The following is a 57,671-nucleotide window of genomic DNA, read 5'->3' as shown; positions in this document are numbered from 1 at the left end:
CTGAATTCCAAAGCACCGACGCAGTACTGGCAGGCTGGCGTCAGGGGCGGTTATGAAAGCGCAGGCAGCAAAGGTGTTTTTGCCGGGCTGCTATCCGGCCCGATCATCAAGGATGAGCTGGCTTTTCGCCTCACGACAGACGGCGTGCGCGGCGACAGCTACATCCGCTATCCGGGAAGCGGTTGGCCGTTCAATCCGCATGAAGTGAGCCAGACCTCGATACGCGGCAAGCTGCTCTGGACACCGAAGATCCTGCCTGCTCTCAAGGTCACGCTCATGGGCTGGCACCGCGAACAGCACGGCGAATATCTCTACACCGCTACGGGACCCGACCTGTTTCGCTATCGCTTCGATAATGCGGATATGAACACGCGCATCTCGGATTCGAGCATCGATCAGGCAAGCCTGCGCGCCAGTTACCGGATCTCTCCTTCCCTGACCAATGAACTGACCTATGGCCATGTCTGGTATGACGCGCTGTTCCATCAGGGTAACGCTATCGGCAGCGCCAACAGCCTTGGCCATCTGGCCTTGCGCGAGCAGAACAATACGGTCGAGGACAGGCTCGTTCTTGCCCCGGCGCAGAGTCGTTTCAATGGTGTCGCCGGGTTCTATTATTTCAACCGCGACCAGAATATCCGATCGGATATGGGCGTGAATGGCCCTGACGCCGAACGCACCTATGCAGGCTATGTCGACGGCACACTTCATCTTGTCGGCGGGCTGAGCCTGATTGCGGGCGCGCGCGTCGAACGAGAAGAACAGGCACGCAATGTTGCCCTCTCATGGGGCAAGGTCGCGCTCAATGCCGGCACGACCATGTTCCTGCCAAAAGGTGGGTTGAGCTACAGCTTCACCCCGGTAACGAGCGCAAGTTTTACCGTACGACGCGGCTATAACCCGGGCGGCGGGGCCATCGACTGGGATAACGGCACCTATTATCAGTACGGGAAGGAAACGGTGACGACCTATGAGCTTGGCGGCCATACCGAACTGCTGGACCGCAAGCTGAGCCTGAACACCAATCTGTTTTACAATGACTATCACGATTATCAGGATCTGCTGAACTATACCTTCGTCAATATCCCGCATGGGCGCAGTCTGGGCCTCGAGCTCGAGGCGATTTACCATGCCACGAAAACCCTCGAGTTTTTCGGCGGACTTGGCCTTCTGGACACCAAGATTCTTGATGCCCCTGCAGCCTATCGTTCAGTCGAAGGTAAGAAATTCAGCAATGCCCCCTCGGCAACACTCAATATCGGTGTCGAAAAAAGCTTCAGAAATGGCCTGTTCATGGGGGCGAATTTCAACCGCGTCGGCAGCTATACCTCGCAGGTGGAAAGCGGCACGGGGCTGGTAGCGGGAGACTACAATGTGCTCAATGCCCATATAGGCTATCGCACACGCCATTATACGATACGGTTCTACAGCAAGAACCTGACCAACGAGAACATCCTGTTCAGTGGCCGCACCAACTGGGCTGGCCTTCAGGCCCAGATCGGCCAGCCGCGCGCCTTCGGCTTTACAATCGACGGACGGCTCTGACCCGTCGCTGACACCGCTCGCCCTGATCCTGCCCGCCCTGGCATGACAGGGCGGGGTTGGTCATGACTCGGCCAGTGCGCCACTCAACCCGGTATGGCGATTGCTTCTTGCGCGATTGCGCAGGGCTTTTTCGAGATGCACCAGATGGTCCTGCGTGATGCGTATGGCCTCTTCCCTATCCCCGCGCTCCATGGCCGAAATCAACTCGCCATGATCGTTGCAGGAATGCTGGGCGTCTTCTTCGGATTGATACAGGGCAGAAATCAGCACGGTGCGCGCCGTCAGATTTTCCAGAATATCGGCCAGAACCGAATTCCCCAGCACATTGGCCATATGCACATGAAAATGGCCGAGCAGATAGGAGCGCCTCGCCAGATCCTGTCCGGCAATAGCCCCTTGCTGGGCCTCGTGATGCGCCCGCAACCGCGCTATGGCTTCTGGCGAGACGAGGGCGTGATCCATGATCAGCCCTGTCTCGACCGCACGTCTGGCCTCGATGATTTCACGCGCCTCAGCCACGGTCGGCTCGATGACGAACCAGCCGCGACGCGGTGAGACATCGACCAGCCCTCGGCTACTGAGGCGTATCATCGCCTCGCGCACCAGCGTGCGCGACACCCCGAAGATCTCGCCGACCTCTTTCTCGCCAAAGCGCTCGCCTGGGGCGATTCGGCCTGAAAGCACGGCGTGAATGATACGCTCCTCGATCACGAGGCCGCTGGCACGTTCCGGGTCGAGTTTCTGATGCTGCATGAGTGTTTTATGCGCTGGGGAAAGACCCAAGGCAAGCGGGTTACATCGTATCGGACCAGCAACAGTCAGACGCAGTTTTCACAAATTTTTCATTTCGTTGTGGAACTGTTCCAGTTTGTATTCTAGTTAGTATACAAGTCTTGCCCATACGGGAAATACCGATGTCGGAGCCGCCCATGTCCCCCATGAAGAGCCATCGCCCCTCGCGCATGATGTCCTGTCGGACAATTCTGCTCGTTTCCACCATTGTGGCGTCGCCGTTTCTTCTGGCTGGTGTTACGGCACAGGCCGCCCCTGCATCCACGCACACAAAGACCGCGACACATGGCAAGGCCCGCTCTCATGCGCCGCTCAATGGCGGCAGCGAAACGGTTCAGGTTGCCGCCCGTCGCGGCGTAACCAGCGCCGGCCAGCACAACGCCCATTCCGAAACCATCCTGTCGCGTCAGGAGTTGCAGAATCGCAACGTTCGGCAGTTGACCGATATCGTGCGCGTCGCCCCCAACCTGACCATTCAGCCGAGCTTTGGCAGCGCCGCTCTCAATTTTGCCCTGCGCGGCGTCGGGCTGATGGATTTTACCCAGAACAACACACCGTCGGTCATGCCTTATGTCGATGGTGTCGCCTATCCGGTCAGCATCATGACCACCGGCATGCTGTTCGATATGGATGATATCTCGGTCGCTCCCGGTGCCTCGGGCTTTACCCATGGTCAGTCAACCACGGGCGGCGAGATCAATTTTCACACGGGCGATCCGACACAGACATTCCACGCAGGCCTGACCGAGGATATCGCGAGCTACGGCCGCAATCGTGTCGAAGGTTTCGTCTCCGGCCCACTCTCACGCAGCGTCTCCTATCGTATTGCAGGGCAATCGCTCACGGGAGGCGGTTTCCAGCATAACGGCCAGGGCGTCGGTTATGGCAACAGCAATATCGGCGCATTGCGTGGCAAGCTGCGCTGGCAGATCGACGAGACCTCACGCCTTGATATTGGCGGCCACTGGACGACCGACCAGTCTGAATCGTCATCAGGGCATAATCTCTACAATGCCTATGGCGTGCCGGTCACGAACGACATCTATCAGACCGCCTGGGGCCTGGACCCGCGCTTTGCCAAAATTATCGGCATCAATGCCAATAACCCGAAGCCGCGTGAGGACAATCTCTTCTGGGGCGCGAATATCCGCTATACTAAAGACTTCAGCTGGGCGCGTCTGTGGACGCAAAGCGCCTATGAAATGGTCGATGAACACGAACTGACCAACCAGACCAACTCGGTTCTGTCTTACGGCAACATGTTCCGCAATAACCAGACCAATGTGTTCTCTCAGGAGATCAAGCTGGAATCACGCGACCCGAAGGCGCGCTTCCACTGGGAAACGGGGATGTATTACAGCCGCGCCCGCATGGCCCAGAGCTTCTGGTATGACAGCTCCGACCGGCCCGGCACCACGCCGCTGAACGAAACCTCGTATCGTCAGAACCAGCAGAATTTCAACCAGTATGTGCAGCTCAGCTACCGCATCCTGCCCAAGCTCACGCTGATCGGGGCCATCAATCACGAATCAGACGATCGACAGATGCTCAACCTGACGAGCACCAACGTTAATCTCAACACGGGCCTCGCCACAGCACAGACCAATTTCGGCAGCGCCGGTGCCCTGACCAACCAGTTTGGCGGGCGTGTTGGCCTGCAATATCAGGTAACCCCCAATATCATGGGCTATGCCATCTTCTCGAAAGGCTTCAAGCCCGGCGGTTTCTCAGCCAATATCACGCAAAACGCCAACCAGCTTCGCCCCTTCAAGCCTGAATCCGTGCTGACCTATGAGGGTGGTTTCAAGTCGATGCTGTTCGACCGTCGCCTGCGCTTCAACGCGGCCGGTTTCTATTATGACTATCGCGACCAGCAGCTTCTGGGCAGCATTCTGGTGCCCCCCTATGGCGTGCTCGGTGGCTATGTAAACGCCCCTCGCTCCTATATCTACGGCGCTGAATTCGACATTGAGGCGCATCCGTTTCATGGCCTGACGCTCACGCAGAATTTCGGCTACCAGAACGGTGTCTACACCCAGTTCCAGAGCCTGAACCGCAGCGCCACGACCGCCCAATTTGCCTCCACGGGTGTCTGGTCGCCCGTTTATACGAATTACAACGGCTATAATATGGGGCTGGCCAATCTCACCCTGTCCGGGGCCGCGGTCTATACCTGGCCCATGTTCCGCGATTATCGCATGACCTTCGATGTCGACTATAATTATCGCGGTGCCCAGACACAGCCCCAGCATATTGGCGATGGCGGCATCTATCGCGCCCCTGCCTATTTCCTGGTCAACTCCTTCCTGACCTTCGCCGCACCCAAGCAACACTGGTCGCTGACCGTCTATGGCCAGAACCTTGCCGACCGCCGCTACTGGCTGTCCGGCGGGACACAGGCCACCTTCTACGGCGTCATTCCCGGCCTGCCCCGTTTTGTTGGCGCAAAAATCAACGTAACCTATTGATCGCACGACACGACCGCCCTTATGGCGGGGTCTGATCCGGCCCCGCCTTTCTGACTGGAGAGCCGATTTGAGCGCCCATGACCTGAAGAAATCCGCCCGCTATCGCCCCGGCATTTTCATTCAGGTCATCATCGCCACCATAGGCGGGATTCTGATCGGGCTTTTTGCCCCTCATCTTGCCCATCAATGCCGCTGGCTGACCGATCTTTTTCTTCGCCTCATCCTCATGATCGTGGGGCCGCTTCTGTTCTGCATTGTCGTGAGCGGCATTACCGGCGCAGGGTCGCTCGGTGCGGTGGGCAAGCTGGGTAGCCGGGCCCTGATCTATTTCGAGGCCATGACCACGCTGGTTCTGCTGCTCTCGGTCGGGGCCGCGCTGCTGCTCCATCCAGGACGCGGCATGAGCTATACGCCCAGCCCCGAAGATGCGCGGGCGGTGGCGAGTTATGCCGCCAATGCGCATGCCCTGCATGGCCAGGGTGTCACGGGCTTCATTCTCAACCTTATTCCCCGTTCGCCTGTCGCCGCCTTTGCCGAAGGCAATATTCTCCAGATCCTGTTCTTTGCCGTTCTTCTGGGCTGCTGCCTGTCGCGACTGGGCGAGGCTGGCGCGCCTATCACGAAGCTGATCGAAAGTTTTTCCTCCCTGTTCTCGCGCATGATGCGCGTCATCATCGCCACGGCCCCGCTTGGCGTTTTCGGAGCGGTCTCGACCACGGTGGCGGAATACGGGCTGGATGCCATCGACCATTTGGCCCTGTTCGTCATTCTCTATTTCGGCGCCATCGCTGTTTTCATCATCGTGATTCTTGGCGGGCTGCTTCAGCTTAGCGGCGTCAACCCGCTGCGCTTTGCGCGCTATTTTCGAGAAGAGATCCTGATCGTCACGGCCACGACCAGTTCCGACTCCGTCCTGCCAAGCATCATGACCAAACTCGAGGCGATGGGCATTTCGCGTCAGGTCGTGGGACTGGTCGTGCCTGCGGGCTATTCGCTCAACCTCGATGCGCTCTCGATCTATCTCGGATTTGCCGTCGTCTTTCTTGCTGAAGTAACGCACACGCCACTCACCCTCACACAGATCCTCTCGATGCTGGCCACGGCGCTCATCACTTCGAAAGGGGCGCATGGCGTGCCGGGCATTGCCATCGTCGTACTGGCCGCCACCATGGCCGCTGCTCCCTCCATTCCGCTTTCAAGCCTTGTTCTTTTGATTGCCGTCGACTGGTTCAGCGGTATTGCACGCGCCGTCGGCAATCTGGCGGGGAATTGCGTTGCGCCTGTTGTTCTTGCAGCATGGCAGGGCGCACTCGACCGCGAACGGGCACGGAAGATGCTCGGCTCTCAATAACCGCTGAAAACGGATTTTCCATGAACGACGCTATACGCTATCCGGCCGCTCTGCTTGCCGAAGCCTGCCAGTCCAGGCTCGTTGCCGCAGATGCCTTGCCTGAAGACGCCGCCGAAACCGTGCGGGCCCTGATGCATGCGTCATGCCTCGGGACAGACAGCCACGGCGTGAGGCTGATCGGCTATTATGTCGACATGCTCAACAATGGCGGTGTGAACAAGCGCCCGCTGCGCCGCTTCGAACAGACAGCCCCGGCGACTGGGCGACTCGATGCCGATTATGGCCTTGCCCATGCCTCTTCCTATCGTGCCATGAACGAGGCCGTCGCTCTGGCCCGCCATGCCGGAATCGGTGCCGTGACCGTGCATCATTCCACCCATTACGGCGCAGGGGGCGCCTATGCGCTGGCAGCTGCCGAACAGGGTTTCGTCTCGCTCGTGCTCAGCAATTCAGACCCCGCCGTGTCTCTGGCAGGGGGGCGTGCGCCCTTTCATGGTACCAACCCCATTGCCATGGGCGCACCGGTGCGCAACCGCCAGCCATGGCTGCTCGACATGGCCACGTCATCCATCCCCTTCAACCGCGTAAAGCTGTATCGCAGCCTTGGCCTGCCCCTTCCGCCGGAAGTGGCTCTGAACGAGGAAGGCCACCCGACACTCGACGCCATGCAGGCACGGTTTCTGCAACCGCTTGGCGGCATGGCCTATGGCCATAAAGGGGCAGCGCTTGCGGGTATGGTGACGATTCTTTCTGCCATTCTGGCCGGAGCTGACCCTGACCCCGTCATGATCTCGACTGCCGAGGCGCAAAAAGGCCTGAAGCCACAAAATGTCGGTCACATCATGGTGGCCTTCGACCCGGCCCGCTTCATCGGCCAGGAGGCTTTTGAAGCGGAAATGGAGCGCTATCTCGATGTGCTTCGCAATTCTCCCCCGGCTGAAGCCGATGTGCCTGTCTGTGCACCCGGTGACAAGGAGTGGGAAGAAGCGAGCAGACGCGCGGAACTCGGTATTCCTGTCGATCCGGACACGGCGCAGTTTCTCGGCCTCTAGCCGCACCGCAACCGGCTCGCCCCCTGGCGAGCCGGACAAGGGGCAGAAAGCCATCTGCCTGACTGTGTCCGAAACGGACCTTCAAAGGACCGTAACTTCAGCACCGCCGGCCCAAAAAAGACCCGGATAGAGTTAATTCCTGTGATTCTAAACCACGCAATATTATTTTTTCTGTAAAAACGTTAATTGCTTAATTCGTTTGTATTATCTGTTTGCATAATCCTTTTTCCTTCGCACAATCTCCCGAATATAAATAATCAAAAAGAGAGAACCGGACGATGGCCCAAAAAGGTGTAATCCAGACCGACGATACCATCACCGTCACTGACGCTTACGATACTGTCTATGTGCAGGCGAGCTTTCTGCAGGCAGGTGGCACGCTCAATGTTGAAAATGCTTCTCACGTCCTGATCATCAACGATCTCGGGGCAAGCCCGGCCTATCTCACAGCTGGCCAGATCAACATTCAGGGCAATGCCTATGTCGAAAGCCAGGTCATCATGGCCAGCAACAGCGTCTCGGTGAATTTCTCGGGTGATTACAGCATTCTCCAATATGCGGCGGGTCAGTTCACCTCTGGCCTGACTGCTTACCCGACTGTTTCAGGCTTCAATGAGACATCGAAAATCATGATGTCGGATTTTCCGACTGGCACCTATCGCATCGGGCTTACCGGCGCGTCGGGCGGTAGCGCGGCAACCCGGCTGGAGTTCTATTCAAATGTCTCCCCCGGCGCATCCCTTTCGATTCCTTTTGGCACAACGATCACCTCCAATTATGCTACCGCCCCTCATGGGGAACCAAACGGCACGGCCTCTTTTGCGGTGACACAGTGCTTTCTGGCGGGCAGTCTGATCGAGACGGTTCTGGGCAGCGTCGCTGTCGAAGATCTGCGTATCGGTAGCCAGGTGCGCGTGTTCGGCGATCAGCAGGACACGTCTCGCATGGTGATCTGGACCGGCCGCAGAACCATTCTCTCTGCCGAAGAGGGCTATCCGGTACGGATCAAAAAAGACGCCTTTGCGCCGAATGAACCATCTGCCGATCTTCTGATCACGGGTGAGCATTGCCTGTGCATCGACAACGCCTTCGTGCCTGTACGCATGCTGGTGAACGGACAGTCGATTGTGCTCGATACACAGACACCGTCCTATGAGGTGTTTCATATCGAACTCGCCCGACATTCCATCATTAGGGCCAACAACCTTCTCTGCGAAAGCTATCTGGATACGGGCACTAAAGAGAATTTCACGAGCATTTCCGGATCAGACACCCTCGTGACCCTGCATATTCCGCAGGAGAAAACCTGGGGCAATGACAGCGCCCTCCCCCTGCGCACAGAGAGAGCGTTCGTTGAACCGGTTTATCGTGGTCTCTGCGACCGCGCGCAGGCTCTTGGTATAGCCGCCGAAATGCCTGTTGTCGCAGCGACAGGAGAAGCCGATATCCATCTGGTCACCGACAAGGGCGAAAAAATCTTCTCGGACCGGATCAGCGACACGCATCACATCTTCATTCTGCCGCCCGAAATATCCTTCGTCGATCTCGTCACGCGCACCGGCAAGCCTTCGGAAATGATCGGTCCGTTTGTCGATGATCGCCGCGCACTGGGCGTTCTGGTCGGCAAAGTGACGCATTTCTGCGCTACGGAAACCCACCAGTTGCGGGCGCATCTGACACAGGAGATGGCTTCTGGCTGGCATACGATTGAAAATGACCTGACACGCTGGACGGCCGGATCAGCCCGGATCGCGCTCGACGACGCCGATACCTCGGACAGCTCGACGCTCAGCATCGAGATCGTATCGACCAGTCTTTACCCGGCTGAATCGGACATGACTGCAGCAGACTGCCGCGCAGCAGCCTGACCTGTGCGCCCTGCCGGTAATGTTACCGGCAGGGCAAGCCTGCCCGCGGCTCAGAACCGCAATCCGGTCGGACAATGCTGCGAAAAAGAGGAAATGACCTCCGCTCGCAGCATCTATCAACGCAAACCGGCCTGACGCCGCTATTTCACGCCCGGAAGGGCACAGCGCAATACTCCGCCTTCAGGCCGAAGCGCGCTTTCCAGACCAATAATCGACACCGGTGCAGGACCCGATCTGAAAACAGGGGCTGTCATTCCCCGTGCCCCCCTGCTCATGCGCTTTTTGCCAAGGTTTACCCGCCTCCTGTAAAGCAGGGGCAGCAATCATGGCATCTCTATCGTATCGCATCGTCATAGTAACGCCTCCCGGATCTGATGAGAGAAATTCTCCTATCACCGAGAGGATACCGTCATTATTTGTATATGAGATATTTTTATACAGCATATTCAATTTATAAATTGTTCTATCCCAAAAAATATATTGAACTTGATCAAATTCCATATCCGACAACCTAGTTACATAATGTTTCTTTTTTGTTTGTTGATCAAAGCACTTGCATATGATCGGATATTACGAAATCGTATCGTGTTGATAGCGTCCTGAAAGTCGAAGAAATGCCAAGAAAGCGGACCGTTTCCAGAAAAACCCTCGCCTTTGCACTCGTTTCATCAACCGCCCTGTTTCAGGGGTTCGGACTTCCGGCTTTCGGCGCAGACACGATTTCAACCTCCACAAAATCGCATAAACACCGCAATCATGCCGTAGCACCCGGTGCCGCACAAAAGCCGACGGCAGCGCAAGCAGCCCCTGCCACCTCGCTCCGGAAAAAGAAGGCGGCGCTGGCTGCAGCCGATGGTGGAAACGAAGCCATCATCGTGACCGGCACGCGCTCGTCCAACCGACGCGTTCGGGACAGCTCGTCTCCCATCACGCTTTACACACAGGCCCAGATGGAGCGCACGGGCGAGCTCAACCTCGCCAGTGTTCTGTCACGTCTCGATCCGTCCATCAGCATCTCTGCACTGGGCAATGATACGGCGGCCCTGACCTCATCCGTTCGTATGCGCGGACTATCGGCCAATGAGGTTCTGGTGCTGGTTGACGGCAAGCGACGCAATATCACCGGCAACATGGCGGGTGGGACTACACCGGTCGATCTCAACATGATCCCGGCAGGGGCCATCGACCATATGGAAGTGCTGCGCGATGGCGCCGCTGCCATGTATGGGTCTGATGCCATCGCCGGTGTGGTGAACATCATCACCAAGAAAAGCGATCACGGCATCCATACCTATGCCCAGACAGGCGCCAACGCCTATAATGGCGACGGGTGGCAATATCTGATTGGCGCCGATGGCGGCCATAAATGGGGTCAGGACGGCTTCGTTCATATTTCGGGCCAGATTTACCACACCGATCATTTCGTGGCCGATAACAAGAGCACGCGTGATCATCGCTGGACTGCCAGTTCGACCTGGCCTGCCAATTCAAACAAGATCGAAAGTACGCCCGAAGAAACGCGTGAGAACCTCTCGATCGAATGGGGCAAGGATATTGTCGAGGGCCTGCGCACCTACGGGCTGGTCACCTATGCCCATCGTCACGCCGAAGCCTATGAGAATTATCGCCTCCCCGGGGCCTCGGCGCCGACCACGATCTATCCCTATGGTTTCTCACCACTGGAAACGATCGACGAAAACAACTTCCAGGCCAATCTTGGCCTGAAAGGCGATGATCTTTTCGGCTTCAGCTGGGATCTGAGCACGCTTTACGGGCAGGATGACGACGATATCGGCGTCAAGAACACCTATAATTCCAGCTATGCCAATGTGTATGGCTATTCCCCGACGACCACGCGCGCGGCGACCTACAGCATGGCCCAGTGGACGAGCAATTTCGACATGCGCCGCAATTTCAATGTCGGTATGGCCACCCCCATGACGTTTGCGATGGGCGCCGAACATCGTCTGGAAATGTACCATGTGGGCGCAGGCAATGACGCCTCCTATCTCTATGGCGGCACATCCGGCTATGCAGGCATCTCACCCGTCAGCGCGGGCGAATGGCAGCGTAATGTCTGGGCAGGTTATCTCGATGGCGATTTCCACCCGCTGAAGCACTGGGATCTCGATTTTGCAGGTCGCTTCGAACACTATACCGATGCCGGCAACACCGAGACCGGCAAAATCACCACGCGCTATGATTTCACACGTCGCATCGCCATCCGCGGCACGATCAGCACCGGTTTCCGTGCGCCGACACTGGCCGAGGAGCATTACAGCTCGCTCAGCGTTTCTCCGACAGGCGCTTCCGGCCTGCTCGGAGCCAACAGCACTGCGGCGCGCTCCATCGGGGCCTCATCACTCAAGCCCGAGCGGTCAACCAGTGCTGAAGGCGGCATCGTGCTGGAGCCGATCGACCGGTTCCACATCTCTGCCGATGTCTATCAGATCAACATCCGTGACCGTATCCTGGCCGCCTCAAGCATCGCAGGCACATCGGCTCTCGAAGCCATTCAGGCGGCCGGTGTCGATATCGCAACAGGCGGTAGCGTCTCCCTGAGCAATATCAAGGCCTATTACTACGCCAATGCAGCCAGCACCCGCACACAGGGTCTGGATATCCAGAGCGATTACCGCTTCCTGCTGCATCGCTACGGCTCGCTTGATCTCTCCCTGCTGCTCAACCTGAACCGCACGGTGGTGAGCCATCTCAACACCAATATCTTCGGTAATCCTTTTGCCAACGCCCAGACGCAGGCTTCGGCCCAGGGTGTGCCGCGCTCGAAGATCATCCTCAATGCGCATTGGGATTACGGCAAATGGGGGGTCAATATCCGCGAGACGCGCTTTGGCTCCTACAAGACCCTGCTTACCTATGAAGATCTCGCACCGTCTTCCATCCGCTATTCCACCACCACCTTCCTGCCCTTCGAAAACACGCCTGTCTGGACCACCGATCTCGAAGTGGCCTATCGCGTCAACAAGCACTGGCGTCTGGCGATCGGCTCGAACAACATCTTCAACCAGCGTCCCCGCATGGTGCCTGCTGTCGTGAATTATCTTGGGCCGAAGATCTACGATTCAGCCTCTCCGCTTTCCATGACCGGCGCCTATTATTTCGGTCGTGTCGATGCGAATTTCTAAGCCGCTTTGTCGGGCGGCGACAAAGCCCCTTCTCAAGGCCAGTGCTGCAACAGGGCTGGCCACCCTCCTTGTCGCGGCGGCGCCGCCCCCGGCCCAGACAGGGCCAGAGCAGGGGCCAAAACCCGCACATATCTTCGCGCCCATCGATTATCCGACCGCGATCAACCGCTATCGCTCCGCTGATGGAACGCCCGGCCCCGATTACTGGCACAACCGGGCCGATTACCGGATTGATGTCGCGCTTGATGCCCCTGCCCATCGCCTGACCGGGCAGGAGACCATCACCTACCGCAATAACAGCCCCAGCACCCTGAACGTGCTTTGGCTGCAGCTTGAACAGAATATCTATCGTGAGACCTCACGAGGCGCAGCCGCCATGCCAGCGCGCTTCAAGGCGCACGGCCACACCGAGGGAATGCAGATCGACCGTGTCGCGCTGCTTGACGCGCATGGAAAGGAAATTGCTGTCACGCCGCTGATTTCCGACACGCGGATGCAGATCGCCCTCCCCACTCCGCTTGCGCCTGCCAGCACCGTGAAATTCACCGTATCATGGCATTATGAAGTCCCCGGAACATGGGGTGGTCGTACGGCAGTCACCCCGTCGCGGAATGGGGATATTTTCGAAATTGCCCAGTTTTATCCGCGCATGGCCGTCTTTGACGATCTGCGTGGCTGGGACACGGCTCCCTATCTGGGTGGCGAATTCTATCTCGATTACGGCGATATCGATTATCGCGTCACGGTGCCATCGAATTTCCTCGTTGTCGGATCGGGAGCGCTCCTCAACGAGAAAGACGTTTTGACGGCGCAGGAGCGCCAGCATCTGGCGCAGGCACGCATGAGCGAAAAACGCGTCCTGATACGCAATCAGGCCGATATCGAAACTGCCTCCCATCTATCGGCGAAAGGCACCCGTAGCTGGCATTTTTTCATGCCCAATACGCGCGATGTGGCCTTTGTTGCCTCTGCTGCCCTGCTCTGGGATGCGGCGAAACTTGATCTGCCGCCTGTTGCCCCGGCCCCGAGGCTGAAACCCACACCACGACTGGCGATGTCGGTTTACCCCGTGGAGGGCATCGGCCCACAGGCCTGGGACCGATCGACAGAATATGTGAAGCACAGCATCGAGTATTTCTCGTCGAGCTGGTACCCCTATCCCTGGGCCACAGCGATCAATGTCGGCGGTCATGGCGCCGGAATGGAATATCCCGGCATCGTTTTTGACGGCATGCAGGACCGTGATGCCAAGCTCTTCTGGATCACCACCCATGAGCTCGGCCATGGGTGGTTCCCCATGATTGTCGGCAGCAATGAGCGCCGCCATGGCTTCATGGATGAAGGGTTCAACACCTTCATCGACTCCCTCGCCTCCCGACATTTCAACAAGGGAGAATTCGCCCCCAAGCAGGATGGCGAATATGCCCCCGACACGGGCAAGCCAGCAGATGACATCGTCAAAATCTTGAAAGACCCGGTCTATGACCCGCTCATGACCTCATCCACCATTCCGGGTCACGGCAATCGTCATGCCATGACCTATTTCAAGGCTGCCTACGGTCTAGAATTGCTGCGCAGCCAGATCCTGGGGCCGGAACGCTTCGACCGCGCCTTTCGCCATTACATCGCCGTATGGGCCTACAAGCACCCGACCCCCTCGGATTTCTTCCGTCTGATGGAGAGCGATGCCGGTGAAGACCTCTCCTGGTTCTGGCGCGGCTGGTATTTTGAGAATCGCAGCCCCGATTATGCGCTCGATGCCATCAATTATACCGATAAGGACCCGAAAAGGGGCGTCTCGCTGACGATCAGCAACAAGGGGTGGCTGCCTTTGCCGGTCACACTTGCCGTCACCCGTGAGGATGGCAGCGTCGAACGCCTTATTATTCCGACAGAAGTCTGGAGCGGCGGCAATACCCATGTCGTGACGCTCAAAGGCGGCAGCCCCGTGCGGCGCGCCAGCCTCGACCCGGATCATGCCATTCCCGATATCGATCGCAGCAATGATGCGCTCAGCCCGGCGCCACCCCCCTCTTCACCCGCTTCTTCTCACTGATTTCAGGACCGTCTTATGTTTTTCCCTGCCTCAACGCCGGGCCGCTGGCGTCAGCTTCTGTCTGCCTCCGCCCTGTCCTGTGTCGTCACGCTCTCGGCCTTCGGCTCTGCCCAGGCAGCCCCGGGTGGCGACGCGCTCAATTTTGGTGGCGCCGCGACCAGCCGCCCCCCTATTCCCTCGACGCTGGGCGCGCATGGCATGGTGGTCTCGGCGCAGCATCTGGCGTCTGATGTCGGGGCAAAGATCCTGCATGACGGCGGGAATGCAGTCGATGCCGCTGTTGCCGTGGGCTATGCGCTGGCTGTGGTCTATCCGGCTGCAGGCAATATCGGTGGCGGTGGGTTCATGACCCTGCACACACCGGATGGCAAAGCCTTTTTCATCGATTTTCGCGAACATGCCCCGCTTGCCGCCACCGAGACGATGTATCAGGACAAGGACGGCAAGATCATCAAGGGGCTCTCGACCATCGGATGGAAATCCGTGGGCGTGCCCGGCACGGTGGCCGGGCTTGATCTCGCGCTGAAACGCTGGGGCCATCTGACACGGGCTCAGGTCATGGCACCCGCCATCGCTCTGGCCGGTGAAGGCTACACGCTCGAAGAGAACGATGTTCACCTGCTGAACACTTCAACCAAGGCCTTCATCAACGATCCCTACGCCTCGAAGATCTTTCTGCGCGCCGATCGCCAGCCCTTCACAATTGGCGAACGCTTCAAGCAGACCGACCTCGCCCGCTCGCTTCAGGCCATTGCCGACAAGGGGCCGGACGTTTTTTATCGTGGCTGGATTGCTGAAGAAACGGTGCGGGTCAGCAAGGCGAATGGTGGCCTGCTGACCATGGCCGATTTCGCCGCCTACAAGCCACGAATCATGGCGCCCATACGATGCAGCTATCGTGGCTATCAGATCGATACCGCCCCCCCGCCGAGTGGCGGCGGTGTGGCCTTGTGCGAAATGCTCAATATCCTGTCAGGCTACGACCTCAAATCCGAAGGGATCTACAGCGCGCGCTCGACGCATCAGGAAATCGAGGCGATGCGCCACACCTATTCGGACCGGCGCGATCTGGGCGACCCGGCTTTCGTCAAAAACCCTGTGGCTCATCTGATCGACCCGGCTTATGCCGCGAAAATCCGCGCCGCCATTCCAGCCGAAGATGCGGTGCCTTCTGCCAGCCTTGTGGCTGGCGACCCACAACCCGAAAAGCGCGAAACCACGCAATATTCGATCATGGATCACTCGGGTTATGCCGTCTCGGTCACCTATACGCTCAATGGCTGGTTCGGGGCGAAGGTCATGGCAGGCAGCGCCGGATATTTCCTGAATGACGAAATGGATGATTTCTCGTCCAAACCCGGTGAGCCGAACATGTTCGGCATTGTCGGCAGCAAGGCCAATGCGATTGCCCCCGGCAAGACGCCGCTCTCTTCCATGTCGCCCACCATTCTCTCCAGAAATGGCAAGGCCATCATGGTCATTGGCAGCCCGGGCGGCTCACGCATTCCCACCATTACCCTCGCGGCGATTCTGGGTGTGGTCGATTACGGCATGACCATTCAGGAAGCGGTCGACATGCCCCGCATTCACGAACAATGGCAGCCAGAAGCCGTCGAGATCGAACCCGGCGCCCTGTCGGAACCCGTCATCGCCACCCTGCGCGCTCATGGCTATACGATTGAGACGCATCAGCCATGGGGCTCAGCCGAGGGCGTTCTTGCAGGCGGTGCCAAACTCGGCGCGCATCCCGACGGGCAGTTCTACGGCGGTTATGATCGTCGTCATGCAGGCGGTGGCGCGACAGGAGAATAAACGGGGCGCCCCTTCCCCTACCCAATTCAGGGTTTCCAAAGGGCGACCACCCTTTGGCGGGGGATGGGGCAGAGCCCCATGCCTGTCAGCGCGAGAGGCCGCGCCCTTTATCCCACAGGCGCAATCCGCGCAGCGCCAGATCGGCAATACCGGGCAGCAGACGAGGCTGCATGAGACCGGGGTCGAACGCCGTCATGCGGCGGGCGTTTTCGCGGTAGCAATCTTCGACAAAGCCGCGAAACGAAAAGCCGTCGAGAAAAAGATTAGTCTGGGTCACGGCAAAATCACGCCCGTCATTGGGCTCCTGCCCACGACGCACCATGCCCAGAAGGCGGCTGAGCGCACGCAGATAGAAATGCAGCGATTTGAATGACCGCCTCGCGCGGCCAAGCCCGCGACGCTTTTCACGCCAGGCCATGTAATTGATGAAGAAGACGATATGACGTGTCTCTTCGAACATCAGGATGTCGAAGATCTCGAACATCTTCTCGGGTAGGAACTGCGACTGACGCGCGCTCTTGAAGGCACCAAAGCCCAGAAAGGCGTCGAGACATTCGCCAAAGCCGAAATCGATGAAGGCTTTCTCCAGATCGGCCGGGAATTTCTCGATCGGCTGCTTCTGGGCATCAAGACCGTAACGCTCGATCATGACGCGGATCAGATCGGCATGACGCGCCTCTTCATAGCCCTGAAGCCTGACAGCCTCCTTGACTTCAGGGTCGATGATCTGGGGTGTGAAGGCATCGACAATGGCTCCGGCCCGGCGCTCGGTGTGATACACCTCCTGCCAGAACGGGACCGCACGGAGCCGGGACAATTCTTCTTCTGTCAGTTCGGGCCATGGCAGAGTTTCGGGGTCGAAAACCTGATGGGTGTCGATGAACTGCTGACAGAAATAATGCTTATGGGCTTCTGATCCCGGCTCGATCACACTCATGCAGGGGCGTGCTGCGCTTTATGCCCAAAGCGCGAACGCACGGCATCGGACGCCTTGCCCCACAGACGATAGGCAGCCAGCCCGGTCTTGACGAGTGTCGGCGTTGTGGTGGGACGCAGCAGACGGTGGTCGTACCCGGAGAAGCGACGGTCGTTTTCGTCGAGGCAGAGCTGCATCAGCTCGGGCACCTTGATGTCGATATCTGTCATGTCCTTGGCGCCGGTCACGGTGAAATTATTGTCCTGCGTGTGCTCGTTGCCCTCGGAATCGATCGAGCGGGCCAGATCCATGCGCTCATACGCAAGGAAAGCCCACACGCCGAGAACGCGCGCTTCGAAAACCGGGCGCTTCCACCAGGGCATGGTGGCGCGATGCCAGGCCAGCCAGTTGGCGAAGAGCAGGATATGACGGCATTCTTCCTGCATGACCGGCTCGAAGGTCTCGATAAGCTCCATCGGGAAGAGACCGGCGCGCTCGGCCAGAGCAAACAGGCCAAAAGCGAAGAAGCTGTCGACACATTCCGAAAACCCGGTGACCAGATAGGCCCATTCCGTGTCTTTCGGCTCGATATAGGGCGGCTCGGGCGCCATCGGGATGTTGTAGGCCTCGACCAGCTTGGAGAGCACCTCCTTGTGGCGGTTCTCCTCCCAGGCATTGCGACGCAGGGCGTCCTTCATGTCGGGGTCGTCTATCATGTCGGCATAGGCCGCCATGCGCAGACGGGCCTTGCCTTCGGTCTGCACCGCAATGTCCCAGATAGGCAGGGAGGTAATGCGATGCAGGGTCTCGGGGTCGAGCTTTGGCCATTCGATGACCGAAGGCTTGTAGGGGTTGAAGGTCTCCCTGAACATGTCGGCCACGGCACGCTTGTGTTCTTCGGTGCCCGGCTTGAGCGGGCCGGGAATGGCGCTGCTCCAGTGACGGGCTTCGAAATCGGCCTTGGCCAGGGTCTTGTCTGACGGCGCATCGGGAAGATGGCTGTAGAGATCTGCAAGACGAGACATGAGAGAGATTTCCTCTTCTTATTCCTTGATATCACTCATTTTCGAGATGACGCGCGAGACGAGCCCATAGGCAATGGCCTCTTCTGCGGACATCCAGTGATTGCGGTCGGTATCCTTGGCGATCTTCTCGTAGGACTGACCGGTCTCACGGGCGAAAAGACGATTGAGGCGCTCGCGCATCTTGATGATTTCGCGCGCTTCGATGTCGATATCGGTTGCGGGACCACGCACACCGCCCATCGGCTGATGGAGCAGGAAGCGCGTGTTGGGCAGGCACAGGCGGCGCTCGGGTCGGCCAGCAGCGAAGATAAGCGCGCCAGCAGACGCCACCCAGCCCGTGCCGATCATGTTCACGGGGGCAACGGAATCGACAAAGCGGATCATGTCATGAATGGTATCGCCACTCTCGACATGACCACCCGGTGAATTGACGTAGATATCGATCGGCTTGTCGGAAGCGCCAGCCAGGGCCAGCAGGCGGCCGGTGACGTCGCGGGCGACCTTGTCGTTGATGCCGCCGAAAATCAGCACCTTGCGCTGTTCGAAGAGTTTGCCTTCGATCTCGGCACCGGGCGGCTTCTCGGCCGCTTCCTTCTGCTCGGGCGCGTCGGGGGACTGCGGATCGGGCTCTTCATCGTCGAGACGCGGGGTGAGACGGGAAAGATCCTGGGGTGTCATACCACGCATGCTGGGGTTCCTATGTCGGTGGAGCCTGTTCATCCCTTATATGTTGCGCTCGATAGGCGCCCCTCACAAGAGCCCCCCCGATTTTTGCACCAAATCAAGCATCTCGCCAGAGAAGGCGGGAAGGGTTAGGGTGGCGCCAGCGCGGGAAAACCGGACAAGAAACGCAAGGGTCGATCAGAAGACATGCAGAAAACAGGCTGGCTGCGAACAGGCTTTGCCATGACGGGCATCATGACACTGGCCGCCTGTGGGCACAGAGACGCCGTCGATACGGTCGGCAACTGGTACAACCAGTATCAGGGTGGCGAGATTGCCAAGCAACGCCCGCCTGCGCCCGGAGCCCATGGTGACTATCCGCGTGTCGGCCTGACACCCAGAACGTCTGTCGATCTGCCCAGCGCGCAGGCCCGTCAGGCCCTGACTGCCCGCATGACGCTCCAGCGCAATCTGAGCCAGCATGTCGTCGTTGCCGACGGCCCGCTGACGATTGCCGCCCCGCCGCCGCCGCCGAAACCGCGCCCGGCCACGGATGAAAACGGCTCATCGATGAGCGTTACGGCCCCCGGTCAGACGCCACCCGCAACACCGACAACAACGGCCGCCGATACCCCGGCCAAACCCGCCGGTACGGACAAGCCCGCCCAGCCTGCTGCGGCCTCCAAAACCCCCGAGGCAAAGCCTGCCAAAGCTAGGACAGCAGATGAGGCGAAGCCTGCCCCAGAGGCAGCTCTGCCAGAGGTCACCCGCTTCGCGCCGCCGCCCATCAAACCGGGAGAGCTTCCCCAGATCGGCGATCTGCCCCCTGTTGCGCCCAGTTTTCCGGGTTTTGCCATCCCTCGCGATGCAGCACTGCCCGATATCGCCCCGCCCGCCTATGATCTGACAGAGCCTCATGGCACGCTGATCCGCTTCAACCAGGCATCGGACCAGATGGCGAGCGGACAGGATGGCGTGATCGGCAAGGCGTTGGGCGCGCGCGGCCCGCACGACATGATTTTCATCAAGGGCTTTGGTGAGATCACCTCCTTCCAGCCTGCCGAGCAGGTGCTCGGGATCAAGCTGGGCCTGCTGCGCGCGCGTGCTCTGGCACAGACCCTGATCCTGCGTGGTGTACCGGCGTCGGATATCCGCATCAGCGCTGGCGCGCTGGGACGCGGCGCGAGAATTGACCGCTCTCCTTACTGAGGAAGGTTCCTCCGGTTCTGGAATCGGGTTAGTGAAGATTGTCGGAGTCGCCCTGACTCCGGTAATTTTATTTCAACCCTGTGCCCCCGAGCCCAAAAAATGACCGAAGAGTTCCACCGCATCCGCCGCCTGCCGCCCTATGTCTTCGCCGAGGTGAACAAGGCCAAGGCCGCGGCCCGAGCGCATGGTGAGGACATCATCGATCTGGGCATGGGCAATCCCGACAGCCCGACACCGCCCCATATCGTCAAGAAGCTGGTTGAGACCGTGGCCGATCCGCGCAGCCATCGCTATTCGGTCAGCCGCGGCATTCCCGGCCTGCGCCGTGCGCTGGCAGGCTATTACGAGCGCCGCTTCGGTGTGGATCTGAACCCCGAGACCGAAGTCATCGCGACTCTTGGTTCCAAGGAAGGTCTGGCCAATCTGTCTTCGGCCATCACCAGCCCCGGCGATACGATTCTGGTGCCGAACCCGTCCTACCCGATCCACCAGTTCGGCTTCATCATCGCGGGTGCTTCCGTGCGCTCTATTCCGGCCACACCGGATGAAGACATGCTGCGTGCGCTCGAGCGCGCCGTGCGTCACTCCGTGCCCAAGCCGACTGCGCTGATCGTGAACTTCCCCTCCAACCCGACGGCGTTCACGGCCTCTCTCGATTTCTACAAGGAGCTGGTGGCTTTCGCCCGGCGCGAGCAGATCTGGATCCTGTCCGATCTCGCCTATTGCGAGATCTATTTCGGTGATGAGCCGCCGCCGTCGATCCTGCAGGTGCCGGGAGCGAAGGATATTGCTGTCGAGTTTACCTCGCTGTCGAAGACCTATTCGATGGCGGGCTGGCGCATGGGGTTTGCCGCGGGCAACCCGCATCTGATCCAGGCCCTGACGCGCATCAAATCCTATCTCGATTACGGCGCCTTTACCCCGATTCAGGTTGCCGCCGTGGCCGCGCTGAGCGGCCCTCAGGATTGCGTGGCCGAGATCCGCGACATGTACCGCGAGCGGCGCGACGTGCTGATCCGCGGGCTGCATGCCGCCGGATGGGATGTTCCCTCGCCGCAGGGGTCGATGTTCGCCTGGGCGCCCATCCCCGAGCGCTTTGCCGAGATGGGCAGCGTCGATTTCAGCAAGCTACTGCTGAAGGAAGCCGGGGTGGCCGTGGCGCCGGGCCTGGGCTTTGGCGAATATGGCGAAGGCTTCGTTCGTATCGGTCTTGTCGAGAACACGCAGCGCCTGCGTCAGGCAACGCGCGCCATCAAGACCTTTCTCAACAAACATGGTGTCAAACAGGCAGAGGCAGTTTCGTGAACGGTCAAACTCTTCATCTTGGTATCGCTGGTCTCGGCACGGTCGGGGCTGGCGTGGTGCGACTGCTGCGTGAAAATGCCGAGGCCATTACCGCCCGCGCCGGGCGGCGTATCGAAGTGGTCGCCGTTTCGGCGCGTGACCGCAATCGTGACCGCGGCGTCGATCTGTCGGGCCTGACCTGGCATGACAACGCCATCGACCTTGCTGCCGACCCGAAGGTCGATGTGGTGCTGGAACTCATCGGCGGCGCAGAGGGCTCTGCCCGCGCCCTTGTCGAAAAAGCCCTCAGCGCCGGCAAGCCGGTCGTCACGGCCAACAAGGCGCTGCTTGCCATCCATGGCGCGGCCCTTGCAACACTGGCAGGCGAGAACAACACGTCACTCCTGTTCGAAGCATCGGTTGCTGGCGGCATTCCTGCCATCAAACTGGTGCGTGAAGGTCTTGCTGCCGATCATCTGCTGCGTGTCGGCGGTATTCTGAACGGCACCTGCAACTACATCCTGACCGCCATGCGTGAGACAGGGCGCGACTTCGACGATATCCTCGCCGAGGCACAGGCTCTGGGCTATGCCGAAGCCGACCCCACGACCGATGTCGATGGCTGGGATGCGGCGCACAAGCTGGCCATCCTGGCCGGTCTGGCCTTCGGTCGGCCCGTGCGCTTTGACAGCCTGCATGTCGAGGGCATTCGCAACATCGCCGCCTGCGACCAGGCTTTTGCGCGCGAAATGGGCTATCGCATCAAGCTTCTGGGCAGCGCGCGCAGTGATGACGCAGGCCAGATCGAGGCGTCGATGCGCCCCTGCATGGTGCCGCAATCGGCGCCGATCGCCAATGTCGACGGCGTGTTCAACGCTGTTCTGACAGAAGGCCGCTTCAGTGGCCCCATGCTGATCGAGGGGCGTGGCGCCGGCGCTGGCCCGACGGCCAGTGCGGTTGTGGCCGATGTGATCGACCTTGCCCGTGGCACGGCGCTGCCTGTCTGGGGCATGGCGCCCCAGCCCGAAATCGCCTGCGCACCGCGTGAAAGCCTGCGCGGGCAGTACTATCTGCGCCTGTTTGTGCAGGATCGTCCGGGTGTCGTTGCAGACATCACGGCAGCCCTGCGCGACTATGGGGTTTCGCTGCGCGCCCTGTCGCAGCACGCCGCGGAAGAGGCCAGCCAGCAATCATCCTCACAGACGGTTGTACCGCTTGCACTTGTCACACATGAAACCAGCGAAGCGGCCATGCTTTCCGTTCTGACGGCCCTGAAACCGCTTGAAACCGTCATCGGCACTCCACTGCTCATGAAAATCGAGACTGTGTGATGTGGCAAAGGCGGCACATCCCGGCATAACAGGGCGTGTCGCAATTCCGGCTCAGCTGGATAGAGTACAGATAGGATTTACCGGATGCCTTTCTCTCCTAAGTATAAAGTGACGGATCGCAACCTCGCGCTCGAACTCGTTCGCGTAACCGAGGCAGCAGCCATCTCGTCATCGGCCTGGACAGGCCGTGGGGAAAAGAACGAGGCTGACGGTGCGGCCGTTCAGGCCATGCGGGCAGCGTTCGACACAGTGGCGATCGAGGGGACGGTCGTCATCGGTGAAGGCGAGATGGATGAAGCGCCGATGCTCTATATCGGCGAAAAGGTAGGCGCTGGCGGGCCGAAGATGGATATCGCCGTCGACCCGCTTGAGGGCACCAATCTCTGCGCCAAGGATATGCCGAACGCCATGACCATGGTGGCGTTGGCTGAAAGTGGCAATTTCCTCCATGCTCCTGACATCTACATGCAGAAGCTGGTGGTCGGCCCCAACCTGCCGGACGATCTGATCGATATCGATGCCCCAATCGAGACCACGCTGCGTGACCTCGCCAAAGCCAAGGGCAAGGATATTTCCTCCATCACCATGTGCGCCCTCGATCGCGAGCGCCATGAGGAGCTGATTGCCCGCGCCCGTGAAGCTGGCGCCCGCGTCATGCTTCTGACCGATGGCGACGTTGCCGCCGCCATTGCCGCCTGTATGGATGAGAGCCGCGTAGATATCTATGCAGGTTCAGGCGGCGCGCCGGAAGGCGTTCTGGCCGCTGCTGCCGTGCGTTGCGTCGGTGGTCAGATGCAGGGCCGTCTCATGTTCGAGGACGAAAGCCAGGTCGAGCGCGCACGCTCGATGGACCCGGGCAACGACCCCACCCGCAAGCTTGGCCTGCATGACATGGCGCGTGGTGACGTGCTGTTCTCGGCCACGGGTGTGACCACCGGCACGTTGCTGCGTGGCGTACGTTTCTATGGCCCGACCATTGCCCGCACACATTCCATCGTCATGCGGTCGAAATCGGCCACAGTGCGCTTCATCGAAGGGCGTCATGATTTCTCCACCAAGACGTGGGCAGGTCACTGATCCCGAACTATAAGGGGGCGTATGTCTGACGCCCCCTCCCTCATCGCCTCACCAGAACCGGTTCTTTCGGTCCATTCCAGCGGTAGCGGAAGAGCATGGGTCTGGCGCGATGAGAGCCTCGCCACTGGCGATGGCCGACTGGCTCTGGCCATGGCGCAACGCGCCGCCATTCCCGAAATCCTGGCCCGTATCCTGCACAGCAGGGGCGTTGAAGCCGCCCGCGTTGCCGCATTTCTGGACCCTCGTCTGCGCGACTGGCTGCCAGACCCTTCCTGCCTGCGCGATATGGATGAGGCCTGTAACAGAATTGCCCAGGCCGTCAGAAATGGCGAGACGATCGGTGTTTTCGGTGATTACGACGTCGATGGCGCCTGCGGCACGACCATTCTGACCGAAACCCTGCGCGATCTTGGCTGCGCAGTGCATTTTCATATCCCCGACCGGCAGAAGGAAGGGTACGGCCCGAACGGGCCCGCGCTGGAAGGACTCCGCGAAAAGGGCGCTACGCTCCTGATCTGCGTCGATTGCGGCACGGCAGCAGTGTCTCTGCTCGACCGTCTGCGTGAGGGCGGCGATATTATCGTGCTGGATCACCACAAGCCGGATGGGGCTGTTCTGCCCGGCTGCATCGTGGTGAATCCCAACCGTCTCGACTGCGATTCAGGGCTTGGGCATCTCTGCGCCACGGCTGTCGCCTTTCTGACCCTCATCGCCACCTGCCGCAGTCTCAGACTTTCGGGCTGGTTCGACACGCATGAAGAACCCGCCTTGCTGCGCAAGCTCGATCTGGTTGCGCTGGCGACGATCTGCGACGTCATGCCGTTACGCGATCTGAACCGAGCTTTTGTCGCGCAGGGGCTGCGCGTCATGGGGCGCGGGGAAAGATTGGGTCTCGCCACGCTGGCCTCTGTCGCTGGTGTCAAGGAAACGGCAAGCGCCATGGCCTGCGGCTTCGGCATAGGGCCACGCATCAATGCCGGAGGGCGCATCGCCCAGGCCGAGTTAGGTGTGAAGCTTCTGCTGAGCGATGATGCCTTCGAAGCCCGCGCTCTGGCCGAGAAGCTGGATGAGATCAATCGCCAGCGCCAGACCGTCGAAGCCGATATCCTGACCGAAGCCTACCAGCAGGGCGACGCCCAGCTTGAGGCAGGCCATGCCGCCCTGTTTCTATATGGCGAGAACTGGCACCCGGGCGTTGTCGGCATTGTCGCCAGCCGGGTGCGTGAACGATGCAATCGCCCCGTTCTGGTGGGCGCCTTGCAGGATGGCCTGATCAAGGGATCAGCCCGTTCTGTTCCTGGCATCGATATCGGAGCCGCCATCATCGGCGCCTGTCAGTCAGAGTTGCTTCTGACCGGTGGTGGCCATGCCATGGCGGCAGGGTTCTCTCTTTCCGCAGAGAAGGCGCCGACATTTCATGCCTTTCTGGACGATTTTCTTGCCGAGGCGCGCGAACGGCCCCGTCATGACTCGCTCTGCATCGACGGCATTCTGAGCCTGCGCGGCGCCACAGCCGAGATCGCCACCCAGCTTGCCCGGCTCGGTCCTTTCGGGGCTGGTCATGAAGAGCCAGTCATTGCAATCAGCCGTGTTCGTGCGGTCAAGACAGAGCGCATCGGTCGCGACGGCAACACGCTGCGCGTGATTCTTCAGGGCGAGGACGGTGGCAGACTGCGCGGGCTCGTCTTCAGAGCTGCCGACAAGGCATTTGCTGCCTTGCTGGAAGACCGGTCCATGCCTGTTCTGCACGTGGCTGGGCAGCTGCGCTGCGAGCAATGGCAAGGTCAGGACATGCTGAGCTTTTTTATTTTGGACGCTGCCACGATTTAGGGTTGACCCCTCCCCCCCGCTGGGATAATCAGCCGCTCACGCCTCCAGTCCCGTTCGTCTAGAGGCCTAGGACACCGCCCTTTCACGGCGGTAACACGGGTTCGAATCCCGTACGGGACACCACGGCATTTACCGCAGTTCTCTGCGGGATGCAGCCGGCTAGAAGCGAAATCCTGATTCACCAAAATGTTGATTTTGAGCCATTCCTGAGCCTGTCAGGAAATTATGGCTCTTAGGTATCAGGGGCTTCGCATGAGCGAATCAGAAAGATCAGGCATCGACCCGGCCACAGATAAACCGCTCCCAAAAGGGGTTTGATACCGCGGCGCGGGCCAGTATCAGGCCCACAAGATGGTCGATGGCAAACGCCTGAGAAAGACCTTCGCATCCTCAGCACTGTCTCGCCGCTGGCTCACTGGAAAACGTGCCAAGGTCGATCTACGCCACGAGACTACGTCGCGTCTGGCGCGCTATCTTGCGAACCCGCTCGATCTGATGCGGGTCACCGGGTACCGCGATCTTAAATCGCTCGACCGCTACTACCAGCCCGTCATGCAGGAACTTGCAGACAAGATCGAGGTGGCTGAACCAACGTCTGTCAGATAGACATCTTATCGTACCCCCCTCCCCTACTTCCAATAACCTGTTGATCCATCGGAGGCGGGTTGGATGTGAGGGAAACAGCGGTAAACGGGCTAGAAAAACCGCCGCGGACCTAACCCCAAGCGTAAAATCAACACCTTGACGGATATACTAGCTTCCCCACTGCTATGAGTCCTGAAACTTTGTTTCATTCCCCCATGGTTTTAAAAAATAAGCTTCGATATAGTTACAGGAATTTTCCCCAAGGTATTTTTTATAAATAGAATAACAATCTTTTCCAGAGATGGAATTATAAAATGCCTCAAGAAGATGTGTAGCCATTATAGTGCTAATATGATCATCTTTGGATGATACACCCTCCTCTACCAAGAGGAATATTTCCTTTAGTTGCGCAATATCAATATTTTCGATGTTATCTCCGATAATTTTTCCAATCTCCATGAATGTCAGGTTCGGTATATACCTATACTTGATAATGTATTTTTCAATTGATTTCCCGAAAACGGGATATTTCTGAAATTCATCAAGATATTTTTTCATTTTTTCCTAGCGCATTTGAGTGGGCGCACAGTCCTTCCTCACGGAGATGCTCTACACTACGTCCCTCCAGCCAGATTACGAAGCTCCCGCCGCTCACATAGGACGCAACGGAAGGAGCGGATGAAGGGGGGCGGTCTTTCCACTTAGCGGCGCTTATGTTCGAAACATGGACGCTCTCACAAGTCCAACCGCGCGTTTCAGTCTTCCCGGGGCGTAGCCCGTCCGCGCTTGATCCCCGCGCGGTGGGATTTACCGTCCATCCGCCGGGCGCGCGCCGCGCGCCCCGGACGCGTGGGTACCCGGAACGCCTGACGATGGGCGGCTTCGCGGATCATTGTAACCAGACGTTCGATTGCGTCTTCGCGATTGCGTATCTGCGTGCGGAAGCGCCGGGCCGTTATGACGACCACGCCATCTCGCGTTGCCCGGCTACCGGCGATCTCCAGCAGCCGCACGCGCACCCGTTCTGGCAAAGACGCGGAACGCGCTGCATCGAATCGCAGCTGCGCTGCGGTTGCTACCTTGTTGACGTTCTGCCCGCCGGGCCCGGACGCCAGAATATAGCTGACCTCAAGCTCGCTGTCGGCAAGGGACAAGCCGGGGAGAATGGAAATTGCCATGACGCACCCCATAGCATATTGCACCACGAAATGCCCGCATCCCTGCTCCTGACGCCCGGTCAGTGAACCATGGGCAACTCTGCGAGGGCCGGTTTGGCGTAGACATAGCCTTGCTGCAGCGAGATGCCGATTTCAGAGAGAACGCTGGCTTCTTCCGGTGTCTCGACCCCTTCGCAGATCGGTGTAATGCCCAGACCATCAAGCATGGCCACCGTATGGCGCATCATGACCTGTTTGACGGGGGTCGTATCGATGTCACGGGAAAGGCCCATGTCGAGCTTCACGTAATCGGGCTGAAACCGGGCAAGAAGGTTGAGGCCAGCATATCCGGCTCCAAAATCATCGATTGCCGTCTTGAATCCCATTGAGTCATAGCTCTGCAGAATATGGAGCAGGTGTTCCGTATCGACAGCCTCGTTTTCGCAAAATTCGAAGAGGATGTTTGAGGTGGGGAAATTGACGCGTTCGGCTGCCTCAAGGGTCGCACCGATACAGGCGCTGGGTTCGTAGACAGCATTGGGCAGGAAATTGATCGACAGATAGGCGCCCTGCTCGGCAAGCCCCAGCTCTGCAGCCAGAGTGATCGCGGTAACACGGCATTTCTGATCGAAGGCATAGCGATTTTTGGGCGTGACCTGCGAGAGCACTTCCTGCGCTCCAGCCCCGTTAACACCACGAACGAGGGCCTCATAGGCGAAGACGCGACGGCTGGAAAGGTCCACGATAGGCTGGAAGGCCATCGTAATCGGCAGATCGAACCCGGCATCGTCGCTGCATCCTTTGCAGAGTTTACGCTTACCTCGAGACCAAAATGGCGCAATCATCGAGCAAAACCCCCCTGCATTCAGATTTGCGAGTTGCCGAACGCGGCAAAGGGTCACGGGTTCGTGAAACTCGCCACTCAAGACAAAAAAAGTGCCTCCCCAATAACTGATGTTTTTCCACAGAAAGCATCCACTATCGTGCGGTATTCATATTTAAAAATATAATTTAAATATATAAATAATATTGAAATTATTAAAATAGTCATTTTATCATCAACAATTTTTTTGATAGCAAAAAAAATAAATTCCTTACGAATTCATTGTAGTCGTTTCTCTATCTAACTTGTAATATTTCGGTTTTCGAGACCGACCGCTCCACTCTAGACTTTCATGATATGCTCGCTGTGCGGAAATTCCTTAGCATCATGGGTGTTTATATCGCATAAGCGATTTTTACGGGCGTCTATCGTCCACCACATGTCCCGAGGCGGCTACGCCCGCGCCGCCCAGAAATAATCCTGTCTTCGCCGGGTCAGCCTCTGAGGCGTATTTCTCCAGTGCCTGAATCGGCGCTTTGCCCTAGCAGCATCGCCATCACTCTTATGCACCCTCATGCCTCGAAACACCCCAGCGCTGTCCGGAGCGCCTCTCAGTCCAGTACGTAAAAGGCGCAGGCAGCGACTGTGATGGTGACAGGCAGGGTGAAGATCCAGGCCAGGGCAATCTTGGTCAGCATACGCATATTGATGCCCGAACCTGCCGCGACCATCGTGCCCGCCACGCCAGAGGTGATGATATGGGTGGTCGAGACCGGCAGGCCCGTATAGCCCGCAGAGGCAATCAGCCCGGCACCGACCAGTTCAGAGGCCGCGCCCTGAGCCGGAGTAAGGTGGCGCTTGCCAATGCCCTCACCAAGCGTTTTGACGATGCGCCGGTAGCCAATCATGGTGCCAATTCCGAGGCACAACGCACTCAGGACACGGACCCAGTAAGGCGCATATTCGACATTAGGGCGCAGTTCCTTCGCAAGACGGCTGCTCGTCGCCTTCTCACTTCCTGAAGAAGCCGGGTTGGCACTGACATCTCTCAGCCCGGAGAGGATTTCATAAACATCGCCACGGATCTGCGCCGGGGTCGCAGGGCCTTCAACCTTGGAAAGACTGTCGATTGCCGCCAGAGCATCTGGCTTGAAACTGTAGCGGTCATATTGCTCGATCAGCGGGCGGGCCTGCTGGGCTATCTGCGCCAACTGAACGCGATCTACCGGATGATCAGGATTCATGGCGAAGCTGGCAGGCATCAGACCGATAATGGTCAGCATGATCAGACCGATGCTTTTCTGCCCGTCATTGCTGCCATGCGAAAAGCTGACCGACGTGCAGGTCAGAATCAGCAGTGCCCGCACGATGGGGTTGGGGCTCTCATCCGGCTTGGGGGGCGTAAACAACGCGGGCATTTTGATCGCAAAGCGAATGATCAGATAGAGCAGCCCCGCCAGAAAGAAGCCGAGCAATGGCGAGATCGCCAGAGCACGAAGCACTTTCCAGATCTGCCCCCAATCGACACTATGGCCCAGATCACGCGCATGAACGAAAGAATCCCCGATCGCAATCCCGATAAGCGCGCCGATCGTGCAATGCGACGACGAGTTGGGAATACCGAACCACCAGGTGCAGAGGTTCCACGCCAGAGCCGTACCGAACAGCGATACCAGCATCGGCACTGCCGGGTTGCCATTGGGCGGCGTCAGAACATCGGGGGGCAGCAGCTCCACCAGTGTATAGGCCACTGCAATCCCTCCAAGCAGCACGCCCAGCAGGTTCATCAGCCCGGACCAGATAACCGCCACACGTGGCTTCAGCGAATTGGTATAGATGACTGTGGCGACAGCATTGGCCGTATCATGAAAGCCATTGGCAAATTCAAAGACGCAAACCAGGACGAAGCAGATCGCCAGCATGACAAGCGAGCCGGTAGAGGAAGGGGCGAACTGAAGCATGTGTTTGACAGCCTTCGCGTAAAAACTTTCCTAATTTCCGGCATTTGTCCGCTCTCGCAAAGAGAAGCATGTTAAATTTCTTATAAACTTCATCTTTTCTGCAGTCAGAGACTATGACCAGACTCTGCTGCGGCGCAGCCACGCTTTGGGAAAGACGCCAAGGGGAGGCCCCTCGTTCGGAGAACGGGGCAAAAGCCGGCATCGCTCTGTCTTACGGCGATGCCGGGAAAGGTAGGGGCACTGCCCCACACCCGGCCGAAGGGCGATGCCCTTCGAAAATCAGTGTCATGAAAAAGAAGGGAAAAACCCTTCCGGTTGGCGGGGCAAAGCCCCGCGCGATGTCAGCGTCCGAGCTTGCGCAGTTTTTCGCCTGCCATGAGACGCTTCTCGATGACTTCCAGCGACATGCCCTTGGTCTCAGGGACGAAGAGGAAGGTCAGCAGGATGAACGAGGCGTTCAGACCTGCAAAAAGCCAGAACGTGCCTGACGTCCCGAAGGTGTTCATCAACGTCAGGAAGCTGGCACCCACCACCATGTTGGTAATCCAGTTGGTGAGCGTCGAGAGCGAGATACCAAGGTTACGACCCTGCATGGGCTGAATTTCGGAGCAAAGCACCCACATGAGCGGCCCGGCCGACATGGCGAAACCCGTGCAGAACAGCAGCAGCAGGAAGATGGCGATGAATTTCGACGTCTCGCCGGACATGTCTGTGTTGAGCAGCACAGCAAGCGCAGCCATACCCAGCGCCATGACCGAAAAGCCGATATAGAGGATGGGCTTGCGACCCCATTTATCGACAAGGCCAACCGCGATGAACGTCGCGAGCATGTTCACCAGACCGATAATGGCCGTGCACCACATCTGCGACGTGGCATCGAACCCGGCGCTGGAAAGGATCTTCGGCGCATAATACATGATGATGTTGATGCCGGCGAGCTGCTGCATGGCCTGCAGCATGATGCCGAGCGCGATCGAGCGACGGAAATTCGAATTGGTCTTGAGCAGTTCGAAGCCATGCTGCTTGATCTCGAGCTGTTCGCGGATGGCCTTGATTTCCTTGGCGGCTTCGAGCGGGTCTTCACGCAGCGACAGCAGCACTTCACGCGCTTCCTTGTGGCGCCCCTGCATGATCAGCCAGCGGGGGCTGTACGGCAGGAAAAGCACACCGATCAGGAACAGCGCAGCCGGAATGGCAGCCACGCCGAACATCCAGCGCCAGTCGCCTGAATAGGAGAAATAGGTGTTGGACAGAAAGGCGAGGAAGATACCGACCGTCACCATGAGCTGATAGGTCGACACCATGGCGCCGCGTGTCGCCTCACTGGCGATTTCCGACAGATAAAGCGGTGCCGTGAAGGCAGAAATACCGACAGCCAGACCCATGACCACACGGAAGGTGATCATGGAAGGAATGGACCAGCTGAGGGCGCAGCCGATCGAACCGATCACGAAAATCGAGGCACCAGCGATGAGCGACCGCTTGCGACCCAGCGCATGTGACATCCAGCCCGCAGCAAGTGCGCCAACAGCGGCACCGGCCATCATGGAGCTGACCACCCATTCCTGAGCGAAAGTCGAGGCATGATATTGTTTGGCGAAGAAATCGAGCGCGCCAGCAACAACGCCGATATCCAGACCGGACATCAGACCGGCAAGGGCTGCCAGTACGCCGATGACCAGGATCTTGAATTTTGTTGCATCGAAAACCGACGCCAGTACGCCTTCCGTATTTCCGGCATCTGAATCTATCGCCATGGGTTGGTCTTATCCTTTTCCGGCGGCACGCAGGGTGCCGACTTCGCGTCCATTCCAGTTTTTCATCACCTGATGCGACAATCCGGTCAGCACGGCGCGGTCTGAATCAGACCAGCCAGCCTCGTCGAAGCCGAGCAGAAGCGAGGCCAAAGCCACCTCTGCCGCCCGGTTCGCGCCATCATCGGTCTTGATCGCTATGCCCAGCCCGAGTTCGGGCAGAGACGCGACCATCACCCCTTCTGCACCCATCTTGCAGAAGATTCGGTTACCGAAATGCGCCATCAATGTCGTATCGAAACGCCCGCTCCCTGCCACCATGAAGGGCTCGGACGCGACAGCAGAACGCAGACGTGCGGCTGCCGACGCATGACCCGATGAAAAATTTCTTCCAGTACCAAAACGGGCAAAACCCGTGGCCAACGCCGAGAGGGGAATGGCGTAGGTCGGCATGGAGCAACCATCGAGACCGCGATTGGCCTCATTATGTGGGACAGATGTCGCCATCACAAGCGCATCGGTCACCTGACGCTGCGCCTCATGCCCGGGGTCGATATAACCGGCCGGGTCGAGGGACTGATCGATCGCCAGACAGATCAACCCTGCATGCTTGCCCGAGCAGTTGTTATGCAGGGCTGTCGGCGCGGCCCCCGAGGCGGCAAGGGCGTGGGCGGCCTTGTCATAAGTCGGCCAGTGGGCACCGCATTCCAGACAGGTGAGAGTTTTGCCTGCCTTGGCCAGCATGGCCGCAGCGGTTTCGGCATGGCGAGGCTCGCCGCCATGAGAAGCGCAGGCAAGCGCGAGTTCGGCATCGCTCAGACCCAGACGATCGGCAGCACCGGTCTCGACCAGAGGCAGGGCAAGAAGAGCCTTGACCGTCGAACGCGGAAAGACCGCCTTGTCGATGGCACCATGCGCCTGAACGACCCGGCCGGAATCGTCCATGACGGCAATTCGACCAAGATGCAGGGACTCGATGCGTCCGCCACGCGTGACTTCAGCGAGGGCGATATCGTCCATGACGGGATCCTTATATGACGATCAGGGGTAGAAAGAACCGGCCTTAGCCGATCGGTATCTGTCGCGACAGCAGATAGCAGGCTGCGCCGAGACGTGCACTCATATCGGGGTCATCCTCGAGCCAGGGCGCGATATGGGCCTTACGCACGCGCAGCAGAATCGTCCCGGTCTCGGCAGGTTCTTCAGAGAAGGCGGCAAAAAGCGGCAGAAGCGCTGGCCGCTCGCAGAACATCAGAGGCTGACGCGCATCCAGAATCAGCCCCTCCTCCATCATCCTCAGCGCCTCTGCCTCAGGAAGCAGGCTGTAAAGCCACCCATCCTCCCGCTCCTTCTCCGAAAAAGCGCGTGTTGTGACGATGAGAAGTGGTGCTTCTTCCGGCAGCAGATGCGTGCGTCTGACAGGGGGAACATAATCGAACAGGTCAGGTTGCGCGCAGGGCGCCTCTTCCGGTCGCGCGACACGGGAGGCGCGCTCACGACGGGAATGAAGGGCACCGCCAGCAAGCGGCAAACCGTCAGCGCGGGCCATCGCCTGCCAATCCACCCCGAGAAATCAGCCCTGCTGACAAATGGCACAAAGCCCTTCGATCTCGACCGTCGACTGATGCGGCTTGAAGCCGATCTTCTTTGCCGCACTGGCAATGGCATGCGAAATTTCGCTGTCTTCCACCTCACTGACCGCACCGCAGCCACTGCAGATCAGAAACTGGGCGCGATGACCGCAGCCATGGCCATGATGGCATTCGAGACGATGCGCGCAACCAATGAAGGCGCTCATACGCTCGATGCGATGAATCAGCCCCTGGGCCAGAAGAAAATCAAGCGCGCGATAGACTGTCGGGGGGGCAGCGTTGCGTTGATACTGCCGCAGATGATCGAGAATATCATAGGCCCCGACGGGCTTGCTGCTATCGAGGATCAGGCCGAGCACAAGGCGTCTGGTATCCGTGAGACGACTGGCGCGCGTGGCACAGAACGCGGCGGCACGATCGAGAAGCGCAAGAATCTGGGGAGAGAACGGGTCCTGATCGGTCATGGCCGTGCTGCTGAGCATGAGGGATTTCCTTTTCCGGCTTGTCCTGACCAGAGTTCCGCCTCTATATCGCGTATCTCAGTCGTTATAATATAACTAAAGGCGACTTTTTTGCGCCAGACCCTGTTCCTGCTGATCTGCTTCCTGTCCCTGCTGGGCTCCGCACGCGCCGAGCCGGTAAGGGTTTTCTGTGCCGAGGCGCTGTGGTGCGATCTGGCCAAGGCTCTTGGGGGCGCTGCTGTCAGCACGACCAGCATTCTGACCTCCCCACGCATCGACCCGCATGATTTTCAGGTCACGCCCGATATGGCGCGCAAACTGGCCGATTCCAATATCGTGCTGATGATGGGCGGGCATTATGACGACTGGGTGCCGCCTCTTCTGGCGGCACAGCCCAGCACGTCACGCCATGTAATTTCCGTTGCCTCACTGGCGGGGCTTGGGCCCAATGACAACCCGCATCTCTTCGACGATCCCGAAGCGGTCAGACACATGGTCGAGGCGCTTTCGACTGAGCTGACCCGGCATCTGCCGGATGACGCGCCATCGATCAGGGCCCGTCAGAACGACCTGACAGCCATGATGACGTCTTTTGCCGATCGCCTGAAAAAGCTTCGCCCCCAGACAAAGGGTATGAAGATTGCCGTGGCCGAACCCGTAGGCGGACCATTGCTGCAGGCCCTCGGTATCAAGGTAATCGATCCGGAATTCGCTCTGGCGGCAATGAACCACGACGACCCGGCGCCACGCGATGTCGCCCGTCTGGAAGACGCGCTTCGCAAAAAGCAGGTCCGGATTCTGCTCATCAATCCGACCGTCAGAAGCCCCTCTCTGGCGCGTATAGAAGCGCTGGCGCGCGACTCACATGTGACCATTGTGAGCTTTGACGAATTTCCCGAGGCGGGACAGCCCTGGCAGGACTGGATGAAAGCCCGGCTGGACCGGCTGGTTGCGGCGCTCGGTGTTCATGGCTGATATCCCTTCCGCGATCCTGCTGGATCGGGTGACGCTGAGCCATGGTGCGCGTCTCCTTGTCGAAAAGGCCGATCTCGCCCTGAAACCGGGCAGCTTCACGGTGCTGGCGGGTGCCAACGGCCATGGCAAGACGACGCTGATGCGCGCCCTGCTGGGGCTGCATCCCGCCCGTGAGGGCAGGATTGCGGTTCTGGGCCGCGCGCCGCGCGCCGCGCGCCAGTTGATCGGTTATATGCCCCAGGAACGTCGGCTTCCCGCCCCGCAACTGACCGGGCGCGCCCTGATTGCTGCCTCGTGGCATGGGACGCGTTTCGGTCTGCCGGGCTGGGGGCGTGGCCTTGCGGACGATCTCAAGGCAGCCCTGTCGCTGACTGGTGCCGAAGCTCTGGCCGAACAACCGCTTAGCCAGCTTTCCGGCGGGGAGAGACAAAGGCTGTTTCTTGCCGAGGCACTGCTCGACAAACCCGCCCTGCTCGTACTCGACGAGCCGCTGAGCGGCATGGATCTCCACTGGCAGCAGAAAATCCTGACCATGCTTCAGGCCCGCTGCCGCGAGACAGGCATGGCCGTGCTGATGTCGTGCCATGGGCTCGATATCGTCAGACCCTTTGCCGACCATCTGCTGCAGATCTCTGAGCACAAACTGGAGCTGAGCGATGCTGCATTATGAGTTCATGCAGAATGCCTTTCTGGCCTCCGGTGTCGTCGCCATACTGAGCGGCCTCGTTGGCTGGTTTCTCGTTCTGCGTGGTCAGAGCTTTGCGGGTCATGCCCTTTCTCATATCGGCTTTGCCGGGGCGACGGGCGCCGTGCTGATCGGGTTGTCACCGCTCATGGGCATGGCGCTTTCAGCCGTGATCGCCGGATTGGTTCTGGGGTGGGAAGCCGAAGGCGATCTGCGCGCCAATGCCGCAACGGCCAATCATAGAGACAGCGTGATCGGCCTTGTTCTGGCTGCGAGTCTCGGGCTGGGGCTTCTGTTTCTGCAATGGCAGCACGCACCTGTCAGCAGCACGACAGCACTCCTGTTCGGCAACGTGCTGGGGGTGGATCACGCCACGCTGCGTCTGCTGTTTCTTCTCGCCGGGCTCTGTCTGGCAGGGCTGTGTTTTCTGGCGCGGCCTCTTCTTTTTGCCAGCCTCGACCCCGATCTTGCGGCGGCAAAAGGCGTCAGGCTGCGGTTTGTCGCGTGTGGCTTCATGAGCGTTGTGGCGCTGGCCACGGCCATCTGCTCGGAAACGACCGGCATATTGCTGGTGTTCAGCCTGCTTGTCGGTCCTGCGGCCTGCATGCTGAGGCTGGGTCTGGCCCCATGGGCAGGCCTTACCGGCTCAGCCCTTCTGGCGCTGGCCCTGTCATGGGGCGGGCTCGTTCTGTCATGGTATACGGATGCGCCGGTATCGTTCTGGATCAGCCTTGGCGCCGCACTCAGTTATATCGCCGTGAGATTTCTCGCGCCCGCAACGCGCTAGGCGTTTCTCCCGCAATGACGCCGTCAGGCGTCCTTCAGTCGATATGCCAATCGAGCAGCATGATGCCCACGATAAAGGCTGCCAGCACGATATGCATGATGATCAGTTCACGCAGATTGATCGTGGGCACATCGGGCTTAAGCTTGGACATCTTGGCCATGAACGGCTCCTTCTTCCTTTTTACCCGGCTGGTTTAAACCAATTAGCGGGTATCCGGTTATATCGTCATGAAAAATAATTCAGAGACGGTTCGCCCCGAAGCGACGCATCACGACGATCATCCGATCGAGGTTTCGCCCTATGCGAAATACATCCTGATTCTGGCCGCCGTTGTGGCAGCCATATGCGGCGGCCTTTACGGCTATGATACGGGCATCATCTCGGGCGCCCTGCTGCTGATCTCGGATGATTTCCATCTCAGCAGCACAATGCAGGAGATGGTGGCCTCCGCCATTCTGGCGGGTGCCATCATCGGGGCACTGGCGGCGGGATCGTTTTCTGAGAAATACGGGCGGCGCGCCTGCGTGACCCTGGTAAGCGGCGTATTCGTGCTGGGCGCCCTGGCCTGCGCCTTTGCGCCGGATGTGTGGCTGCTGATCGTCGCGCGCGTGTTCCTCGGGTTTGCGGTTGGCGGATCAACCCAGGTCGTGCCGATGTACATTTCCGAGCTGGCCCCGGCTGAAAAGCGCGGCACGCTGGTGACCATGTTCAACGTGGCCATCGGCCTCGGCATTCTTCTGGCCAATATCATCGGCTTCACCCAGCGCGAGGCCTGGGGCTGGCGCCCGATGGTCGGGCTGGCCGCCCTGCCTGCTGCCGTCGTGTTCGTCTCTATGTTCTTCATGCCCAAGAGCCCGCGCTGGACGGCAGAAAACGAAGGCATGAAACGCGCCATCATCGAACTGGGGCGCATCCGCACTTCCAAGAAGGTCATCCGCAAGGAAGTGCGCGAAATGCGCGAGAACGCGGAAGCAGCCGACCCCAGGAACCGTGGCTGGAAGGGGTTGTTCCGTCCATGGGTGCGCCCTGCTCTGGTGGCGGCGCTCGGCGTGGCCTTCTTCACGCAGTGCGGCGGTCTGGAGATGATGATCTATTACGCGCCGACCTTTCTGCGCGATGCGGGTTTCGGGGCCTCCTCCGCCCTGATGGCCTCGCTGGGTGTGGCCATCACCTACTGCATCATGACATTTATCGGCTGTCTGATCGTCGATCGCGTAGGGCGTCGCCGCCTCATGCTGATCATGGGTCCGGGTTCGATCGTCAGCCTGATCGGGCTTGGCATCGTCTTCGCCATGCATCCGGCACCGAACAGTGTCGGCTCCTATCTGGTGATCGTCTTCCTGCTGCTGTTCATGGCATTCAATTCGGGCGGTATCCAGGTCTGTGGCTGGCTGCTGGGTGCCGAGATGTTCCCGCTCTCCATGCGCGGTCAGGCCACCAGCCTGCACGCCGCAACGCTCTGGGGCTCGGACCTGCTCGTGACCGGCACGGCGCTGACACTGGTGCAGCTCATCACTCTGGGTGGCACCATGTGGTTCTATGCCGCGGTCAATCTGGCCTCGGTGTTGTTCATCTTCTTCTTCGTGCCCGAGACTGCTGGCGCCACGCTTGAAGATATCGAACTGGCCCTGCATGAGAAGCGCTTCCGCCCGACCCGTGGCCAGACACGCATCGTGTCAGAGGACGAACAGGAAGAAGCCGCCGCCTGAGGGTAATGATCTTTGCCTGATCAGGACATGATGAACGGGGTAGCTCCTACAGCAGGAGCCACCCCGTTTGCGGAACTGGCATTACGATCAGAAGATCGCTAAAAGCACCCTCATAGTGACTGGAGCCATCCAGACCGCAGCGTCCCGGCGCATGGGGCTTTCCGCATGCGGGACAGGCGAGAAGTAGGATCAAGATGAGCTGGCTGACCGAATACGTTCGACCGAAAATCCGTGGCCTTTTGCAGCGCGAGGTGCCCGACAACCTCTGGACCAGCTGTGAATCCTGCTCACAGATGATCCTCATCAAGGATCTGGAAAAGGCACAGCGCGTCTGCCCGCATTGCAACCATCACGGCAAGGTTAAGGCCACCGAACGCCTCGACTGGACGTTTGATGACGGCAAATACACCAGGATCGAACTGCCCAAGGTGCCGAGCGATCCGCTCGGCTTCCGCGACCAGAAGAAATATGCCGATCGTCTGAAAGACGCAAAGGCCAAGACCCATCTCGATGAGTCACTGGCTGTGGCGCATGGCAAGATCGGCGGCCACGATGCGGTCGTAGCCGTGATGGCCTATGAGTTCATGGCGGGCACCATGGGCACCGCACTGGGTGAAGCCTTTATCGCCGCCTGCCGTCTGGCTGTGCTGCAGAAGGCCGCTCTTGTGATCTACACGGCCTCTGGTGGCGCCCGTATGCAGGAGGGCGTTCTGTCGCTCATGCAGATGCCACGCACGACCATCGGCGTCGAGATGCTCAAGGATGCGGGCCTGCCCTATATCGTTGTTCTGACCAACCCGACGACTGGCGGTGTTTCTGCATCGTTCGCCATGCTGGGCGATGTCCAGATTGCCGAGCCGGAGGCGCTCATCGCCTTTACCGGCCCCCGCGTGATTCAGGACACGGTGCGCGAGAAGCTGCCCGAAGGCTTTCAGCGTTCGGAATATCTGCGTGACCACGGCATGGTCGACATGGTCGTGTCGCGTCATGACCTGCATGCGAAGCTTGGCAGCCTGATCGGCATGATGATGAACAAGCCTGCTGCTGCGGCGGTCGAAGCCGCCTGACAGAATGACTGCCCCCGCTCTGGCGACAGAGCGGGGTTTTTACTGCCTACCGGATGATTTCCATGACGACCAAAGCGCCCCCGGCCAAGCTCAGCGATGAATATGAGGGCCGGACCGGCGCCGTTCTGGCCCGGGTTCAGGCGCTTTATCCCAAGCTCATAGATCTCTCTCTCGATCGTCTTCATGCCCTGCTGGGCAAGCTGGGTAATCCTGAGCGCTCGCTGCCGCCGGTCATTCATGTGGCGGGCACCAATGGCAAGGGCAGCACCTGTGCCACGCTGCGTGCCATCGCCGAGACTGCCGGATGGTCGGTGCATGTCATGACCAGCCCGCATCTGGTCGATGTTACCGAACGCTTCCGTATCGCCGGAAAACTGGTGAGTGAAGACGCGCTTGTCGCTACACTCGAGGAAATCGAGCGCGTCAATGCGGGCGACCCCATCACCGTTTTTGAGGTCCTGACAGCAGCGGGGCTTCTGCTTTTCGCGCGAAACAGGGCCGATCTGGTCATTCTGGAAGTCGGTCTGGGCGGGCGTCTGGATGCCACCAATGTGGTGGCCCGCCCCGCCGCCTGTGTGATCACACCTGTCGATCTCGATCATCAGGCCTTTCTGGGCGAGACGCTGGCGCTCATCGCCGCCGAGAAGGCGGGCATCATCAAGCCGGGTGTGCCTGTGGTCTGTGCCGCCCAGCAGGAGGCGGCACGGCTTGTCATCGAGGCCAGGGCAACAGCCTGCGCCGCCCCGCTATGGCAGGTCGGACGCGAGATCGGTTTTACGCTCCATGAAGGGGGCGGGCTGTCCTATCACGATCCGCTGGGCGCCCTTTCCCTGCCAGCCCCCGGTCTGAAGGGGGTCCATCAGGCAGGCAATGCTGCCCTTGCCGTGGCGGCTCTGCGCGCCAGTGGTCTGCCTGTCCCTGAAACGGCGTGGGCCGGTATTGCCCAGACGCAATGGCCCGCCCGTTTGCAACGTCTGGAAGGCAGGCTTGCCGCACAACTGCCCGAGGGGTGGGAGCTATGGCTGGATGGCGGTCATAACCCCAATGCAGGTGAAGCTCTGGCTCCGACACTCGCAGCCTGGTCGGACCGCCCCCTGCATGTGATCGTAGGCATGAAGCAGAGCAAGGATGCCTCAGGCTTTCTCCGTCCGGTGCAGCGCCATGCCACGACGCTTCATGCTGTGAGCGAAGAAGGCCAGCACCTTGCCTTGCCCGTCGAGGATATCGTTGCGGCCTCTGGTGGCGTCGCTCTGCCCGGACCGACCATCAGCGCTATTCTCCCGCGTCTGCAGGGACCGCCCGCCCGGGTGCTGATCTGCGGCAGCCTCTATCTCGCAGGTGTGGTGTTGAAGCAGGATGGCTCCATCCCGCAATAGGACCCCCGCGCCTGAGCAGCCGACCGGTAGATCCTACGCTTTTTGCTAGAGAGGTCGCTCGCGACCCAGAGCCGGACGCCGGATATAGCGGCCCTTGCCGCGTTCGGCGCGAAGCGTACCCTCATCCCACACCACAACGCCCTGACTGATGGTTTTCACCGCCAGTCCTGTCAGGGTCATGCCCTCATAGAGCGTATAATCGACATTCTGATGCAGGGCGCCCGCCGTGATTGTACGGCTGGCTGACGGGTCCCAGAGCACAAGATCAGCATCGGCCCCTGGCGCAATACAGCCCTTTCTCGGGTAGAGATTGAAGATGCGCGCCGTATTGGTGGAGGTGATGGCCACGAATTCTTCAGCGCTCAGACGACCGCTGACCACGCCATGATGCCACAGAACGCTCATGCGTTCCTCGATGCCGGGCACGCCATTGGGTATCCTGGTGAAATCGTCGCGCCCGCGCATTTTCTGGTCCTGACAGAAGCAGCAATGATCGGTTGCTGTCGTCTGCAATTGTCCTGAGATCAAGCCGCCCCAAAGGGCCTTCTGATGGGCTTTGGGGCGAAAGGGAGGGCTCATGACATGGCGCGCCGCCTGAAGCCAGTCGCTGTCATGATACACACTCTCGTCAAAGACCAGATGCTGAGGCAGGACCTCACCATAAACCTTAAGCCCTTTAAGCCGTGCCGCCGCAATGGCCTGTGTCGCCTCTTCGGTCGAGACATGCACGATATAAAGCGGCGTGTCGTCGAGCTCGGCCAGGGTAATGGCCCGCTGCGCGGCCTCCCCTTCAATGGCTGCCGGTCGTGAGAGCGGGTGAGATGACGGGCCGGTCTCCCCTTTCGCCAGAAGCTGCGCCTGCAGAAACGCGATGGCATCGCCGTTTTCGGCATGAACAGTGCAGAGGGCGCCCAGCTCTCGTGCGCGTTGCATCGAGCGCAGAAAGACCGTGTCATCGATCATCAGCGCATTTTTATAGGCCATGAAATGCTTGAAGGAGTTCACCCCGCCTTCCCTGACGAGACGCCCCATATCGTCATGAACCTGCTCATCCCAATGCGTCACGGCGACATGAAAGCCATAATCCGAAGCAGCTTTTTCAGCCTTGCCCCGCCAGTCGCGCCAGGCGTCGAAAAGCGATTGCCCCTGATCGGGAATGACAAAATCGATGATGCTTGTCGTCCCACCCGCAAGACCTGCCGCCGTGCCGGTGAAGAAATCATCGCTTGCTGTAGTGCCCATGAAGGGCATTTCCATATGGGTGTGCGGATCGATACCGCCCGGCATGACCAGTAGCCCGCTGGCATCGATGACCGTACAGCCTGTCGGCGCTTCCAGATTGGCGCCTATCCGGGCAATCTGACCCGCATCGTCGCATAATATATCGGCATCGAAGCGCCGTTCTGCCGTAACGATGAGGCCGCCCTTGATCAGTAGCATGCGCTTGTTCCCGTCGCCAAAAAGCCCGAAACAGAATATCGTTGTATTATCGAAATCATAGAGCTAGCCTGACCAGATGGTCAATCTATTGCTCGATTTCTGTCGGGTTTATTGAGGCAGGGGCAAGGAAATGGCGCAGTCAGGGATAGTCTTTCCGTCAGGGCCGCTATCGAATGCCGATCTCGCTCCGGTTCAGGAGCGGCACTGGGCATGGCGCGATTATCTCTTTCTCTGGATGTCCAATGTCCATAGCGTTGCAGGCTATCTGACGCTCGGCAGCTTTTTCACCATGGGGCTGAATGTCGGTGCCGTATTGGCCGGGCTCGTTCTGGCCATTCTGCTGGTGCATCTCCTGTGCAATCTCGTGGCCGTGCCGAGCCAGAAAGGCGGTGTGCCCTTTCCCGTCATGATAAGGGCGGCTTTTGGCGTTTATGGCGCGATCATTCCGGCACTGGTACGTGGTGTGATTGCGGTCGGCTGGTATGGTATTCAGACCTGGCTTGCCTCAAACGCCATCGTTCTGTTCGTTCTGCATTTCTTTCCCTCCACGCTGTCTTATGCCGATCTGCACCGTCATGGGGCACTGGGTCTTTCGATGCTGGGCTGGGCGGCTTTCCTCTCTGTCTGGCTGCTGCAACTGGCAGTGTTCTGGCGCGGCATGGAGGCTATTCGTCACTTCATCGACTGGGCTGGCCCGGCCATTTATGGCGTCATTCTTGTTCTCGATGCGGCGCTTCTGATCCGGACCCATGGGCAGTGGCATTTCTCCGTTCTGCCTCAGGGCGGGTTATCGATATCTGCCACAGCAGGCGGCGCGCTGGCCGTGACCTCTCTTACCCTCGCCTATTTCTCACCCATCATTCTGAATTTCGGCGATTTTGCACGCTATGGCATCAGTATGGGTGACGTGCGTCGGGGTAATTTCTGGGGGCTGCCAATCAATTTCATGGCGTTTGTCCTGCTTGTGCTGACCACGATCATTCTGACGCAGCCTGCACTAGGCCGCCTTGTGCTCGACCCCGCTGAAACCATCGTTCTTTTCGACAGCCAGACCATTCTTCTTGTCGGCACGCTGACGCTTGTGGCCGCAACGATCGGCATCAATATCTCGGCCAATTTCGTCTCGGCTGCGTTCGATTTTTCGAATATCGCCCCGTCAGCCATCTCATGGCGTCAGGGCGGGATCATCGCATCGATCAGCGCCATCGTGCTGACACCGTGGAATTTCTACGCCCATCCCGAACTCATCCATCTGACGCTGGATATTCTGGGACTGTTTATCGCCCCTGTGACAAGCATCCTGCTTGTCGACTACTACATCGTGCAGAAAAGACAGCTTGATCTCGCGGCGCTTTACAGCACCGCTCACGACGACACCTACTGGTACAGCCGCGGCATGAACCCGAGGGCGCTGACAGCCCTTGGTCTGTCTGTCATCCTCGGTCTGCTGGTTGTCTTCCTGCCCGCACTCGCCGCGCTGCAGAACTTCTCATGGGCCATCGGTTTTGTTGCTGGCGGGATTGCTCATGCCCTTTTGTCGCACTTCAGCCCAGCTGCACGAAAAGCGGTCTGATGAGGGTCAGGAAAGTCTCGATTCCGGCTTCATAATCCGTGTCGAGCAGGCTCTCGCGATCAAGCAGGGCCTCGAACTGCACCTGCATATCGGCATAGGCCTGCGTACCTGACCAGAGCAGACACATGAAATGCGTCGGATCGATCACCCGCATCAGCCCTTTTGCCTGCCAGGCCAGAAAGATTTCGGCATGTCTCTCCACATGGGCGCGCAGGGTCTCTTTCAGAAAACCCTGAATCATCTGGCCGCCTGAAAGCAATTCCTGGGCAAAAAGACGCGACCCTTCCGGGCGCGTGCGCGAGAAGGCCATCTTGGCGCGTATATAGCCCTCCATCCCCTCCATCGGGTCGCGCTCTGGCGATAGCCATTCATCGGCATCTGCCAGCCATATATCGAGCAGACGCGCCAGAGTGGCCTGATAAAGGGCCTCCTTGGAGTGGAAATAATAGAGGATATTGGCTTTCGGGATGCCGCAGAGCCCGGCTATCTCCTCAACACGCGTGCCTTTCAGCCCTCGCGTGCCGAATGTCCATTCCGCCGCATTGAGGATCTGCGGCAAGGTGGCGCGTCGCGGCGCGCTGGGTTTTCTGCTTCTTGTCGGCTCGCAGAGATCTGTCACACCGTCGATCCTCTCATCAGAAAGCCCGGTCGGCCCTCAGCAACGCCCCCAGCAGCACATTGGCGCCTGCCTCGGCTTCGGCCTCCGTAATGCTTTCGGATTCGTTATGACTTAGCCCGTCGCGACAGGGAACGAAAATCATGGCCGTCGGGGCAACACGCGCCATATAGGCGGCATCATGGCCCGGACCTGAGACGATCTTCATCGACTCAAATCCGGCCTCGGCGGCAGCGTCACTGACCATGGCAACGCAGCGCGGATCGAAGGGAACGGCTGGCGCGTCCCAGATCGGCCGGATGGCGAGCGTCACCCCCATTGTCTCGGCAATCGCCTTGAACCGGGCCCTCAGCTCCTGCTCCATCAAGGCAACGATGCCGTCATCGGGATGACGCAGATCGACCGTAAAGAAGGTCTCGCTGGGAACGACATTGCTGCTGTTGGGCCTGTTTTCGATCAGTCCGACCGTACCCAGAGCCTGCGGCGCATGAGCGCGGGCGATATCCGAAACGGCACCGATCATGGTGGCGGCTGCCAGAAGGGCATCACTGCGCAGGGTCATGGGGGTAGAGCCGGCATGGGCATCCTTTCCGCCAATCGTCACCTCATACCAGCGCATGCCCTGCACACCCGTCACGGCACCAATGACACGGTTCTCCACCTCGAGAATCGGCCCCTGTTCGATATGCAGCTCGAAATATGCCGCGACCGGTGTGGCACGACAGGGTCTCTCCCCACGATAGCCAATGGCATCGAGAGCATCGCCAAACCGGATGCCAGCGCGGTCATGCTTGTCGAGCACCTCCTGCTCGGTAAAGGCGCCTGCATAGGCACCAGAGCACATCATGGGAGGCGAAAAGCGCGAGCCTTCCTCATTCGTCCAGTTGATCAGCTCGATCGGATGACGGGTGACATGACCCGACTCCTCAAGCGCGCGCAACACGGCGAGACCGCCCAGCACTCCGAGGATACCATCGAATTTTCCACCCGTAGGCTGGGTATCGAGATGGCTGCCCATGGTGAGCGGGGGCAAGGTCTCATCCTGGCCCCGGCGTCTGGCAAACATGTTCCCGAGTGTATCCACCGTCACGACACAGCCAAGCCGGGTGCAGGCAGCGGCAAACCAGTCGCGCACCTGACGGTCTTCTTCTGTCAGGGTCAGCCGCCTTATGCCGCCTTTCTCCGTGCCACCAAAACGGGCGGTTTCCATCAGATCGGCCCAGAGGGCGCTACCGTCGATGCGAATATTGCTCATGCTCTGCCTTTCGCTCTTTACGCTGTGAGACGATGCGTATTGGAGGGATGCTCGAGCCAGGTCATCTCGCTGTCGACGGGCTGGGGCACCATGGTGATGCAGTCATCCACCGGGCAGACATGGGCGCAGAGATTACAGCCGACGCATTCATCCTCGATCACGCTGTAATGGCGGCGATCGGGGCCGGTCTGTCTGGCGATGGCCTGATGAGACGTGTCTTCGCAGGCGATATGACACAACCCGCATCCGACACAGCTTTTCTGGTCGATATGTGCGAGCGTGCGAAAATTCATGTTGAGCTGATTCCACGGCACGAAACGCGACACGGCCCTGCCGCTCAGATCGGGCAAGGTGGCGTAGTCTTTCGTATCCATCCAGTTCGACAGGCCATCGATCATGTCTTCGACAATGCGAAAGCCGTAATGCATGGCTGCGGTGCAGACCTGCAGCGCGTGAGACCCCATGGCCATAAATTCGGCCGCATCGCGCCAGTTGCTGATCCCGCCCATACCTGAGATCGGTATGCCCGCCATTTCCGGGTCGCGGGCAATTTCGCCGATCATGCGCAGTGCAATCGGTTTGACCGCCGGACCACAATACCCGCCATGGGTACCCTTGCCGCCCACGACTGGCATGGGCGCCATGGCATCGAGATCGACCCCGATGACCGACTGAATGGTATTGATGAGAGAGACGGCATCGGCCCCGCCCCGGCGCGCAGCACGGGCAGGCATGAGGATATTGGTCACATTAGGTGTCAGCTTGACGATGACGGGCATGCGCGTGTTCTGCTTGCACCAGCGCGTGACCATCTCGACATATTCCGGCACCTGACCGACCGCAGAGCCCATATTGCGCTCGGACATGCCATGCGGGCAGCCGAAATTAAGCTCGATCCCGTCAGCCCCAGTCTCTTCAATCAGGGGCAGGATAGCCTTCCAGCGATGCTCTTCGCAGGGCACCATCAGACTGACGATCAGCGCTCGGTCAGGAAAATCGCGTTTGACGCGCTTGATCTCGGCAATATTGGTCGCCAGAGGCCGGTCCGAAATCAGCTCGATATTATTCAGCCCCATCAGACGGCGGCCCTCGAATTCGAGCGCGCCATAACGCGAACTGAGATTCACCACAGGCGGGTCTTCACCCAGCGTTTTCCAGACCACGCCGCCCCAGCCTGCCTCAAAGGCACGGCGGACATTATATTCCTTGTCGGTCGGGGGCGCAGAGGCCAGCCAGAACGGGTTGGGAGACAAAATTCCGGCGAAATTCGTGCGCAGATCGGCCATGGTCAGTTCACTCTTATCCCGGCATTGCTGAAATCGGCATGAATGGCTTCGGCCGCCTCACGCCCGTCACGCACAGCGGCAACGGTCAGGTCATCGCCTGCAGTGCAATCGCCCCCGGCATAGACATTATTCAGGCTTGTGCGGCCCTGCGCATCGACAACGATACGCCCGTTTTCGATCAGGATCTGATCCTGCGCGATCGGATCTGGCAAAAAGACCTGCCCGATGGCTTTCAGCACCATGTCGGCCTCAAGCGTGAAGGTCTCAGGCGTGCCTGCAGGCAGCCCATCAGGATCGGTCCGCCTGAAGGTCACTCCACGCAGGCCGCTATCTTCGGTCTCCAGCCGCAAGGGAGCCGCCCACAGACGAATGGTGACGCCATTGGTCTGTGCCCATTCGCGCTCGACAGGGGTGGCCGTCATGGTTGCTTCGCCCCGACGATAGACGAGCGTCACCTCCTCTGCCCCCAGTCGCCTAGCCTGCACGGCAGCATCAATGGCGGTATTGCCGCCGCCAATGACCACGACCCGCCGCCCGACAGCACTCTCCGCAAGCGGGTGAGAACGAAGATGCTCGATGAAAGCCACCGCGTCCTGCACACCGGCAATGGTTTCGTGCTCAAGACCCAGAGCCCTCACACCGCCAAGACCGATTGCCAGAAAGACAGCATCGAAATCCTGCCTCAGCGCGGCAAGGGTCAGGGTGTCACTAAGTATGGCGCCGCCCTGAAAGCTGATGCCACCGATTGCGAGCAGAAAATCGATTTCCTTGCGCGCAAAATCATCCGCCAGCTTATAGGCGGCGACACCATATTCATTGAGACCCCCCATTTTGTCGTGACGGTCGAAAATCGTGACATCATGCCCGTGGCGCGCCAGACGGTGGGCGCAGGCCAGACCGGCTGGCCCAGCACCAATAATGGCCACACGACGCCCGCTGGCCGTTGCCCGCGTGAAGGGATGGGCTTCCTGCGCCATCTGCCAGTCTGTGGCATAGCGCTGCAAGGCACCGATACGGACAGCCTTGTGTGTTTCGATTGCGGTATGAACGCATTTCTGTTCGCACAGGATTTCCGTCGGGCACACCCGGGCGCAGGACCCGCCCAGAATATTGGACTGAAGAATGGTCCTGGCGGCACCGGCGATATTCCTAGAGGCAATGGCCTTGATGAAGCGCGGGATATCGATATCGGTCGGACAGGCTTCGATGCAGGGGGCATCATAACAATAAAAGCAGCGATCGGCTTCAAGCGCCGCCTGCTCTGCGGTCAGGCCGGGATGAGCATCGGCGAAATTCCGGCTTAGCGCGTCATCTGGCAGGCGACCGCAGGCAATATCAGGACACATGGGCAGCTCTCATCCATATCATTCCACATTCCGAACGTTACGGGTGTTCTCGTCTTTGATGCAAGATAATTTTGACCAGATGTTCAGGTTTATGTGTGGGCACTCTTTTTTCAGAACCCGGTCGAAAGAGAGACAGAAATCGCGAAAGTCGGCTGGATTGTATAAAGTGGCGATGATCCGGCGATGCTCGTGCCGTAGATCCCCTGCACAGTTTTCGCATTCGGCGTGAACGCATAGACCGCATTGCGATAAATAGAGCCGATCATGTTCTGCATATTGATCTGAAGCTGAGGACTATGCAAAAATCCGGTCTGATGCAGGCGGTAGCCGAGCGTCACGTTGTTGTTGATATAGGCGGGCATTTTTTCGTCATTCATCAGCGTTGCATATTGCGCGCCGATATATTTCAGCCCGAGATTGGCAAAAAAGCTCCCATCATCCCAATCCAGCCCAAGAGCCGCCTGATATTTTGGCGCAGAAACGGCGTGTTTGCCGCTTGTCGGCAGGAGATCGCCATTGATCGGAATATTATTGTCGATACGCGCATCGAGAAATTCGAAACTCGCGTAAGGGCGCAGATGCTTCAGGATCGGGCGCGTGCCGATCTGCACATCCACACCGCGTGATGTCTGTCCTCCTGCATTCAGGGTCATGGGGGTCAGGGCACCGTTCACATAGCTGTTGAGCGCCAGCTGACGATTGGTGAAATTGTAGTTGAAGAAGGAGATTTCGCCGACGACAAGGTCATCATGGTAGCGATAGCCGAGTTCTTCCTCGATGGAGTATTCGGGTTTGACGCTCGAGGGCGCGCTCTGCAGGGCGCCCCCGGCGGGGCTGTAGAGTTCGAACAACGTGCTGTTATTGGTCGTGCGAAAATTTGTGACCCCAAGCACATAGAGTTCCGAGTGCTTGTCGATCTGGTAGCGTGCGCTGATCTGCGGCAGAGGCTCAAATACATTCTGCCCGCCCCGGGGCGTCGAGACGGGTACGTAGCTGTCGACCCCACGTGACACCATGGCCGCACGAAGCCCTGCTTTTACCTCGAGGCGATCGCGCAGCAGCGAAAGTCTGTCACCAAGATACAGCATATTGATCTGGGTGAAGGTATTATAATCTGAGGCGTACCATTTCTGCCCCGACGTCGTGCGGTAAATGAGCGGGCCATAATCGCCGTAGATATTCTCCGGTCCACCATCGACCGGATTGATGCGCGAGACAGGCGTTGCCTGGTTCAGACGGGACCATTCGTACCACCAGCCGAGGGTCAGGGTATTTCGACCCTCTGTCCAGTCGAGCGATGCGTTATTGCCACCGCGATGATAGCTGTAATAATTGGGCGTATAGACCAGTTGCGACGTCGTTTTGCTGAGACGGCCATCACCATTCAGATCAACATCGACCGGCGACGACCCTGAATAGGTGGCACCCTCGGTTGCCAGAGCGGCTCCACCGATCGATCCTGATCCCCACCAGAGATAAGGGGTTTCGTGAAAACGCAGCCCATGCCCGAAATCAAGCTCGGTCGGGGCTGAAGCAACCAGATTCTGGAACGCATCGAGCGCATAGAGGTGATAGCCGAGCCCCGCCATGTAGGAACGCGACAGGTCATTACCCGCACCATATTGCGCAAACTCTGCGGCAGTAGGCCACCGACTGAACTGCAATGTATTATCGTTATAGCTCATGACGAGCGACGTGCGGCTATGGGCAGCAATATCCTTCACCAGCTTGAAGTCGATATGTTTGCGCATATTGGTGCCCGGCCCCCGCCAGTTATTGGCCCGGGTATAGGAAAAAGAAGCAAAAGCCCGCACGCCACTCTGCCCGATGTCACCTGTATCCGCGCGGATAAGACCACGTGCCAGATTATAGGTGCCGTAGGTCATGTTCACATAACCCTCGCGATGATGAGAGGGATCACGCAAGGTGGCGTAGGCGCTACCGGCAGCAGCAGAGATGGCCGGGGTCGAGAGATCGACCGAGCCAGGCATCAATGAAACCTGCTGCAGATTATCGCCATCAGAGGTCTGATTGGCATAAAAACCACCGGAACCGATATCGCTGACCGGGACGCCTTCATAGATCCAGCCGATCTGATCACCCGGCAGGCCGCGCAGATACATATTGCCGCCGACAATACCGTATGGATCCATCAACGCGACATAAGCCGAAGGCTCGAGCGCCAGCACCTGTACGGGGTTGGAAGTGGGCGATTGCTTGGCGATATAATCGCGTGTCACCGTCTGGATCGTGCCGGCACGGGTCTCGCGGCGTAACAGACCCCCCCCCACCTGCTGACCGGTGACACCATTGGCCGTTTTATGACCTGGCGCCGATACTGTTATTTCTTCGGCTTTATGCGGTTTTCGCGCATGGCTCCAGTCAGGCGGGTGGGAAACGCGCTCGTTTATACCCAACGGAGCCGAATGGGCTGAGTAGTTCGATATCGCAATGACTGCGGTTGAGAAAAAGAGGGCTGAGCGACAAGAACGCATATCATCTCCGCGATATTTCGATTCCGTTACGAGTTTAGCCTTTCATATCTTGCCCGAATGGACAAGAAATTTTTGTTACTCGCTTGGCTCCCTGCAAGCGGATCAGCTCAGCTTATATGTGAAGATCCTATTATACTGCTGATAATGTATTTTTAAGGCGCACTCCGCCGAGAGCATTCGTCTCTTTATTATCGCCAGATGAACGACCGGGCGGAAGGGAGCGCGTCAACGGCGCACGGCCCTCAAGAATCCCCTCGGCATGCGCCATGCCCATCATCCTGCCAATTCTGCCTGCAGATAACTGTATCAAATCGATCACACACTGCCTCATCAGATTTTGTCCATGAGCACTCGACGCATTCACAATAGGAACGCCTTCAACCGGGATCGTCTTCTCGTCCACTGCGATACAGTCCCGCTAGGGTAGTCGGCGCTGCCGAAGCCTTGACGAAGCTAGAAATCTTCAAGCTGAAGTTAGCCTTTGAAAGGATACGAAAGTTCCAGATCATTATTGGCTACATAGTGACTTCTGAAAGAAATTACCGGTTGTCGAGAAACGCGATTAGCGCGAGAAGGACCCAGGTGCACGGTATGCTCTCTATCCCGGCAGAGCGACGATGCGCGCCAAGAGGATGAAGACAGACCGATATGCGTTATCTTGTCACAGGCGGAGCTGGATTCGTCGGAAGCCACACAGTCCTGGCATTGCTCGATGCGGGTCATGAGGTTGTTGTTCTGGACAATCTGAGCACGGGTCACCGTCAGGCAATTCCTCAAGGCGTGGCGTTACATGAAGTCGATCTTCTGGACGCAGCCGCTACATCTGCTGTCGTTGCCCAGGGCCCATGGGATGGGGTCCTGCATTTCGCCGCTCTCTCTCTTGTAGGAGACAGCATGCGTGATCCATTCCACTATCTGCGACAGAACTATCTGACCGCTCTCAACCTTGTTCAGAGCTGTGTCGAACAGCAAGTCAAAAAGATCGTTTTCTCCTCGACAGCAGCCTTGTTCGGCGGTCCCGAGCGCTCGACCCCCATTCCCGAAACGGCACCGACCCAGCCCGGGTCACCCTATGGTGAGAGCAAGCTCATGATCGAGCGTGTGCTTTACTGGGCTGATGCCGTCTATGGGCTGAGAAGTGCGTGCCTGCGATATTTCAACGCTGCTGGCGCAGACCCTCTCGGTCGGGCCGGAGAAGATCACCGACCTGAAACGCACCTGATTCCTCTGACAATCGATGCTGCCCTAGGCCGCCGGCCGGCCCTGAAACTGTTCGGAACGGATTATCCAACACGTGATGGCTCGTGCATCCGGGACTACATCCATGTGACAGACCTTGCCGATGCGCATATACGTGCGCTCGGCCAGATCGATAACCGGAGCGTCACCTACAATATCGGTAATGGGCAGGGCTATTCCAATCTCGAAGTGATCGAGAGCGTCGAGCGCGTGAGTGGCCGCAAAGTCCCGTGGGAAGCCGCACCGCGACGGGAGGGCGACCCCTCTTTGCTCGTCGCGGACTCCACGACCCTCCGCAACAAAACCGGCTGGGAGCCAAAATTCGAAACGCTTGATCGCATCGTAGAGACAGCCCTGCGTTGGCGAGAAACCCATCCTGACGGATATGGCTCCTGAGCATTCCCTTGCGCTGTTCTGAGACGTAAAGTGGGAGGCGGCTCTCCGATGGGGCGCCGCAAGACGGACAATCGAAAAATATACGTGATTGGAATCCTAGCCTTGGTGCGGCGAAGCCAAGGGGGATTCATGAACGACTATCCCGGTGAAATGCGACGAGCCGCGAGTAGCCTGCCCCCAAACGGTCTATCACCACCGAAAAATGGTCGAAAACCTGTAAGCGCATCTCAAGGCGCAGAAAGCGGTCGTCACACGATACGAAAAAACCGCCACATCCTTCATGACCGTCATCTGTATCGTTGCAACCGCCGCTTATCCCAAAACCTAAAAGGTCCTAATATGCGCCAAGAAATCTATCAAATCAGAAATCTTTATGCACGAGGTATGTAAAAGCAAAATTTTTAAGTGTTTTTATAAATTTTTCTCCAAAATCCCTCACTAGTCATGTATTTTATATTATCTTTATAGTCATTTTTTACACTGCTATATTTCCGCCTGACAATTTTCTCCACCTTTGAGAAAATTCTTTTTTCCTTTGCGAGTCGAACTGCATCACGACGAGCACAATACCCCTCCTGCGTAGGGCCATAGTAATATAATATGTTATTATATCTGAAGGTCGCTCGGATATCGCCCGAAAAATTTTTCGGTAGAAATAGCCATGTGTCTTTCCTGAGGAAATTAGGCAACAGGGTCCCGTTAAGCGTCAAGCTACGCAAAAGACGACGTTTCCTGCTCTCGTGCCAATGTGGCTCTGTTCTCGCGAACGTCGGCGCAATGTCGGTCAAACGGATTTTTTGCATTTTTTCTTCTTGGATAAGAGCGGAAAATTCTTTGCGAATTGCCGAAGTATCCATATTCTCAAGCCAGAATGCATGGCCTTTCATAGCATCGAAGGCAGCCTTAGAGATAGCTTGCGCCGTCGCATAATTATACGAATAGATAGCTGCATTGAAAAATTGCCGTAAGAGCTTGATGCAATCTTCCACATTTGCATCCATATGAGTCATCTTCTGCACAAGATGATTACGCACATCCAGGTAAATTTGTAATGGACCACTCTTATAGCCGAAGTCATCACCATAACAGGCAATGCCATTTTGCGTGATGATGTCGAATTTGTTCATCATGCTGAACATGATATCATCGCCTCTCACGAAAAACGGGAAGGCGTAGTGCTGCACATCACGCAAGCAGAATGCAAAAAACCACCATCCGCCGAAATCCGGCTTCTGATCTACATATTCGCTCAGTAGCAAATGATGCACATGCCGCATGTCCAACCCGTGCTTGAGCGGCTGGCACATCCCGTCAAACCGCGCACCCTTCTCGAAGAGGAAATGGTGCGCGAGATCTCGCAGCAGCGCCCCTGCCACGGCCACCTTTTCCCTGACAACATAGCCGAGAAGTGCATGCGTTCTTAGAATGGATTCAAGTTCGCAGGATGCATCGTCATCCATGAACAAGCAATGGGTAAAAGATTTTTCGTCCTGCAGATGTAGAAGACCCCGCGTAAAACCACCTGATCCCCCAAGATTCTGATTTGGAAGCAACGTAGCACCTTCTACATCCTCCGAAGCGAGAGTTTGAGAGTTATCTACGATGACAAGAGAGATTTGATCTTTATAGGTCGGATTGGTCAGTAGCCCTTCTCGAATACGGCGGGCGGCAGAAATAACATATTTCTCTCGCTTGAAATGAGTGATGACGATGCCAAGACAGACCTCCCTTTCAGGGGCTTTTGTTGTGCTGAAGCACCCTCCGGTCAGACATCCCTCAGTTATAGCCTCAAGTTCGACATAGATCATGCCATTCACGAGCGACGGCCAAGCTTCGATATTCAGGGTCGTCGTAGAACCTTCAATAAGACTGACCCGTTTTTCAAACAGCGATACTCTATCGCATTCAAGACGATGCAACCCAATTCGGACGACGAACGTTCCGCTGCCTACAAGGGAAAATAGCAGATCAGGAATCTTGCAGTTATCTTGCCATGACTGGACCGTAAGGCCATTATAAAAAGTATCAAACGAGCATTTTCCACCCGGGAAAAATACGGTTTTTTCTTCCGAAAGGACAGATATAACACTCTGATTCAGCAGGCGGACGTACATATCGTCATTGCCACCGAATTCAAGGCTAGGCATTATTAGGCGCTGCAATGGATACAGGGGCACAGATGAATATGTCTGTGTCGACGTATAGGTATTATTATTCACTTCCGTACCCTTAGGATGAGGCAAAACGCCGCAAGATGAAAACGACTATCTTTTTTGAAACAAAGTAGCTGCCCACGCAAGCACTGTCACACGCTAGTCGGTTGGTGCTGCAAGGATAAGTGATTTAATTTCAATATACTGTACTAATCTGACTTCCGCGGGAAGCTTGAGCGCCGGACGCATTGGACCGGTAATGGCCCGCATCACTGTGCGCTCGCTGGAATGCCACCCAATCCTTCATTTCCACGCGGCGCCAGTGACCGAGCATATATCAATTTGATTGGGTCGTGTCGAAAAAAGACCTGATTCGGAGCCTTGGTGCAGCGAAGCCAGGGGGGTTCATGAACGACTAAGCTGTCTTGTCTTGACTAGGTCACGTTGACAAAAGGTCTATACGACCTGGGTGAGATCTGATTCACTTCCTGCCTGCGGAATAACAGGTTGAGAGAACAGGGATGACACGAGGCGATCTGGCGGATCAGAAATGGGCGATGATTGGTCCGCTTCTGCCGCCTGAGCGCGGGCGTTGGGCTCGACCAGCCGGAGACAACCGCCGGTTTCTCAATGGCATGCTGCATGTCCTGCGCACTGGGTGCCCCTGGCGCGACATGCATGAGCGCTACGGCAAATGGAACTCTGTGTATGTTAGGTTCCGGCGTTGGGCTGAACAGGGCGTGTGGGACGCTTTGCTTCAAACCCTTGTAGATCGGGGGCTGAGTGATGACTGGCAACATATGCTCGACAGCACTGTAGTCCGTGCCCATTCACAGGCCACGAGCGCAAAAGGGGGGCTCATTCCGAGGCTTTTGGTCGATCACGCGGCGGCTTTACTAGCAAAATCCATGCCCGATGTGACAATCAGGGACGCCCTCTCGGCTTTATCCTTACCGGGGGCCAGGTCTCGGACTACAAAGCCACAGACGCCCTGATGAAGCTGCCTGTCCCGAACCCCAGAGCTATGCTGGCCGATCGGGGCTATGACAGTGACTGCTTTCGCCACGATCTGCTCATGCACGGGATCTTGCCAGTCATTCCCTCGCGCAAAGGCCGCAGTACTCCACAAAATACTGATTGGCGGCGCTACAGAGATCGCAACCGTATCGAACGAATGTTCAACCACCTCAAGCAGACGCACCGCATCGCAACCCGCTACGACAAAACAGTATTGTCCTTCATGAGCTTCCTCAACCTCGCCGCCGCAAGGCTTTGGATCAGGTCTTTTGTCAACGTAACCTCGTGACGTCCTCTTCCTGATGGAATGACCGGCAGGATCCAGTTACCTGCAGATCTTGGCCGAAATTGTCACTATCAAAGTCCCGATCAGCCAGTATGGCTCTGGGGCAGGGAATGAGCACAGACCATGGCGTCGTTGATATTGTGCTGCCAGTCATCGCTCAGACATGTGTCTTCAAGGTTTATAGCATGGCATCCCACACCCCTTGTTTAGCTGGACGACGGGACCGAATAGACACAGAGTTGCACTTTGATATAGCGCTCATGCCACTCCCGCCAGGGGCAGCCGGTTCGAAGAACAGGCAGCATGCCATCAGGAACCTAGCAATTGTCTCCAATTGGACGAGCTCAGCCAGCCATTCCATGGTGTCATCATGCTCAGGTAGCGAGGTAAACAAGCAAGAAGTGAGATTGACCGTATTGGCTGATCTGACAGACGTGGGAGCCCGCTTATTGGAGTGGGTAAAAACCGGCATTGAGCCCATTCCTCTTATAAGAGGAATGGGCTATCTGGATCTGAGTGACCGTCTCTTTAAGCGAGCGGATCAATGCAGAACGTAGGAGCCGACGTGCCAGCGTCTTGCGCGGACAGAAACTGTTCAGCTGCATCCAGCGCTTCTGCAATCGTAATGTGCATATCGAGATAACGATACGTGCCCAAACGACCTACAAAAGTGACGCCCTGCTCTGCTTTGGCCAACTCAACATAACGCTGCAAGCGAGCCTTATCGTGAACAAGGCGGATTGGGTAATAAGGTGTATCGCTCTCTCCACACAAACGACTGTGCTCACGGAACAGAACTGTCTTCTCGTGGTTTTCCCAAGGCGTGAAATGCTTATGTTCGGCAACACGCGTCCAGGGCACGTTCTCATCGCAGTAGTTGATGACCGGATTGCCCTGATAGTCACCCTCAGCACGCACGGTTTCAAAGTCCAGCGTCCGATAGCTCAAGCGACCCTCAGTATGGTCAAACCAGGCATCGATCGGACCGCTATAAAAAACATGGGCGTAGTCAGCGGCCTGAGCCCGGGAAAAGCTGGTGGAAAGATGAACACGAATATTTTCGTGGTCGAGAATACGTTCTACAATATACGTATAGCCGTTCTCGGGAATTCCCTGATACTTGCTTCCATAGTAGTTGTCATTATAGTCAAAACGTACAGGCAAACGCTTGAGAATACTGGCGGGCAATTCGGACGGCTCAAGCCCCCACTGTTTACGCGTGTAACCGCGGAAGAACGTTTCATAGATCTCACGACCGACAAAACGCAGGGCCTGATCCTCGAACGTACGCGGCTCCGTAATGCTCTGGTCGCCTTGTTCGGCGATGAAGTCACGGGCTTCCGCAGGTGAGAACTGCTTCTTGAAAAGCTGATTGATCGTCATCAGATTGATCGGCATGGAGAAGACCTCTCCACGCGCATGCGCCTTGACCCGATTAATGAACGGCATGAAGCGATCAAACCGCTGCACATACTCCCAGACACGCTCGTTGCTGGTGTGAAAGATATGAGGACCATATACGTGGAGCATGATCCCACTTTCGACATCGCGCGCCGTGTAGCAGTTGCCTGCAACATGCTCACGAACATCGAAAACATCGACACTATATCCCCGGTCGGCCAATTCTCTTGCGATGACGCTACCCGAGAAACCAGCTCCAACAATCGCTATTTTCTTCATTATTCCTGACTCTTTAGTGCTCGTATGATGAAAAAGGAACGCTCTTTCGGGAGCGTATTCTATGCAATTTCTGGAAAATGCGGCGAGCAGACACGCTTTGTAATTGCCAGAGGCAGACCATCGGCGAAATTTCTCCCACCATTGAACCAGATCAGCTGGTCGTACCATCGCACCAGAAAAGGTCAGGAATGGCTTGCAAGCACTCGAACTAAGGCATGCTGTATCACTCCTTCCTTACCGTTGCAAACACTCGGATAGTCACTCACGCCTAACTGACTTCGGGTTCTGAAAACCTTCCAGTCTGAATAATCTGATTGAGCAGAAAACCATTCTATGGTGGATCCCTCCCTCAAAAGGGCCGGCTCGTTTATTGAATATTATGCAACAATCCTGGATGATGGGCTTTAGAGCCCTTTTGGAAATTCAGCGTGAGGGGTTTTCAGGGCGTCTGGCGTGTGATTCACACTCAGGATGTGGACGCCAGAACAACGAGGCCGAATGGCCGACATCACCGGTAGGACGAAACGCTATC

44 protein-coding genes, 1 tRNA gene and 2 pseudogenes (1 of these 47 running past the window's edge) are annotated in these 57,671 nt (G+C 58.1%); 24 read left to right on the top strand and 23 right to left on the bottom strand.

Annotation, left to right across the window (positions count from 1 at the left end; translation table 11 throughout):
- Nucleotides 1-1,545: the 3' portion of a TonB-dependent receptor gene (locus IEV53_RS03765; RefSeq protein WP_188425480.1), read on the top strand. Its footprint begins 573 nt before the window's first position; only the last 1,545 of its 2,118 coding nucleotides appear in the window; its start codon lies off the left edge, out of view; the stop codon is at nucleotides 1,543-1,545.
- A 60-nt stretch (nucleotides 1,546-1,605) separates the two neighbouring features.
- Here the strand turns inward: IEV53_RS03765 and IEV53_RS03760 are convergent, their stop codons facing one another.
- Nucleotides 1,606-2,298 (bottom strand): GntR family transcriptional regulator, encoded by a 693-nt coding sequence (locus tag IEV53_RS03760; RefSeq protein WP_188425479.1) that lies wholly within the window; start codon nucleotides 2,296-2,298, stop codon nucleotides 1,606-1,608.
- A gap of 176 nt (nucleotides 2,299-2,474) precedes the next feature.
- Between IEV53_RS03760 and IEV53_RS03755 the strand changes: the two genes are divergently transcribed.
- From IEV53_RS03755 to IEV53_RS03740, 4 genes are all read left to right on the top strand, one after another.
- Nucleotides 2,475-4,805 carry a TonB-dependent receptor gene (locus tag IEV53_RS03755; RefSeq protein WP_229719538.1) on the top strand — a complete coding sequence of 777 codons (2,331 nt, stop codon included), beginning with the start codon at nucleotides 2,475-2,477 and terminating at the stop codon, nucleotides 4,803-4,805.
- Nucleotides 4,806-4,872: 67 nt separating this feature from the next.
- The gene (locus IEV53_RS03750) at nucleotides 4,873-6,156 is read left to right on the top strand and encodes a cation:dicarboxylate symporter family transporter (protein WP_188425478.1); all 1,284 of its coding nucleotides are present in this window, start codon (nucleotides 4,873-4,875) and stop codon (nucleotides 6,154-6,156) included.
- A gap of 20 nt (nucleotides 6,157-6,176) precedes the next feature.
- A complete protein-coding gene (locus tag IEV53_RS03745) occupies nucleotides 6,177-7,208 on the top strand; it encodes an Ldh family oxidoreductase (protein WP_188425477.1) in 1,032 nt (343 codons plus the stop codon).
- A gap of 278 nt (nucleotides 7,209-7,486) precedes the next feature.
- A complete protein-coding gene (locus IEV53_RS03740; RefSeq protein WP_188425476.1) occupies nucleotides 7,487-9,076 on the top strand; it encodes a Hint domain-containing protein in 1,590 nt (529 codons plus the stop codon).
- Between the two features lie 180 nt (nucleotides 9,077-9,256).
- On the opposite strand, the gene IEV53_RS03735 is transcribed toward IEV53_RS03740, so the two are convergent.
- A complete protein-coding gene (locus tag IEV53_RS03735; RefSeq protein ID WP_188425475.1) occupies nucleotides 9,257-9,577 on the bottom strand; it encodes a hypothetical protein in 321 nt (106 codons plus the stop codon).
- A 113-nt stretch (nucleotides 9,578-9,690) separates the two neighbouring features.
- Here IEV53_RS03735 and IEV53_RS03730 point away from each other — a divergent pair, with 113 nt between their 5' ends.
- The 3 genes from IEV53_RS03730 to ggt are packed head-to-tail and all read left to right on the top strand — an operon-like array spanning nucleotide 9,691 to nucleotide 16,090.
- Entirely contained in the window at nucleotides 9,691-12,222 is a 2,532-nt protein-coding gene (locus IEV53_RS03730; RefSeq protein ID WP_188425474.1) for a TonB-dependent receptor plug domain-containing protein, read from the top strand.
- Nucleotides 12,209-14,278 carry a M1 family metallopeptidase gene (locus tag IEV53_RS03725; RefSeq protein WP_188425473.1) on the top strand — a complete coding sequence of 690 codons (2,070 nt, stop codon included), beginning with the start codon at nucleotides 12,209-12,211 and terminating at the stop codon, nucleotides 14,276-14,278. The genes IEV53_RS03730 and IEV53_RS03725 overlap by 14 nt, the downstream gene beginning before the upstream one ends.
- A 15-nt stretch (nucleotides 14,279-14,293) precedes the next feature.
- On the top strand, nucleotides 14,294-16,090 hold the full coding sequence (gene ggt, locus IEV53_RS03720; RefSeq protein ID WP_188425472.1) for a gamma-glutamyltransferase: 1,797 nt from the start codon (nucleotides 14,294-14,296) through the stop codon (nucleotides 16,088-16,090).
- Nucleotides 16,091-16,175: 85 nt separating this feature from the next.
- Here the strand turns inward: ggt and IEV53_RS03715 are convergent, their stop codons facing one another.
- From IEV53_RS03715 to IEV53_RS03705, 3 genes are read right to left on the bottom strand one after another with little or no spacing between them, the layout of a single operon-like run.
- Complete coding sequence (locus IEV53_RS03715) at nucleotides 16,176-17,027, bottom strand: hypothetical protein (protein ID WP_188425471.1); 852 nt, start codon at nucleotides 17,025-17,027, stop codon at nucleotides 16,176-16,178.
- Complete coding sequence (locus IEV53_RS03710) at nucleotides 17,024-18,031, bottom strand: ferritin family protein (protein WP_188425470.1); 1,008 nt, start codon at nucleotides 18,029-18,031, stop codon at nucleotides 17,024-17,026. Before IEV53_RS03710 ends, IEV53_RS03715 begins: the two co-directional genes overlap by 4 nt.
- 18 nt (nucleotides 18,032-18,049) lie before the next feature.
- Entirely contained in the window at nucleotides 18,050-18,718 is a 669-nt protein-coding gene (locus IEV53_RS03705; protein ID WP_188425469.1) for an ATP-dependent Clp protease proteolytic subunit, read from the bottom strand.
- Nucleotides 18,719-18,901: 183 nt separating this feature from the next.
- Between IEV53_RS03705 and IEV53_RS03700 the strand changes: the two genes are divergently transcribed.
- From IEV53_RS03700 to IEV53_RS03665, 7 genes and pseudogenes are all read left to right on the top strand, one after another.
- Nucleotides 18,902-19,903, top strand: a complete 1,002-nt coding sequence (locus IEV53_RS03700; RefSeq protein ID WP_188425468.1) for a hypothetical protein — start codon at nucleotides 18,902-18,904, stop codon at nucleotides 19,901-19,903.
- A gap of 99 nt (nucleotides 19,904-20,002) precedes the next feature.
- Nucleotides 20,003-21,208 (top strand): LL-diaminopimelate aminotransferase, encoded by a 1,206-nt coding sequence (locus tag IEV53_RS03695; protein WP_062163717.1) that lies wholly within the window; start codon nucleotides 20,003-20,005, stop codon nucleotides 21,206-21,208.
- A complete protein-coding gene (locus tag IEV53_RS03690) occupies nucleotides 21,205-22,518 on the top strand; it encodes a homoserine dehydrogenase (RefSeq protein ID WP_188425467.1) in 1,314 nt (437 codons plus the stop codon). The genes IEV53_RS03695 and IEV53_RS03690 overlap by 4 nt, the downstream gene beginning before the upstream one ends.
- An 84-nt stretch (nucleotides 22,519-22,602) precedes the next feature.
- Nucleotides 22,603-23,595, top strand: coding sequence for a class II fructose-bisphosphatase (gene glpX, locus IEV53_RS03685; RefSeq protein WP_188425466.1), 993 nt, complete (start codon nucleotides 22,603-22,605; stop codon nucleotides 23,593-23,595).
- A 21-nt stretch (nucleotides 23,596-23,616) separates the two neighbouring features.
- On the top strand, nucleotides 23,617-25,425 hold the full coding sequence (gene recJ, locus IEV53_RS03680) for a single-stranded-DNA-specific exonuclease RecJ (RefSeq protein ID WP_188425465.1): 1,809 nt from the start codon (nucleotides 23,617-23,619) through the stop codon (nucleotides 25,423-25,425).
- 47 nt (nucleotides 25,426-25,472) lie between these two features.
- Nucleotides 25,473-25,548 (top strand) — tRNA-Glu (locus IEV53_RS03675).
- Between the two features lie 312 nt (nucleotides 25,549-25,860).
- Nucleotides 25,861-26,031 (top strand): annotated as a pseudogene (locus tag IEV53_RS03665) (site-specific integrase); the annotation flags it as partial.
- 162 nt (nucleotides 26,032-26,193) lie between these two features.
- On the opposite strand, the gene IEV53_RS03660 reads toward IEV53_RS03665, so the two are convergent.
- From IEV53_RS03660 to IEV53_RS03625, 8 genes are all read right to left on the bottom strand, one after another.
- Nucleotides 26,194-26,568, bottom strand: a complete 375-nt coding sequence (locus IEV53_RS03660) for a hypothetical protein (RefSeq protein ID WP_188425464.1) — start codon at nucleotides 26,566-26,568, stop codon at nucleotides 26,194-26,196.
- A gap of 197 nt (nucleotides 26,569-26,765) precedes the next feature.
- Nucleotides 26,766-27,188 (bottom strand): alternative ribosome rescue aminoacyl-tRNA hydrolase ArfB, encoded by a 423-nt coding sequence (arfB, locus tag IEV53_RS03655; RefSeq protein ID WP_188425463.1) that lies wholly within the window; start codon nucleotides 27,186-27,188, stop codon nucleotides 26,766-26,768.
- Nucleotides 27,189-27,247: 59 nt separating this feature from the next.
- Nucleotides 27,248-28,012, bottom strand: coding sequence for an EAL domain-containing protein (locus IEV53_RS03650; RefSeq protein WP_188425462.1), 765 nt, complete (start codon nucleotides 28,010-28,012; stop codon nucleotides 27,248-27,250).
- A gap of 589 nt (nucleotides 28,013-28,601) precedes the next feature.
- The gene (locus IEV53_RS03645) at nucleotides 28,602-29,951 is read right to left on the bottom strand and encodes an inorganic phosphate transporter (RefSeq protein WP_188425461.1); all 1,350 of its coding nucleotides are present in this window, start codon (nucleotides 29,949-29,951) and stop codon (nucleotides 28,602-28,604) included.
- Between the two features lie 341 nt (nucleotides 29,952-30,292).
- Entirely contained in the window at nucleotides 30,293-31,708 is a 1,416-nt protein-coding gene (locus tag IEV53_RS03640) for a sugar porter family MFS transporter (RefSeq protein ID WP_188425460.1), read from the bottom strand.
- A gap of 9 nt (nucleotides 31,709-31,717) precedes the next feature.
- Nucleotides 31,718-32,725, bottom strand: coding sequence for an asparaginase (locus tag IEV53_RS03635; RefSeq protein WP_188425459.1), 1,008 nt, complete (start codon nucleotides 32,723-32,725; stop codon nucleotides 31,718-31,720).
- A gap of 43 nt (nucleotides 32,726-32,768) precedes the next feature.
- Nucleotides 32,769-33,254, bottom strand: coding sequence for a hypothetical protein (locus IEV53_RS03630; protein WP_188425458.1), 486 nt, complete (start codon nucleotides 33,252-33,254; stop codon nucleotides 32,769-32,771).
- A 24-nt stretch (nucleotides 33,255-33,278) separates the two neighbouring features.
- Nucleotides 33,279-33,779, bottom strand: coding sequence for a Fur family transcriptional regulator (locus IEV53_RS03625; protein ID WP_188425457.1), 501 nt, complete (start codon nucleotides 33,777-33,779; stop codon nucleotides 33,279-33,281).
- 90 nt (nucleotides 33,780-33,869) lie between these two features.
- On the opposite strand from IEV53_RS03625, the gene IEV53_RS03620 reads away from it, so the two are divergent.
- From IEV53_RS03620 to IEV53_RS03610, 3 genes are read left to right on the top strand one after another with little or no spacing between them, the layout of a single operon-like run.
- Nucleotides 33,870-34,733, top strand: a complete 864-nt coding sequence (locus IEV53_RS03620; protein ID WP_188425456.1) for a metal ABC transporter solute-binding protein, Zn/Mn family — start codon at nucleotides 33,870-33,872, stop codon at nucleotides 34,731-34,733.
- Nucleotides 34,726-35,403: a metal ABC transporter ATP-binding protein gene (locus IEV53_RS03615; RefSeq protein WP_188425455.1), complete on the top strand. Its 678-nt coding sequence runs from the start codon at nucleotides 34,726-34,728 to the stop codon at nucleotides 35,401-35,403. The genes IEV53_RS03620 and IEV53_RS03615 overlap by 8 nt, the downstream gene beginning before the upstream one ends.
- On the top strand, nucleotides 35,390-36,205 hold the full coding sequence (locus IEV53_RS03610) for a metal ABC transporter permease (protein WP_188425454.1): 816 nt from the start codon (nucleotides 35,390-35,392) through the stop codon (nucleotides 36,203-36,205). The genes IEV53_RS03615 and IEV53_RS03610 overlap by 14 nt, the downstream gene beginning before the upstream one ends.
- A gap of 34 nt (nucleotides 36,206-36,239) precedes the next feature.
- On the opposite strand, the gene IEV53_RS14885 is transcribed toward IEV53_RS03610, so the two are convergent.
- Nucleotides 36,240-36,365 (bottom strand): hypothetical protein, encoded by a 126-nt coding sequence (locus IEV53_RS14885; RefSeq protein ID WP_264784144.1) that lies wholly within the window; start codon nucleotides 36,363-36,365, stop codon nucleotides 36,240-36,242.
- 67 nt (nucleotides 36,366-36,432) lie between these two features.
- Here IEV53_RS14885 and IEV53_RS03605 point away from each other — a divergent pair, with 67 nt between their 5' ends.
- The 3 genes from IEV53_RS03605 to IEV53_RS03595 all read left to right on the top strand — a co-directional run bounded on the left by IEV53_RS03605 (nucleotide 36,433) and on the right by IEV53_RS03595 (nucleotide 40,357).
- A complete protein-coding gene (locus IEV53_RS03605) occupies nucleotides 36,433-37,914 on the top strand; it encodes a sugar porter family MFS transporter (protein ID WP_188425453.1) in 1,482 nt (493 codons plus the stop codon).
- Between the two features lie 194 nt (nucleotides 37,915-38,108).
- Nucleotides 38,109-38,981, top strand: a complete 873-nt coding sequence (gene accD, locus IEV53_RS03600; RefSeq protein ID WP_188425452.1) for an acetyl-CoA carboxylase, carboxyltransferase subunit beta — start codon at nucleotides 38,109-38,111, stop codon at nucleotides 38,979-38,981.
- A gap of 62 nt (nucleotides 38,982-39,043) precedes the next feature.
- Nucleotides 39,044-40,357 carry a bifunctional folylpolyglutamate synthase/dihydrofolate synthase gene (locus tag IEV53_RS03595; protein ID WP_188425451.1) on the top strand — a complete coding sequence of 438 codons (1,314 nt, stop codon included), beginning with the start codon at nucleotides 39,044-39,046 and terminating at the stop codon, nucleotides 40,355-40,357.
- 45 nt (nucleotides 40,358-40,402) lie between these two features.
- Here the strand turns inward: IEV53_RS03595 and hydA are convergent, their stop codons facing one another.
- Nucleotides 40,403-41,797, bottom strand: a complete 1,395-nt coding sequence (hydA, locus tag IEV53_RS03590; protein WP_188425450.1) for a dihydropyrimidinase — start codon at nucleotides 41,795-41,797, stop codon at nucleotides 40,403-40,405.
- Between the two features lie 130 nt (nucleotides 41,798-41,927).
- Here hydA and IEV53_RS03585 point away from each other — a divergent pair, with 130 nt between their 5' ends.
- Nucleotides 41,928-43,370 (top strand): NCS1 family nucleobase:cation symporter-1, encoded by a 1,443-nt coding sequence (locus tag IEV53_RS03585; RefSeq protein WP_188425449.1) that lies wholly within the window; start codon nucleotides 41,928-41,930, stop codon nucleotides 43,368-43,370.
- Here IEV53_RS03585 and IEV53_RS03580 read toward each other — a convergent pair.
- The 6 genes from IEV53_RS03580 to IEV53_RS03555 form a co-directional block, all read right to left on the bottom strand.
- Nucleotides 43,342-43,989, bottom strand: coding sequence for a TetR family transcriptional regulator C-terminal domain-containing protein (locus IEV53_RS03580; RefSeq protein WP_188425448.1), 648 nt, complete (start codon nucleotides 43,987-43,989; stop codon nucleotides 43,342-43,344). The genes IEV53_RS03585 and IEV53_RS03580 overlap by 29 nt on opposite strands.
- 16 nt (nucleotides 43,990-44,005) lie before the next feature.
- The gene (locus tag IEV53_RS03575; protein ID WP_188425447.1) at nucleotides 44,006-45,241 is read right to left on the bottom strand and encodes a M20 family metallo-hydrolase; all 1,236 of its coding nucleotides are present in this window, start codon (nucleotides 45,239-45,241) and stop codon (nucleotides 44,006-44,008) included.
- Nucleotides 45,242-45,258: 17 nt separating this feature from the next.
- Nucleotides 45,259-46,527 (bottom strand): NAD-dependent dihydropyrimidine dehydrogenase subunit PreA, encoded by a 1,269-nt coding sequence (gene preA / locus IEV53_RS03570; RefSeq protein ID WP_188425446.1) that lies wholly within the window; start codon nucleotides 46,525-46,527, stop codon nucleotides 45,259-45,261.
- Nucleotides 46,528-46,529: 2 nt separating this feature from the next.
- Complete coding sequence (locus IEV53_RS03565; RefSeq protein ID WP_188425445.1) at nucleotides 46,530-47,873, bottom strand: NAD(P)-dependent oxidoreductase; 1,344 nt, start codon at nucleotides 47,871-47,873, stop codon at nucleotides 46,530-46,532.
- A gap of 110 nt (nucleotides 47,874-47,983) precedes the next feature.
- The gene (locus IEV53_RS03560) at nucleotides 47,984-50,368 is read right to left on the bottom strand and encodes a TonB-dependent receptor (protein ID WP_188425444.1); all 2,385 of its coding nucleotides are present in this window, start codon (nucleotides 50,366-50,368) and stop codon (nucleotides 47,984-47,986) included.
- Between the two features lie 130 nt (nucleotides 50,369-50,498).
- Complete coding sequence (locus IEV53_RS03555; protein ID WP_188425443.1) at nucleotides 50,499-50,771, bottom strand: hypothetical protein; 273 nt, start codon at nucleotides 50,769-50,771, stop codon at nucleotides 50,499-50,501.
- A gap of 245 nt (nucleotides 50,772-51,016) precedes the next feature.
- Between IEV53_RS03555 and galE the strand changes: the two genes are divergently transcribed.
- The gene (gene galE / locus IEV53_RS03550; RefSeq protein WP_188425442.1) at nucleotides 51,017-52,003 is read left to right on the top strand and encodes a UDP-glucose 4-epimerase GalE; all 987 of its coding nucleotides are present in this window, start codon (nucleotides 51,017-51,019) and stop codon (nucleotides 52,001-52,003) included.
- Nucleotides 52,004-52,404: 401 nt separating this feature from the next.
- Here the strand turns inward: galE and IEV53_RS03545 are convergent, their stop codons facing one another.
- Nucleotides 52,405-54,150 carry a glycosyltransferase family 2 protein gene (locus IEV53_RS03545; protein WP_188425441.1) on the bottom strand — a complete coding sequence of 582 codons (1,746 nt, stop codon included), beginning with the start codon at nucleotides 54,148-54,150 and terminating at the stop codon, nucleotides 52,405-52,407.
- Between the two features lie 554 nt (nucleotides 54,151-54,704).
- Between IEV53_RS03545 and IEV53_RS03540 the strand changes: the two are divergent.
- Nucleotides 54,705-55,462, top strand: a pseudogene (locus IEV53_RS03540) (IS5 family transposase); the annotation flags it as partial.
- A 525-nt stretch (nucleotides 55,463-55,987) separates the two neighbouring features.
- Here the strand turns inward: IEV53_RS03540 and glf are convergent.
- The gene (gene glf, locus IEV53_RS03535; protein ID WP_188425440.1) at nucleotides 55,988-57,139 is read right to left on the bottom strand and encodes a UDP-galactopyranose mutase; all 1,152 of its coding nucleotides are present in this window, start codon (nucleotides 57,137-57,139) and stop codon (nucleotides 55,988-55,990) included.
- Nucleotides 57,140-57,671 lie beyond the last annotated feature (532 nt).

Source organism: Asaia siamensis (assembly GCF_014635085.1).
GTDB lineage: Bacteria > Pseudomonadota > Alphaproteobacteria > Acetobacterales > Acetobacteraceae > Asaia > Asaia siamensis.
This window is presented reverse-complemented; position numbering and strand designations above follow the sequence as displayed.

Excerpts from the sequence above, each read along its gene's own strand:
- IEV53_RS03585 (WP_188425449.1), top strand. The coding sequence starts at position 41,928 with ATGGCGCAGTCAGGGATAGTCTTTCCGTCAGGGCCGCTATCGAATGCC.
- IEV53_RS03700 (WP_188425468.1), top strand. The coding sequence starts at position 18,902 with ATGCAGAAAACAGGCTGGCTGCGAACAGGCTTTGCCATGACGGGCATC.
- preA (WP_188425446.1), bottom strand. The coding sequence starts at position 46,527 with ATGGCCGATCTGCGCACGAATTTCGCCGGAATTTTGTCTCCCAACCCG.
- IEV53_RS03615 (WP_188425455.1), top strand. The coding sequence starts at position 34,726 with ATGGCTGATATCCCTTCCGCGATCCTGCTGGATCGGGTGACGCTGAGC.
- IEV53_RS03560 (WP_188425444.1), bottom strand. The coding sequence starts at position 50,368 with ATGCGTTCTTGTCGCTCAGCCCTCTTTTTCTCAACCGCAGTCATTGCG.
- IEV53_RS03660 (WP_188425464.1), bottom strand. The coding sequence starts at position 26,568 with ATGAAAAAATATCTTGATGAATTTCAGAAATATCCCGTTTTCGGGAAA.
- IEV53_RS03625 (WP_188425457.1), bottom strand. The coding sequence starts at position 33,779 with ATGCTCAGCAGCACGGCCATGACCGATCAGGACCCGTTCTCTCCCCAG.
- ggt (WP_188425472.1), top strand. The coding sequence starts at position 14,294 with ATGTTTTTCCCTGCCTCAACGCCGGGCCGCTGGCGTCAGCTTCTGTCT.
- IEV53_RS03640 (WP_188425460.1), bottom strand. The coding sequence starts at position 31,708 with ATGGCGATAGATTCAGATGCCGGAAATACGGAAGGCGTACTGGCGTCG.
- IEV53_RS03565 (WP_188425445.1), bottom strand. The coding sequence starts at position 47,873 with ATGTGTCCTGATATTGCCTGCGGTCGCCTGCCAGATGACGCGCTAAGC.
- recJ (WP_188425465.1), top strand. The coding sequence starts at position 23,617 with ATGTCTGACGCCCCCTCCCTCATCGCCTCACCAGAACCGGTTCTTTCG.
- IEV53_RS03705 (WP_188425469.1), bottom strand. The coding sequence starts at position 18,718 with ATGCGTGGTATGACACCCCAGGATCTTTCCCGTCTCACCCCGCGTCTC.
- IEV53_RS03760 (WP_188425479.1), bottom strand. The coding sequence starts at position 2,298 with ATGCAGCATCAGAAACTCGACCCGGAACGTGCCAGCGGCCTCGTGATC.
- IEV53_RS03735 (WP_188425475.1), bottom strand. The coding sequence starts at position 9,577 with ATGGAATTTGATCAAGTTCAATATATTTTTTGGGATAGAACAATTTAT.
- IEV53_RS14885 (WP_264784144.1), bottom strand. The coding sequence starts at position 36,365 with ATGGCCAAGATGTCCAAGCTTAAGCCCGATGTGCCCACGATCAATCTG.
- IEV53_RS03645 (WP_188425461.1), bottom strand. The coding sequence starts at position 29,951 with ATGCTTCAGTTCGCCCCTTCCTCTACCGGCTCGCTTGTCATGCTGGCG.
- hydA (WP_188425450.1), bottom strand. The coding sequence starts at position 41,797 with ATGCTACTGATCAAGGGCGGCCTCATCGTTACGGCAGAACGGCGCTTC.
- IEV53_RS03725 (WP_188425473.1), top strand. The coding sequence starts at position 12,209 with ATGCGAATTTCTAAGCCGCTTTGTCGGGCGGCGACAAAGCCCCTTCTC.
- arfB (WP_188425463.1), bottom strand. The coding sequence starts at position 27,188 with ATGGCAATTTCCATTCTCCCCGGCTTGTCCCTTGCCGACAGCGAGCTT.
- IEV53_RS03545 (WP_188425441.1), bottom strand. The coding sequence starts at position 54,150 with ATGCCTAGCCTTGAATTCGGTGGCAATGACGATATGTACGTCCGCCTG.
- IEV53_RS03695 (WP_062163717.1), top strand. The coding sequence starts at position 20,003 with ATGACCGAAGAGTTCCACCGCATCCGCCGCCTGCCGCCCTATGTCTTC.
- glf (WP_188425440.1), bottom strand. The coding sequence starts at position 57,139 with ATGAAGAAAATAGCGATTGTTGGAGCTGGTTTCTCGGGTAGCGTCATC.
- IEV53_RS03755 (WP_229719538.1), top strand. The coding sequence starts at position 2,475 with ATGTCCCCCATGAAGAGCCATCGCCCCTCGCGCATGATGTCCTGTCGG.
- IEV53_RS03630 (WP_188425458.1), bottom strand. The coding sequence starts at position 33,254 with ATGGCCCGCGCTGACGGTTTGCCGCTTGCTGGCGGTGCCCTTCATTCC.
- IEV53_RS03635 (WP_188425459.1), bottom strand. The coding sequence starts at position 32,725 with ATGGACGATATCGCCCTCGCTGAAGTCACGCGTGGCGGACGCATCGAG.
- IEV53_RS03740 (WP_188425476.1), top strand. The coding sequence starts at position 7,487 with ATGGCCCAAAAAGGTGTAATCCAGACCGACGATACCATCACCGTCACT.
- IEV53_RS03730 (WP_188425474.1), top strand. The coding sequence starts at position 9,691 with ATGCCAAGAAAGCGGACCGTTTCCAGAAAAACCCTCGCCTTTGCACTC.
- IEV53_RS03595 (WP_188425451.1), top strand. The coding sequence starts at position 39,044 with ATGACGACCAAAGCGCCCCCGGCCAAGCTCAGCGATGAATATGAGGGC.
- glpX (WP_188425466.1), top strand. The coding sequence starts at position 22,603 with ATGCCTTTCTCTCCTAAGTATAAAGTGACGGATCGCAACCTCGCGCTC.
- galE (WP_188425442.1), top strand. The coding sequence starts at position 51,017 with ATGCGTTATCTTGTCACAGGCGGAGCTGGATTCGTCGGAAGCCACACA.
- IEV53_RS03610 (WP_188425454.1), top strand. The coding sequence starts at position 35,390 with ATGCTGCATTATGAGTTCATGCAGAATGCCTTTCTGGCCTCCGGTGTC.
- IEV53_RS03605 (WP_188425453.1), top strand. The coding sequence starts at position 36,433 with ATGAAAAATAATTCAGAGACGGTTCGCCCCGAAGCGACGCATCACGAC.
- IEV53_RS03575 (WP_188425447.1), bottom strand. The coding sequence starts at position 45,241 with ATGAGCAATATTCGCATCGACGGTAGCGCCCTCTGGGCCGATCTGATG.
- IEV53_RS03715 (WP_188425471.1), bottom strand. The coding sequence starts at position 17,027 with ATGAGTGTGATCGAGCCGGGATCAGAAGCCCATAAGCATTATTTCTGT.
- IEV53_RS03650 (WP_188425462.1), bottom strand. The coding sequence starts at position 28,012 with ATGATTGCGCCATTTTGGTCTCGAGGTAAGCGTAAACTCTGCAAAGGA.
- IEV53_RS03745 (WP_188425477.1), top strand. The coding sequence starts at position 6,177 with ATGAACGACGCTATACGCTATCCGGCCGCTCTGCTTGCCGAAGCCTGC.
- accD (WP_188425452.1), top strand. The coding sequence starts at position 38,109 with ATGAGCTGGCTGACCGAATACGTTCGACCGAAAATCCGTGGCCTTTTG.
- IEV53_RS03710 (WP_188425470.1), bottom strand. The coding sequence starts at position 18,031 with ATGTCTCGTCTTGCAGATCTCTACAGCCATCTTCCCGATGCGCCGTCA.